Source organism: Stieleria tagensis (assembly GCF_024129865.1).
GTDB lineage: Bacteria > Planctomycetota > Planctomycetia > Pirellulales > Pirellulaceae > Stieleria > Stieleria tagensis.
The window spans coordinates 1-57,671 of the sequence record NZ_JAMYFE010000094.1; the positions used below are offsets into that span (position 1 = coordinate 1).

The window sequence follows — 57,671 nt, forward strand, 5'->3', positions numbered from 1 at the left end:
CCAAAACCCAGGCCACCTCATACGGTGCCACGGCCGGAGTCGTGGAAATGCTGCTGCAAAGTCACGACCACGTGGTGTCCCCATTAAACGCGATGCCCGCGGCTTGGGCACAGGGCCGCTACCGCGGTCTCCTGGCACGAGGCAATTTCGAGGTCTCTGCGCAGTGGTCAAGCGGTCAAGCCGACCGACTAGAAGTGCTGTCAAAATCGGGCGGAACCCTGGACTTAAGGTACCCCAACATCGTGAAAGCCGTCATCAAGACCTCCGAGGGCCAGACAGTAGACTTCACAGCCAAGGGCACGGACCAAGTCAGCATCGAAACCTCAAAAGGCCTGGCCTACGTGGTGACGGACATCCCGACCTACATTCCTGTCGCTGCGCCATCAAACTTGGTAATTGGCAACGACAACACGATCAATCAGGTCGAACTCTCCTGGACCGCCAGTTCTGATGCAGCGTCGTACAAACTGTACCGCGCGGTGGGCAACGCCCCGAACTACGAGCTGATCGCTTCAGAAATTGCTGACACCCATTTCGTCTACAAAGCCTGCGATCTAACACAGGTCGACCAGATGACGTTCAAAGTCACCGCTGTACGGGCGGATGGACGCGAGAGTGACGAAGGTACAACAGCGGTCCGGTGATTGCCTGAAAATTAGGATCCACTGTCTGGCCGACGAGTTCGACGAGAGCCTTGCAGCACACTTCTGTGGACATTCGGGTCGAACCACTGAGCAGAAATCGTACTGGGCACGGAACCAGGGATAGCTGGACCAAGCCGTTGAATGGCTTGCTGGGGAAATACGACCTTCACACGTCCCTCGAACTGCTTGCCCAGCTCGACCACCGGCTGTTTCATCTGACGGCAGCGCTCGCACTGATAGTCCACGCCAAACTCAACGAGGACGGGAAGTTCGGTATCGGTGACGAAGCGCTGCAACTCAGATCCTCTGATTGTCGGCAGTGACGGTGCTTCGGCGACCGGTTCATCATTGCGACTGGAGCAACCATTGATTGCAGATAGCACTACGAGCAGAGGAATGATCAGAAATTTCGCATGTGGTTTCATGATTTAGTCTCGCGACTATCAGTTGCACAGCAACTGCGCCTACAGGTGTACCGATGATTAAGCAGGTGTGCTCCCACGAGCATGAGCCCGCCGAATGGTGTCAACCAAGAAGCATAATTGCCAAGCAGTTGTAACGGGCTTACAGCCACCGACAATTGATCCGACCCAGGGGCTGCGTCGACAGAATGAAGGCAGCATGACTCGGTGCATACATGGGTAGTCGCGATGCCCGACTCCGCGCCCGCTGCGCAGCAACTATCAGTGAAGAAAAACGCGGACGCCGCGATGACAGAGAGACCGAAAACACCAACAGCTGCCGGTAGTACCCTCCGGTGCCTCCGCCACCCCGGTACGAACGCGTATATCGCGATTCCAAAGCAAATCAGAACCATCCACTGGTGGAATGATTCGTGTGCCAGGAATTCGAGTCCCAATAGCGGTAGATACCCAATAGCGATCGGCATCACGGCACAGTGAATTGCGCACGCGATCGATGCAGTAACCCCAAGGAAGTCTCGCCAAGAGGAGCGGGCAGCATCCCGCAGAGGTGTAGCGACTGGAAAGTTGATCGTATCGAGTTGGTTGTTTGACATAGGGGAGCGTTCATCTGTTTTCGTGGGCAAACAATCGCCATCCTCCGTGACGACGATTGGTATCAAAGACGTTTTGGAAACGAGTGGTGGTTATGGTTCCAAGACCAAGCCACCAAAACCGTCTCCACCCGCAGCGGTCGCCGTGCCGAAGACGTTATTGTCCAGTCGTCCCGTATCGGTGTTTGCCGCGATCGTCACGGCATCCAACGCAATAGCTCCGGAGTTTGCCGCGGTCGTCTCGATTAGCTTTCCAGCCACGATCGGACCGTTGTCATCGGCGTGAGCCCCCGGCAGAACAGCGGCCACCGCTGCGATCAAATCACTGGTCTTGTGACCAAAAGTCGAAACGGCTGCGGCACATATCAATGCGACACCGGCGATGATCAGCCCATACTCGACCAAGCCTTGGCCTTTTTTACATGAACGTAGTGTTTGAGGATTCATTTTTCGTAGTTTGAAGAAAGTAGATTGATTTTGATTGGAAGGAAGATCGGGCGCGGAGCGCGATCGCAGTAAGCATGAATTGCTAGTCCCCATGCGCAGCGTCATCTGCGTCCAGCGAGAATGCTGAAACGAACAATAGGAGCCCCACGCGCGCGGCGCACCTGATCGTCGGTGACGGGACCTGCAACCGGTCAGCTCAGCGCACGGCGGGACGAAATAGAGAGCTATCGCCACAGAGCATGGGCACACGAGCCCAGGCAGAAAGCGCAGCTCAAGCCCAGCAGGGCGGTCCACGTGGGCGCGAAGAAGCTAGCCAGAGTTCGTGGAGGACGCGAGACGAGTGAACGACAGCACTTTCGGGAGCGGCGTCGAAAACTGATGGCGGTTCGGAAGTCCAGCCAACCCCGACTGGACAAGCAAGCGATTGGCAGACCGCACAGGAATCCGAATCGTGCGGTACCTCTGGAGACTCTCCGTCTCGCTTGGACTCGTCGGCTCCGTGGTGGTGAAGACAACAACTATTGCCGCAGCTCGAATCCGGCTCAGCCGCGATTGGCGCACAGTCGTGGCAACCCGCAACATGTAGCCACGCCGGTGCGTGCCCAAGGGCAGCAACTACGCAGAGGATGGCAGCAAGAACTGGTCGGATGAATCGCACTGGGAACAGGCGGTATGAGAATGTTGGAGTCGTCCGACCAAGAGACTGTTGAGTGCATTACGATGACGCAGCCGCATTGGTTCGTCAATTGCCCACGACGAAACGAGAAGAACTTTTCAGAAGTGTTTGCAAACGTCATGACAAGCGCATCGGGATGGCGATGAAGAACTCTACCAATAGTTCCAAGCGGCAATCCTCGGACATCGTCAAACCCAACCGGCCTTGAAGATCTCCTCGGCAAACGCAAAAAGGGCGGCCAGAAAGGCCATCAGCGGACGATCCGACCAGCAGTTCGCGAAGAGGAACTGGATTGGTTGACGCGGTATGCCTACGAGCAGTGCCCGTGCTGTGGTGGCCCAGTGACGAACGACACCGAGAGCCCAGTGTCCACTATCGAGCAGATCGAAATTGCAAGCCGCACCGAAACCATCGAACATCGATGAGATCCGGGACATGTTTAGTGTCATTCATCGACGCGACGAGTTGGGTGATTGATCGCAAGGTGACCCAGGGCAGCAAGAGTGAAGGCGGTCAACGTTGGCTCGAACGGATCTGGACTGTAATGGCGACGTGTTCAGAACACGACAAATCGCTACTTGACGTCTTGCGAAGTTCGCTCGAGCACTTTTTTCGCAGCGAGCGTCCGCCACCCTTGTTCTCCGCTGGCAAAAATGGTTCATCAGTACAATTCAGCTGACTCAACGTACGCGTCGAACCGTGAACAGTTACTGATTGCGAAACACACCGTAAGTTCCGGTGTTATCCTAAAAGAAACTTCGACTTGCAAATGAGGTCGACGAATGATCTACATGTCTTCGGTTTTGGTCATGTTGGCGTTTTCACAAAGTGCAAATGCAATCCAAGAAATTTGGCGTGTTCACGCGTCCATGCCTGGTCATCAAAAAGTTCACGGCGTGCCAGAAATACATTTGTTGCTGACTCCACCGGTGATAGATCCAGAGATTGAAGAGCAAATACACCGGCTTGATATTCTACGTGAAAAGAATGATCGCTTGCGGCAAGGAATACGAGATCTCAGGAAGCGGATGGAGCGTCATCTTCAACCTCGTAAAGATGACACTCCAAATCCAGAACTCTTAATTCGAAGATCAAGCGTAGAAGCTCATGCAATATTCGTAGATATCCTTCGCCGCAATGCCGTGGTATATGGCGTCGGTAAGCAAAGAGTCTGCTGGAGATGTACCGCTTTACGCTGAGCTGACTTTGAGACTCCGCGAATACGTGAAGGCGTCAGGTCAGCCAGATGCATTCGGGCAGTCCGAATCCGGGCGCCGATTCCTGGCAAGATATTTCGCGATCAGTCGCGATTGATCTCTTTAAAACACGCCCCAGCGTTCGCCGCGCTGGGGAACCACAAAAAGCGGCTAGCTGATCGATCTATCGAACGCGGCTGATTCAAGACCGCGCGGCTTTGCTGTGTGCGGTTTTTTCGTTGGGCTGTCGCGGTCGCGTCAAAACTTCACGCATGATTCACCGATCTGGCCTGTCCCCCTGGCTAGCATTCTGCAACATGGCGGCAATGAATCTAGTACCGATCGACCCTCAGGAACTATCCACAGTGCGACACCCATTCCTTGCCTTTCTGCTGATTCTCATCCCCGGCTTGCTCGATTCTGACTCAATCCGTCTTGCGGGCGCCGCTGAACCAGTCGCCGGTGAAGCGAATGACGCAGTGCCTGTTAGAAAATGGCTCAACTCCATTCAGAAACTCGGGGCAAGCTACCAGCCCGGCAAGACGACAATTGCAACCGACATTCAGAGGGATGAACTGATTTCTGCGATTGCAAAAAAGTTCGACGGCTCGGCGATCCTGATCAAAGCAAAAGTCAAGGACGTTCAGTTCAGGGATGGCGTTGCGTCGATCAGCACCGAGCCTGAATTCGGGTCACAACCAAAGCGGTCGATGTCATGGCCGCTGATCTTGAACCGAAGCGAAAGGCTTGAACTCGCGATTAGCAAAGCCGAAGCGGCCGCGATTGACCCCGGCGACCTGCTTGAATTCACAGGGCAACTCAAATTTCACCAGCGGCGTTGGGGTGCTGTTGGGCGCACGACGAATTCGCAGCAACTGTACTCTGTTCGTCACGAATATTTAAAAGGGTTGTTTCTCGGCACGTTCACAGCAACAAAGTGTCGGTGCAAGATTGATGGAAAACCGGTCGCTTGCGTCTGGGCGAAGTGAGGCGATAGCGTTGGCACGGTTTTACCGCGCCGCTATTGATGGGCGTTGTCGGCTGCCGCAACCATTGGCATCACTGACATCGATTCAGCATCGACTTGACGCGCTGAACGCAGTCGTCAATGAACGGCGCCAGACTGTTTTCGATGGTTCTGTTCGCAGATTGCCAGCGTCTGAACGATGCAAGCTTGCTTTTTCGGCATCCGATACCGCCGAAGTTTGCGCTAGCGGCAAGCGATTGAAGCATCTTCGATGCCTTCTCGTCAGCGTGTTCATCTGGCAGAAAGACGCGAATGTTTCTGAGCACCCGAACTGCGTCGTCGAGATGGCCTGCAACCGCGATGCGACAATCCGAAGCCGAAGCGAGGGCAAACGCTGTTTCGGCTCGCTCGACAATGCTGCTCGCGGCCTTCAGATACGCTTCAGAAGATTCCCCGGGCAACGCTGGTTCAACTTCACCGATGAACCTTCTGACGCGATCCGGTGACGGAACAGGCACGCCAGCTAGCTGCTTGCAAGCTGGGCAAACCTTTGAAGTTCCGATTGACCTGACGGAGCATTTGAGGCGGGCACCGCAATGGCAGTTGAATCGAATGTTCATGGGGCAAGGTTAGCAGCTTCGCAGGCGATGCTGAACCCATAGGTCGGATACCAGCAGTGGACTCTTTGCCGCTGACATCTGCTAAACTTCGTCATCAATTAGCACAGTTCAGCGACTTGAGGCATAGTCGATATGGGGCTTGTAGCGGCGACCTGCCCGCATTGCGGAAAGAAAAACAATCACAGAAAGACTTCTGACGGAACGGTCATGAAGTGCAAGCACTGCCGTCAGCCTTACGAACTAGAGGTTCGTCATGGTTGCGGCGGCGCAAGCGGATGTCTCGGCGTAGTTGTGCTGCTTGTCGCTGGTGTCATTTGCGCTAACATCCTAACCGACAAAAAAGTAGCGAATCGACCGGCGCCCGCTCGCGCACCATCGGTCCCGAAACCCGAGCTAGTAGCAGTTGATTCGAGCCCTGATCCTGCCCCGGCTCCGGCGACAGAGACAACTGAGCAACCATTAAAAACGGTTCCGGTAGCGTCCCCGACTTCATACGCGAAGTTAAGGCAGTTCTCGAATGAAACAGACGAACTGCTAAAAGAACTAGACAAGGCGATTGCAATCGGACTCGTTCAGAATGACTCAGCGTGGGGAGACTTTGCGAGGGATTTCAATAAGAAGGCTGAGGCATTTAAGCGGCGATCCCAAAGCATTGAACCAATGCGGGCACGAATTATCGTCGGCTCAGTGGCAGGGTACGTGCAGACACTGCTGACAAACCGAGGCGATCGAAAATACCGAGAATACGTGTCGTCAGTGATCGAGGAACGCGACGAATACCTTGAAGGCATTCGTCGCGACTTGCCGGCCGCAAACAGCACGACGGCAGAATCAGCGATTGGGGACAATGAGCAAGGCCCCGAGTTTCACAACTGGACTAGCGGTAAGTATTCTGTCGAAGCAGCGTTTCTATCGTTCACGAATGACCACGTCAAAATCAGAAAACGTGACGGATCAACAGCCGATGTCCCGGTCGATCGACTTAGCGACGAATCAAAAGAATTGCTGAAGTCCATACTGCGAACGAAAGCGAAACGTTCGTTCGACTTTTGACTTTGGTTTGTGGCATCGCTTGCACCTGCGATGAACTGACGTCCTGTCGGACGCTTCGAAATCCCGTTTTTCAGTTTTGGTCTGACAGCGGTTTCACAATTGGATGAGTTACAAAAGTGCCCAAGCGAACAAACGAATTTCAAAAGTTGATAGGACTGATTTTCACGCAAATGTCGGATACCGATGGAGCCACGATCACAGAGTCTGCAATGGTCATCGATCGTGACTCAAACGATGAGCGAGAAATTGACTGGCTGCTGAAACGCTCTGTGGCGGGAGTAGACATTGCGATAGCACTTGAATGCAGAGACCACAAACGAAAAGGCGACGTAACTTGGATTGATCAACTGATTGGAAAGTACAGGAGCCTACCCGTTGATCGTATTGTAGCGGTCGCTAGCGCAGGCTTTACAAAGTCGGCGATCGTTAAAGCTGCCGCCAACCGAGTTGACTGCAAGACCCTAGAAGAGGCTGAAATCACTGACTGGCCATCAGAGTTTTTGCGGATCGGGGTTGCCCTTCTGAATCGAACAGATCTTTGCATACAAGCCACGATTTGCGGTCGTGATATTTTGGTTTCGCTAATTGACTTGCAGACATTCCCAGCCAACTTGGGTTTGTCTGCGACGCATACTTCAGGCGAGACAGCAGAAGTCGCAGTGCTACTGAACTCCATCTATGCAAGCCACCTCAAAGACATTGCAAATGAACATTACAAAACCAACCTCAAAAGACTGTTCCCGAGCCTATCAGGCTGCAGTTGCTTCATTCGCCTGCAATTCCAGAGCATTGAGTTCAGCGGATGGGAGCTAAGTTTAAATGATGGTACCCGAAGTAGTTTGATGCTTGAAAACGTATCGATCCTTTCACAGTTTCAGTATGAAAAGGCGAGCCTAAAGCACGAATTTTTTGCACATCGTGATGCGATGGTCTCTCGGGGCGCATTGCCGGAGCCCACTTTTGGAGACGGGCTGTCGGTTACTGTGGTGCAGGTCGCAAGCAACCCTGGAAAGATGTCTGTTCGATTCAACTCAGATTCCAGCAACTGAATGATAGACGGACAAACTCAGTCCTGAAATGAACCTCACGGTTCCTTCCCAAGGTCAGAGGCACCATCGCGGGCACCTCATCGAAGAGCACACACTGACACCGATTTTTTTTGACTGACCACCACCACCAGAGGCGACTTTATCGGCGATTGTGGGCGCGAATAGTAACAGCATGCATTTAATCTTGCGTTCTGAGCACTATCTTTCATTGGAGCGTTGATTGCTCGAATGAAGCAGAAAGGTAGAAGCCGAGAATGAAAGCCCAGGCAGCAGAAAATACAGCCAGTTTGATCGATAGCAAGCCACTGTTGATGACGGCTCGCGAAGTTGCGTCAGTTCTGAGATTGGCAGAGCCCACTGTTAGGAAACTTGCCGCGAACGGCAAATTGCCCGGTCTGGAAGCTGGGTCTTCAATTCGCTTTCGTCGCGACGCTATCGAAGCTTTGATCGGCCCTCTGTCGAGCTGACAGTTCGTCGCGGAAGCTGGCTGCACGGTGCAATGGGCGTCCTTTTGGCGGTGCCGTGCAGTCAGCCCGCGTTTGGAAAAACTCAAAAATGGAAGATATCGAAGGGCTAGTTTCGACCATCGCTGAAATCGCTGCAAACTTCGATGCCGCAGAACGGACTGTCCATTTGTCGAGAGGGAAGGGCTGCCCAGGCTTCGAGGTTCAAGGGGCTTATGACCTGAAAGCGATTGCAGATTGGCGGGCGATCAATTCGAAGCCCAAAGACGGTCAAAGCTGGCTTCGCGCCAAGTAACGAATTGGATCGATTCACCGAAGAACTTGACGTGAAACTAGAAACCGCAATCAAGGGAATCAAAGCCAAAGCAGCCGCGATTGTAGGGCAGACCATCGAAGCAACCGACATCGGCGAAGCATTTGACGTGACAATCGACGACGACGCGACACGATATGAACTCACGCTAAAAATCGATGGCAAGGACGCTGCAACATGGCAAGTATGATCTGCAACGCTGAGCCCGTTCTGCCGTTGTCGCTATCGACACTCGCGGCATTTGACAGACCAAGAGACTTTTCGAGCTGGCAGTTTCTCTATGACTTCGGAACAAATCACAAGGGCGACCCGTTTGGCGGCGCTAGCTACCCCTATCTGAAGGGCATCTGCGATGCGTGGGACAATCCGCAAGTCCGCAGAGTGTTCTTTCGTGCTTGTTCGCGAGTCGGCAAAACTGAGATCAATCTAGGGCTGCATGTTGCAAGTCAACACTCTGATCCTGATGTTGGGCTGATCGCAACACCGACCGAAGCGCTACTTCGCAAGGGGATCAAAGACCGCTTGTGGCCAATGCTGACATTGAATTCAAAAACGCAGCCGGACCTACCAGCAAAGCACCTGCGCGCCGCAAGTACGCATCAAGCGTAGGTGACTCAAATGCGGCATTGATGCCAGTGCTTTCGGGCAGGCTGTCAAGAAAAAGATCGACTTCGCGGCGGACGTTGTCGGCGCGTTTGAGGATCGAATTCTCTTGAACACTCTCGATAAACGCCCTGGCGAGCGCGCGGACGCTATCAACCTCCGCTGGGTCAGACTCCCAGGGCAGCGCACCGACTGGGGGCTTTGGCTTCGCTGGAACCTTGCCCTGTGGCAAGCCCCTTGCTGGCTGATCTAGCAGGGCTTCAGTCGGCTGCCAGTGAATTGCTTTTAGCGTAGTGGCAGTTTCGCGTATCTCATCGCAAGGGTATTCGGTGACAGTCGCAGTTGCTTGCTCAGATTGCCGAATCGAAGAATCTACAACGCCCCGAATGTACTGACGTTCCAGCGAACCGAATCCGTTACTGTGCTTCGCGGACTGCCGCAACAACTGGTGCCCAAGATTCGCGAATAGGGTTTTCGCGATTCGCTTCAGAGGCTGCGTCGATTGACGCTCTTATCTTTCGCCACTCTCTGAAACACCGCTGATAACTAGACTCTTTCGTCTCGTATTCGGTTAGCGGAAAATAGCGGTAACGTCCGTGATTCTTCTTTCGCCACCTTCGTTCAGACTTGCGAAAGGTGAGAAGAAATACCCGGTAAGTTCCCGGATGGGTGTCAAGAAGTCAAGCAAAACACCGTAAAAACAGTCGGGGCGACACGATTCGAACGTGCGACCTTCTGGTCCCAAACCAGACGCTCTACCAGGCTGAGCTACGCCCCGAAACGGCGTTGTGGCGACAGAGTAACCGAGTCAGCCGTTTTGCGAAAGGTTCACTTGGCTAGGTTTTTTTTCTTAGCTCCGTTGGGCCGGTTCACCGTTACCCAGCTGGGCCAAAACCTGTAGAACCCCGTTCAAATGCGCTAGACGCGGGCCGAAGCGGTCGACGAATTCGTTCAACATGAACTCGCTTTCCTCCAACCCACCTTCGCTATCGACAATTTCTTCCGTCAAATTGTCTAAAAATTGCGTCTGAACGCGACTCAGTGTCTCGGCGGCCGTCCGGCAGGAACGCGCCAGATCGGGATTGGCGTCCTTCCATTGCTGCAGTTCGTTGGCTCGCTGCTCGTTGACCGAGTTATTTTGCTGAATCAACTGCTCGAGCAACTGATTTTGCTGCTGCTGGCCTGCGACCAAGTGACGCAACAGGTCAATCGCAACCTGATCCTTGGACTTTCGTGGCTCGGCTTCGGATTCCGCAGTCACATCGATGCGAAAAACGGGCGACAGAGGTTCGTGGTCGTAAGACGACATGTGCAATCAATCCTTGGAATCAGCGACGTAGCGAATAAGCCCCGAGTATAACCCGCAAGATTTTCACTTGTCGATTAATTAGAACGCCGCCGGCAAAATTCCCGCCGCTCTGCAGGAAAAATCGCGCGATTGGGAATTTCTTCATTTCAGCCAACTGCGATCTGGGCGGCACGACCGTTAAAGTCGGCATGACCAGAACGCCGAAGGGTATCGGGGAGGTGATCATTGTCATGGGCGCACCAATCGATCGCTCATGACCGACCACCGAAACTGACGTCTTGGCGTACTGTCGCCGGGGATGTCCCCGATTTGTGTTGTTGGTTCAGGATCGAATGCCAGAAAACAAGCCCGAAACGACCGATGCGACCATCGGCTATTTCACCGTCGTCGAAGATGAACGAACTGGTTGGACCGGAGGATTGCTGATTTTGGATCGCGGCGGACGACCGCTGGAATTCCAGTGCACGCTCCCGGTCCGCCCCACGCGAGCCCACGAGATCCTATTCGGCCCGACGCTGCGGTCGCACCTGGTCGGCCAGGTGATCGGCAAACTGCTGATCTCCAAGTGCCGCACGCCGCTGACGTTGCTGTGCTGTGACCAGATCGAAGGCTTGGCGGTCGAAGCATTCACCCAATCACCGGTGGCATTGATCCGCGAAGCCGCAGAGGTCGACGAGGGCCCGATCTCGCTGGACATGCTGGCCGGATCGGAGACGGTCGAAGTCGCCGGAGCCACGTTTATCGTGCCGATGGAACAGCGCGAACGCGTCGCCGGATTGGCATCCCAGTACCGAGATCTGCCGGACGCCGTGGAACCGTTCGAGCGGATTCGAGAAGCGATCAAGGAAGCCCATTCACAACTCGCTCGCCAGCGACCGGAAGCCGCCTAATGAGTTTCTTTTCGCCTCGCGGGCCCAACCTGATGCGTCCGGCTGTGGGCAAGTCCGAATTGGTCGCGCAAATTGATCCGCTGAATTCGTGGACCAGCGATTCTCTGTTCGATCTGACAACCTGTTCGCTGCCGTTGCCGTCGATCGATCCCGTGGCAATCCCGATCCGGCTGAAACCGTTTGTCACGCGAACCCAGGGGTTCCTGTTTCCCGACTCGGCCCGTTGGATTCCGCCTCAGGCGCCCGGCGCGGTCAACGCCGAACCAAAGCCTCGTAAACCGAGCGTCGGCAAGAAACACAATCGAATCAAGCCGCCATCGGACATCGTCAAACTGCAGGATCGTCTGTATTACCTGTTGCAACCGCCGCTGGACCTGCTGGTCGGCAGTGGCCAACTGAATTTTCCGTTCGAACCCTTTCCGTACCAGTTGGACGGGATGGCGTTTCTATTCCCCCGCTACGCCGGCATCCTGGCCGATGAAATGGGATTGGGGAAAACGATGCAGGCGATCAGTACGATTCGCATGTTGCTGTGCAGCGGCGAAGTCCGCAGCGTGTTGCTAGTGTGCCCGAAACCGCTGGTCACCAACTGGCTGCGAGAGTTCAGTGTTTGGGCGCCCGAGATTCCGATCGTCGCCATCGAAGGCAACTCGACCAAACGCGACTTCCAGTGGCGCTCTCCGCAGGTCCCTGTCAAAGTGGCCAACTATGAATTGCTGAAACGTGACGAGTCGACGGTGATCGACGGCGGACTGCATTTCGACCTGGTGGTCTTGGACGAGGCCCAGCGAATCAAAAACCGCACCAGCACCACGAGTGAAGTGGTGCGCAGCATCCCCCGCACCCGGTCGTGGGCGTTGACCGGAACCCCGGTCGAAAACTGCCCGGACGACTTGGTCGGCATCTTTGAATTCCTGTCACCGGGGTACTTAAAACCCGGGATGCCGATGCCGCAAATCGCCAAACAAGCCGGGGGCTATATCCTGCGACGCACCAAAGACATGGTGCTCGATGACATGCCGCCAAAACTATACCGCGACGCGGAATTAGATTTGACACCGGAGCAGTGGTCGACCTACGAAGCTGCAGAGAAAGAAGGTGTCGTGCACCTGGAAAACCTGGAACAATCGCTGACGATTCAACACGTTTTCGAATTGGTTTTGCGGCTGAAACAGATCTGCAACTTTGATCCCGTCACCGGCAGCAGTTGCAAACTGGAGCGATTGGTCGCTGACATCGAAGAAGTCGCCGCGAGTGGCAAGAAAGCGATTGTGTTTAGCCAGTGGGTGAAAAGTCTGGATAAGATTCGCGACGCGTTACAGCCGTTTGGACCGCTGGAATACCATGGAAAAATCCCGCAAAAGAAACGCAACGGTGTGATCGACCAATTCAAAGAAGATCCCAATAGTCACGTGATTCTGATGAGCTACGGTGCGGGCAGCGTCGGACTGAATCTACAGTTTTGTGAATACGTGTTCCTGTTCGATCGCTGGTGGAATCCGGCGGTGGAAGACCAAGCGATCAACCGTGCTCACCGATTGGGTGCCAAAGGCGCGGTCACGGTGACAAAGATGATGGCGATGGGGACGATCGAGCAACGCATCAACGACGTGCTGGACAAGAAACGCGAAATGTTCGACACGCTGTTTTCAGGCAACGAGACCCCCACACAGAAGGTGGGATTGAGCCGCGAAGAGATCTTTGGACTGTTTGATTTGCGCGCCCCCTGTGGCAAAAAAGTGGCTTAGAACCATTCCATTGCCACCAACTGTTCCAAAGCGCGATCGGCGGATTCGCGGTTGATCGAATCTAAGAAATCAGATTGAATCGACTCGGGTTCTCCATCGGCGCGCTGTTGGCCGAGATAGTTGATCACGCCCAGAGCATCGATCGGAGTCAAGCGACCGTCACGATTGACGTCGAAGAAAAAATCCGGAATCGAATCAAACTCGGCCGGATCGTTCAATTCTTGCGTGTCGGGATCAAAAACGAATTGGCCGGCCAATGCGTTGATCACAATCAGTGCGTCACGCGGCGTCACATCGTTATTGCCATCGACATCTTGAGTGACGAGCGGGTTGGACCACAGCTGCGAATACAAGACGCGGATCTCGATTCCATCCGCTTGGAATCGTCGGGCTAGGCTGCCGTCGATCCACTGATGACCGACATATTCCCAGCCATCCAGGGTCGACAGCGGGCCCGATGAATCGACACGCCAATCCAAACCGACAGTCGGATTCACAAGCGCCGAACGCAGCAACCGTGGTGTGATGCGAACACCGTGTGCAAATTCATCGTCCAGCGTCGGCTGAACATTTTCGCCGAACGTCACTCGCGATTCGCTTGGATCGACGTAGGTACGCGAGAAAACGATCGAGTCACTTCCGCCATTTGCATCCACTGTAATCGGCGGAAGATTTCCAGCATCAATCGGACGTCCCGTCAAATCGGCCAACTCCATCGCATCATCACCGTGAGTGCCACGGAGGGTGATGGCGTTTACGTGTTCACTGGCAACCGCCAAGATGATTTCGTTCGCCGCCGTGATCACCACATTGTCTGAATCTAACAACAGACCGATCGGTCCATTGGCAGAACTGACGGTGACGTTGCGATTGACTTCGTAGGATCCGATGTCAGTGAGATTGCCGCCGCTGGTCCCCGCCAACGCCACGCTTCTGGGTTGCCCCAACACATCGATCGGAATCGGTTCCGAAAGGTCACCGTCATTGTCCAGGTCAAATTGATCGGGTGGCAGCCGAGTGTCGTCGGCGGCATCAATGGCCGGGCTGTCTGGCAGCGGCGCGTGGGCGGCCAATCCGTTGGTGCCAATCAGACGCCCAGCCAACCGAGGGTCGGTATTGCCAAGATCCAATGCGCTAAGGCCTGCGAGTGAGTCGTCGATGACCAGATTCGATCCATGCGACACGATTCGTCCGGGCAGGTCAGCGTCGGCCAAGACGTTAACGATTGATTGGGTCCCCACAACTGAGGATGCAAAAATATTGCTGGTCAACTCGATGGTTCCTTGCAGACCGAAATCTGGACGAACAACAACGTCGCCACCGATGGGAGCCTCGTTATCGACGAACGTTGAATTTTGAATCGAAGTGACTCGCACGAAGTCGGGGTTGCTGATCCGAGTGTGCACGGCGCCGGCAGATTCACCCGCCGTATTTCCACTGGCGGTGACGCCGGTCATCGTGATCGATGAATTGAGCACACCGACCGCGCCACCGTTTGTCGCCGAACGATTGGATACGAACGACGAATTGACCACATCCGCCGTCATCGCCCGGACGAACAGAGCCCCGGCAGCATAGGGTGACCGGTTATTTTCAAAATGCGTTTCCCGGACGACCAAGTGATTGCGAAACGCAAAGATCGCACCACCCGCTGACGGCGCGTTGCCGCCGATCAGTCGCAGACCTTGAATGGTGAATGTGATCCCCAGCTCCTCATTTGCCTGGAAGACAAAATGACGGTTTTGCTGGTCCGCATCGATCGTCAATCGATCCGCACCCAGCCCAACTAAATCCAGTTCGTCGTAAACGTATAACGTCCGCCCACTCGAAAGTGTGATCGTTTCACCCTGCAGCGATTCCGCAAACGAAATCGAATTGGATCCCCGTTTCAGATTGGACAATTGAATCGCTTCACGTAATGTCAAATCGTTCAGGTCGGGTTGCTGATCCCGGAACTGAACGTCAGCGGTATTGGAAACGACCAACTGCTGGGGAATGAACCGCTGCGATTGAATTTCAAACGCGCCTGCATCGACCGTTGGCACTCCGCTGCCAGCATCGATCACGCGGGAAAACGTCGCTCCACGTTGATCACTTTGAATCGCTTGGTCATCGGCGGTTCCCATCAATCGATCCGGCCCCGGTCCGACCGCCAAATCGTTGCGGCCCAAATCGACTGCAAAATCAAGCGGATGCATTGCCAGCGTCGGCACCGGTCCGCCATGATCATCCAGGGTGTCGGGGGTTCGTTCGAATGACAAGACACGCCGATCGAGCACAGTCGTGTCGTCCAGGCGGACGGAATGGTCGACCAGATTGCCGCCGAGCGAGACCACCGAAGTCGACGCGCCAAAGTCATCCGCTAACAATTCGGGCTGCGTTGACGATCCAAAAATGATCGAATTGGCAAACCGAAAAACCGCCTCGCCGGCGTCGCCACCGCTGCGAATGTTACGCCCGGTCGGGGCCTGGTTATTGACCATGGTGACGTGCACCAAATCGACAACAGATCGGCCACCAGGATCATTCGAAAAATGATCCAAACCACCGCCCACTTGGCTGGCCTGGTTATCGGTGAGTGTGGTATTGGTCAGTGTCACCAACGAATTCTGAATCGAAATTCCGCCACCAAATGCGGCTTGGTTGTTGGTGATCGTCGTGCCATCGATGTGCGTGATGGTGTTGTCCAGATGCAATCCGCCGCCCACGTCCGCACGACTCGATTGAACCAGCAGATCACTGACCAGCAGGCTAGAACGGTTTGACGACACAAACAGCACGCTACCGCCAAAGCCTGGTGCGGCCGAGGATGCTGCCAGGGCATTGCCGTTTTGCAGCGTCATCGCGGAAAGTTCAAATTGTTGTGTCGCCGAATCGTCGCTCAGGACAAACACGCGAGATTGATTCCCCGCATCAATCACGGTCTGATCGGCGCCGGATCCGACGATCGACAAGGATTCAGTGATCCACAATTCCCCCAGCGCCAAGTCGATCGTGCGTCCCGACAACGAGGGGGCAAACTCAATCACATCGGCTCCGGCACTGCCGGCCAAACTGCCGTCAACGCTGATGTTTTGATTGGCTGCCATGACCGCTTCGCGAAGTGTCAATTGGCCGTCGTCGAAAACACGATCATCGGCACTTGTCACTACGAGCGTGGCCAAGACACGTCGCGATTCCAAATGCTGCAATGCCGGGCGAAAACGAGTGGAGCTCATAAAAACGGCCGGTCAAATCAGGAAAAGAATGAGTAGCACGAGGAAAACAAGTGTACACGTTCGGGATCTGGGCTGCAGGCGTCGCGCTGATGCTGCCTGGTTAGGACCGGCCAGATTCCAACCTGCCGTCGCTAAGTCTCAGTTGGCGACCGGCGCGTGCGGCGACGGATTCGTCGTGGGTGACGACCACCAGCGTGATTGCGTGTTGTCGGTTGAATGACTCCAGCAACGACAAGATCGCCGCGCCGGATTCCGTGTCCAGCGCGCCGGTGGGCTCGTCGGCTAGAATCAATTCGGGTCGATTGGCCAACGCGCGAGCGATCGCGACTCGCTGGCATTCACCGCCCGAAAGCTGAGACGGCAGGTGTCGTCCGCGACCCGATAGTCCCACCGAAACCAACAGCTCCTCGGCCCGCGATTGTCTCTCAGACGCACCAAGGTCACTTTCAAACATCGGGATTTGAATGTTCTCGCTGGCATTCAAATGAGGCAACAAATGATAGTTCTGAAAAACGAATCCGATGTGCCTGGAACGATGCCGATCCAGGTCCACACTCTCGTTGAGCAGCTGACCGCGGTACCAAATCTGGCCTGTGGTGGGACGATCAAGCGCACCGATCAGATTCAACAGAGTCGTTTTTCCGCTTCCGCTTTTCCCGACGATCGCGATATGTTCTGCAGGTGCGATTTCAAAGGAAACTCGACCGATCGCGTCGACGTCGCCCAACCGGTAGTGACGACCAAGCTGGCGTGCTTCGATCAACGGCACCACCTGTTCAGCTGATTCGGTGGACTTGGTGGTGGTCGGCATAGAGAATCTAGCAGTCGGCAGTTGGGATCAAAAGAGACACTGTAATGAATCGAATTGAAATGCTGTACGGGACGAGACAGCAGCCGAACAGGTCACGCCATCTGGCGTTCCTGATCGCAGCGATGTTCGTGCTGACATTCGGGAGCGACGATTGTGCACGCTCGCAGAATTCTGCCGCACTGAATTCAGGGTCTGAGTATTCGGCGTCAAAGGAACCACTGCCCACAAAAATTCTGACGGTGATTCCCGCGGGCACCCAAGTCGAAGTTGAATCCAGCAAAGCGCGATGGAACCGGTTGTTGCTGATTGCGACGCCGAAGTTGGACAGTGGAGAGATCGAAAGCATCAACGCATCGATCCGTAACGCGGCGACGACGTGCTCGCTGACGTTGATGGCGACGGTTATCGCGAGACCACCTGACGCAGCGCAACCGTCGGCCAAACCCCAATACGAATTGGTCGAGGTCGGAGTTGGCTACGGCGTCGCGACGAATCGCGGAACCATGATTGTATCGTCGGATACGGTCGCCCAGCAAACTGGCGAGCTTGGTTTTTTCGCCCGTCGAATGCTCAGTCACAACGAGCAACAACTGCGATCCGTGCGTGAGGTCGCACGCACGAAGGACGCAGTCGTTTTCGACGCCCCCTCGGTGTTCTCCCTGCATGGCACGCATCGCAAGTGTTTGACGCGTCACTTGGTCGCCCTCGACCGGTCGACGGGTCAAGGTTGGCTGTATTGCTGGCTGCTGTTACCTGTCTCCGATGACACAGCCGAATCGCACCGAATTGTCGACCATCCCATTCGCGCAACGCGTTGGGGCACTCAAGAAACGCGGTCGATCCATGTCGACGCCAATGAATTCAACTTTCTGGGTGTTCCCAGTGAACTGGCAATGGCGCTCGTTGATTTGCCACCGGGGACCGATATTCCCTGGGCCGAGGAGACGACGAAGCTAGCCGGACGACGAAGATTGACGGCGAGTCAACTGCAGCGATTGGCCGAGAGGTTGACGGAATCGCGTTGACTGTTGTTTCTGTGAAGGTGTTTGAAATCGCAAGAAGCAGGTCGAATTGGAGCGTCCACGCCGGTTGACTCAATAGGATTTGGTACCATCGTCCGCCAAACCCCAGACTTGTTTGCCCGAAATCTTGACGAGCTGAATCCATCATGCTGTTCCGGTTGTTTCCATTCTGCTTGGTTTTGTTGACGATCGCCAACCCGCCTGCCTGGGCCGCCGATCGCCCCAACCTGGTTTTGATCATCGCCGATGACATGAACTGGGATGACTGCGGAGCCTATGGTCACCCTGCGATTCGCACCCCCAACATCGACCGACTGGCCGATCAGGGCCTGCGTTTCAATCATGCGTACTTAACGACCAACTCTTGCAGTCCGTCTCGCTCGAGTATTTTGACCGGCAAGTACCCACACAACACGGGTGCCGAGCAATTGCATTGGCCGCTGCCAGCGGACAGCCAAACCTTTGCCGGCCAACTGAAGCAGGCCGGTTATTACACCGCGGCAGCCGGAAAGTGGCATTTGGGTGATGCGGTACGCGACCATTTTGATCGAATCTACGAAGCCTCCACCGCCGGTTTTGTGCTGCCCTCCGGAACCGACGGCGCCCCGGCAAGAATGATCGCGGCCCAGCCGAGTGGTTGCGAGGATTGGGAACGGGCACTCGACGAACGGCCTCGCGATAAACCGTTTTTCATGTGGCTGGCCTCCTTGGACCCACACCGAGAATACACCGACGGGGCACTCGATCCGCCGCACACCCGTGCTGACGTGATCGTCCCACCGCATTTGCCCGACACAGCCGATGTGCGTGAAGATCTGCGGTTGTACTACGACGAAATTGGGCGGCTAGATCAATATGTCGGCAAGGTAATGAAAAAGCTGGATCAACAGCAAGTGTCCCAGAACACCATGGTGTTGTTCATCAGTGACAACGGTCGCCCGTTTCCACGCGACAAGACAACATTGTACGACGGTGGCATTCGCACGCCTTGGATCGTTCGTTGGCCTGGCCGAGTCGCGGTGGGACAAACGGATTCCCTGGTCAGCGCCGTCGACATCGCCGCAACCTGTTTGGAGCTGGCGGGGGTCAACGAGTCGTCGACGATGACAACGGAGGGGCATAGTTTCTTGCCAATCTTGAAAGACCCCAGCGTCATGATTCGCCCGTTTGCATTCGCCGAAGACCATTGGCATGACTACGAAGACCACGCCCGCTGTGTCGTCAATCAACGCTTTAAACTGATCCGCAATGATTACTTCGATCTACCACCAACCCCATCGGCCGACGCCGGTCGTGGACTCAGTTGGCAAGACATGCTGCGGCTACAAAAGGCCGGCGAACTCACCGCCGAGCAGCAAGCCTGCTTCCTCGCACCGAGAGCCAAATGGGAACTGTATGATCTGCAACACGATCCCGGCGAATTGAATAATCGAATCAACGATCCTGCTTTCGAATCGGTGAAACAACGCCTGGCAAAAGCGCTCGATCGTTGGACCGCGATGACAAACGATTATGTCCCCTCGCGTCGCACCCCGGATGAATTTGACCGAGAGACCGGCGAACCGGACCACAGCGTCCGAGTCAGACCTCGACCATCAAAAAAGCAGATGTTTGGCACCAACGGCAAGTACTAAACGCTGTTTCACCAGGATCGGAGGACGATACACGGAATACGAGGGATTATATTCCTAGCCTCTGAGGGCGGCACATGGTCTCACACAGCGTTGCATCATTGTGTCGCCCGCCGGGCTTTAGAATACGCTGGCTTCAAAACGGACGCGTCGCGCTTACCAAAAACCAATGCCCTATGCGAAAGCGCAACTTCAAACGTTTCAAGTTTCAATCCGTGATGTTTTTCATGCGAATTCTACACCTGCGGTGCTGGCTGCTTCCGCTCTGTCTGCTGCTCGTTTACACGGGAATCCAGCTGGAACAAGAGACGTTCAGTGGTGAGGTAACCGACACCAGTGCGCCGTCGCCGACCCGATCGACGTCCACCGGTGAACTCGATGCCAACCAAGACATTTCCGGTGCCGCCGACCCACTCCGCCGGCCCGATGTACTGATGCTGGTGGTCGATGATATGAATGACTGGATTTCATTGTTTGACCAGCGATCACCGATTCGAACACCGAACCTGGAACGATTGGCGCGACGCGGGGTGCTGTTCACGCAAGCCTATTGCGCATCGCCAGCTTGCAACCCCTCCCGCGTCGCGACGTTGACCGGGTTGCGACCGACCAGCAGCGGTGTTTACGGAAACGCAAGTGATTGGCGGCGGGTTCTACCGACACGCTTGACCGTGATGCAACAATTTCAACGCGCCGGATACAGCGTGCGTGGCGCGGGGAAAATATTTCACCACCATCTTGCGGGCGCATTCCATGACAACGATTCGTTTGACGATTTCCAGCCGATGCGGGAACAGCAATACCCAGCGTCCAAACTGAATCAAGCACCAGACTACGGATCACGCAACACCGATTGGGGCGCCTTTCCCGAACATGTCAAAGACTCCATCGACTATCACACCGCCAGCTATTGCATCGACGTTCTGCGTCAGCCGCCAAGTGATGCGCCCCTGTTTCTAGCCTGCGGGATCTTCAAACCTCACTCGCCGTTTTTTGCCCCCCTGGAATTCCATGATCGCTACCGGGATCTGCCGCTGCCGATCTTGAACAACGACGACTGGAGGGACCTGCCATCGGGCGCTACAAAGCTGATGAAAAAAACCAAATGGTTTTGGAATGGCATGCAGAAAGTCGAATCCGAACACCCCGGATCCTACCACGACTTCATTCGTTCCTATGCGGCGTGCGTCTCATTTGCCGACGACCAAATCGGCCGCGTTCTCGACGCGTTGGACGATAGCCCCCGCAGCAAGAACACAATCATCGTGCTGTGGTCGGACCATGGTTTTCATTTAGGCGAAAAACAGCATCTTGAAAAGTTCGCGCTGTGGGAAAAGACCAATCACATACCGTTGATCATCGTGGCGCCGCAAATCGGCCAAGCGGGCGCCCGTTGCGATCGCCCCGTGGACTTAACCACATTGTACCCGACCCTGCTAGAATTGGCGGGATTGCCTGCCGACGATGCAACCGACGGCGACAGCATCGTGCCGTTGTTGCGCGACCCGACTGGTCAGTGGGAATCCCCCGCAGTGATGACGTATCTACCGGGCAATCATGCCGTCCGCAGCCAGCATTGGCGTTATATTCACTATGCCGATGGCACCGAGGAGTTGTACGACCACCGGACGGATCCCCATGAATGGAACAATCTGGCCACCGACAAACAGTTTCATTCGACGATCCAGTGGCACCAAAAATGGTTGCCGACCGACCAAGCCGCTCCGGCGCCCGACATGCGAAAACCGGCAACGCCAGCACATTAGTCTTCCCACCCCAAAGCCCCGCCTGATGAAATTCCCTCGCTTTGTTCTCACTTCAGTTTTCCTGACCAGCTGGATCTGTTCCGCTACAGTCCAGAGCACCGCAGCAGATCCGGTGACGGTTTTTAGAAACGGCAGCGACGGTTACAAGATCTTTCGTATTCCGGCAATGGTCGTTGCGGCCAACGGTGACATCCTGGCATTCTGCGAAGCCCGCCAAGGCGGTGATTTAAGTGAGATTGATCTGGTACTGAAACGCTCGGCGGACGGTGGAAACACCTGGCAACCGTTAGCAGTGGTTCAAGAGAGCGACGCATTCAAAGCGTTGTACGAGGATCCGAATCGCGAGATCAGCATTGGCAATGCCGCCCCCGTGGTGGACCACCTTGATCCTCAACATCCCGGCCGGATTTGGCTGCCGTTCACGTTGGAGAATGACCGCGTGTTCGTCACCTTTAGCGACGATCATGGCCACAGCTGGGCACCACGGCGGGAGATCACCGCCGATGTCAAACAGTCGCAATGGGGCTGGTATGCAACCGGTCCGGTACATTCGATCCAAATCCAGCGGGGACAGTACAAGGGCCGAATCGTGGTGCCCTGTGACCACCGAATCGGCGCCGGTGGACACGACAGTGGCGACCTGGGAGCGCATGCCATCTACAGCGATGACCATGGCACCACCTGGAAACTAGGCGCTGTCGACGCCACCTACGATGACGGGTTGAACGCCAACGAAACCACTGTCATCGAGCTGAACGATGGGCGGCTCTATTTCAATACGCGCAACCAAAATGGCCAGGCACCGGGAACACGCGGTGACGGCTACAGTCGCGACGGGGGACAAACGTTCGAACGTCAGGATGCTCAGCCCTATGCCATTTTCCGTCCCTCGCCCGAAGTGCTTGATCCACCCGTGGTTCAATGTTCGCTGCTGCGTGCCGCTTCGACCCGCGACGGTGACAATCGAAACCTGATCCTATTTGCCGGACCGGATCAAAACGGCCCGAGCGGGCCAGGTCGTAGCGATTTGCGAATCCGTTTTTCAACCGACGAAACCGAGACCTGGCAGGACGGACCGCTGCTGCACCGTGGCCCCGCCGCCTACAGCGACATGATCCGGATCGCCGCGGGCCGCTACGGCGTGCTGTTTGAAGCCGGCCAACCGAGTGGCAAAAAATACGACACGATCGTGTTTGCGCAGGTCGGCGATGCAGAATTGGACGCCGAACGGGCGGTCGAGCATGCTCCCTAAAAATTCCAACTGAGTCTACAATGAGCGTCCACTTGTTCCTCAGCGACCGCCGTACGACGCGATTAGATGCACCGATCTGACGAAGAAAAAACGAAATTCGCCAATCGGATGCGCCGTATTTCGGGCCAGGTGAACGCCGTCCAACGGATGATCGAAGACGATCAATACTGTGTCGATGTCATGATGCAAATCTCCGCTGTCACCGGAGCCCTGAACAAAGTCAGTGAACTGCTGATGCAGGAGCACTTGAAGTCCTGCGTGCGGCAAGCGATGGAAAATGGAGACGAAGCCGACCGTGACCAAAAGCTCGAAGAACTGCTGAACGTGTTTCGCAAGTACAGCAAGTGAGTCTGCCTTTGACCCAATCAAAAGTCTTGACTTTGGTTGGCGTCTCGTTACGCCCACGGCGCAAAAACACTTCGGCTAGGGTCCGGTATTGCGAGTGCAGGGAGCAAACCGCAACCCTAAGTTGCGTACGGGTTGGGGAATTTTGATGTTGTTAGCTTGCCGGTTCAGGTCTAAACTGGTGGGTATGTTCCGAGCAATGTTCTCCCTGTTGTTGGTCGCCAATTTGTTGGCTTGCCCGCTGCGCTGCATCGGTTGCGATGCGGCTGCCTGCGGAATTTCGACCGATTCGACAGCGTCCGCCTTGGTATCCGCCGGCTGTGCCTGCTGCCACGATGCCTGTGACCGGTCACTCTCCGAAAGTCAGACGGTCAAATCTGGATCACTGGAATCAACGGCTCAATACATTGATTCCTCAGGTGCTCCGTACGGTTGTCCAGACGATTGCCCCGCCGAATGCCAGTGCAAAAATTGTCTCTGTGAAGGCGCAACGATCCAAGACGGGCCGGAGCTTCCGATCGCATTGCTCCACTCGATTATCGGTCCCGATCGCGAAGTTTTCCCACTGGTCGAACGATCGGTCTGGCGAGATGTCACGATTGATCACGGATGGATCGAAAGTGGTCGCCAGCGGCGCATTGCGCTGCAATCTTGGCTGATTTGAATTCGTTCTCTTGATGGCATTCTGCCATCGATCCACTGAACGTCTCTGCATTGAACCGCGTGGCCGATCGTGCCGCCGAATTCAATCGTGGTTGCGCTGTCAAACAGTGGGCATCAAAACTAAACCGGCCGACATGATCCGCTGCAACTGTGTTGAAGCCAGCGCGGTTGCGATTCACCTGCCCGCCCCGCGGCAGAGTAAAGAGACCGAAGCGGCAATTTGCCAGACCATTTCAGTTAGTAACAAAGATAGTCGCTGGCTTCAAAACGGACGCGTTGGGTTCGGAAAAATCAATCTCATACGATGTGATTCAACTAATGCTACTACCCTGGGAATACGGAGTTCGCAATCTGGCCAGGCGACCGGTGCGCACCGCACTCACGCTGGTCGCTCTGGCGACGGTCGTGATGCTGGTGTTCGTCGTCGTCGGATTCATCCGTGGTCTGGAGAAATCGCTGGCCGTCAGCGGCGATCCGCAGGTCGTGTTGGTGTACTCGGTCAACGCCGAACAGAACATCGAGAACTCTTCCATCGCAGCGCGCACACCGGACCTGTTGACGGCCAGTTTGGACGGGGTGCAAAAGCGATTTGGTGTCACACATGTTTCCCCGGAAATGTATTTGGGGACGCGCATTAAAACACGTGACGGCGACGCAGGGTTGGGATTGGTGCGCGGCGTCACACGCACGGCCCCCTTGGTGCGACGCGGCGTGAAAATCGTTGCGGGCAGTTGGCCTGGGCCGGGTCAGGTGCTGGTCGGTCGATTGGCCTATGCCAAACTCGGCAGCCGCAGCGAGTCGCTCACGATTGGCCAGACGGTCGAATTCGAAGGCAAAACGTGGACGATTAGCGGATTGTTCGTGGCCGGCGGTGCTGCCTATGAATCAGAAATCTGGTGTAACCTCGCCGAATTCCAAACCGCTACCAAACGCCAGGACATCAGTTTGGCAGCGATCCTGATGGCCCCCGGTGCGAGCGCATCTCGGGTGCAACTGTTTTGCAAAGAACGAACGGATTTGGAGCTGCGCGCGATCGTGGAAACCGACTACTACGCGGCGCTTCAACAGCACTACAAACCGGTTCGACTGTTGGCCTGGTTCGTTGTCGTGCTCGTATCGTCGGCGGGAATTTTTGCCGGATTAAACATGATGTATGGCGCCGTCGCAGGCCGCGTTCGCGAGATCGCGACCTTGCAAGCGATTGGATTTCGGCGTCGCGCGGTCCTGTTGAGTTTGGTTCAAGAAGGTCTGCTACTGTCGGCCGCCGCGTCGCTGTTATCGGGTTTCATCGCATTGGTCTTGCTCAACGGTATGGCAGTGCGATTCACGATGGGCGCCTTTACCTTGCGAATCGATAGCGTCGCGATCCTGGTCGGATGCGGCGTCGGATTGGCGCTCGGAATTTTAGGAGCACTGCCACCGGCACTCAAAGCATTGCGTGCCTCGGTGGCGATCAGTTTAAAAGCTGTTTGATTTTGGATTGTTTTGTAAACGTAGACTCGAGGAGAATCTCATGAAGTTGTTGAATTGGACCGTTGCTGTCGCGCTTGCCACGATCGTCGGTTGTGGTCAAACACCATCGTCTGACACAGCCCAGGAACCGGCGCCGCCGGCGGCATCCGAATACCTGGTGGAAACAGAACCGGTCGACGCGGTGCCTGTCGGTGAAGCGCGGCAGTCGGTTAGCGACGCCCAAGCAGTGACGTTGGTCGGCACCATTGGCGGTTCCAGCGAACCATTTGTCGATGGACTGGCGGCGTTCACAATCGTTGACCCCAACGTGCCCTATTGTGCTGCCGACGAAGGCTGTCCGACGCCGTGGGACTATTGCTGCACGCAGGATCAAGTCAAAGACAACATCGCGACCGTCAAAGTCGTCGATGCATCCGGCAATCCGGTGGCCGCCGACGCGCGGAAACTGTTGCAGGTCAAAGAGCTTTCGACCGTGGTGGTCAAAGGGACGGCAACGCGTGACGAGCAAGGCAACTTGACCGTCGCAGCCAACGAAGTCTTTGTACGACCGGGGAAATAAGTGATGGCCGACAAACCATTGGATCTTAGCAAACTGGCACTCGATCGTTCGCCAACGGATTCCGGATCTCCGTCGTCCCGACGACGGAGCGGCCGATGGTTCACGCGCTACGTGCTGCCCCTGGGGATCCTGATTGGGTTTGTCGCCCTACTCGGTGCCGCCGCCCGACGCCAATGGGTTAGCCGTCAACCGGTCAGCGTGGTGCCGGTGATCACGCAACGAGGGCAGGTACAGCGGGCTGGAACAACGTTGTTCCAGGCCGCCGGTTGGATCGAACCGCGGCCAACGGCGATCAGCGTCGCTGCACTGGCCCCCGGGGTGATCGAAGAATTATTGGTCGTCGAAGGCCAATTGGTGGACCAAGGCGAACCGGTGGCACGTTTGATCGCCATCGACGCCGAGTTGGCTGTCCAGCAAGCCGAAGCAACCTTGGCGATTCGAGCCGGTGAATTGAAACGCGCCGAAGCCGAACGCGATGCTGCCGTCGTCCGACTGAATCAGCCTGTGCACATTCGCGTGCAATTGGCCGATGCAAACAGCCTGTTGGCCAAAGCAAAAACAGAATATGAAAAGTTGCCCTTTTTGATCGAATCGGCACAAGCCAGTTTGAAATACAGTGGAGACAACGTGCAGGGCAAACGTGCCGCCGGAGATGCCATTGCCGCACGAACGGTCCGTCAAGCCGAGAGCGAACATGTTTCGGCCCAGGCCAACCTGGGTGAATTGATGGGACGCGGCCCTAATCTGAAACGTGAAATCAATGCCTTGCAAAACAAGGTTGATGCGTTGCAGACCCAATTGGAACTGCTGGTGGAAGAAAGGCGGCAACTGGAAGAAGCCAGCGCCAAGGTGATCACCGCCAGCGCGGTTCACGACCAAGCCAAACTGCAGTTGCGGCAAGCAAAATTGAATGCAGAGCGAACCGTGGTGCGCGCCCCAATCCGGGGACGGATTCTGCGTCTGGTCACATCGCCGGGAGCGCGCGTGATGGGGTTGGACAGCAACGCGGGACATAGCTCCAGTACCGTGGTTCAGATGTACGACCCCGATCGATTGCAGGTCCGGGCCGACGTTCGCTTGGAAGACGTGCCGATGGTCACCCCAGGAGCCCCGGTCGAAATCGAGACCGCTTCCTCGGGCAACGTCATTCACGGTCGTGTGCTGCGTCCGACCAGTTCAGCGAACGTCCAGAAAAACACCTTGGAAGTCAAAGTCGAATTGTTGGAACCGCCATCGACGGTCAGCCCGGAAATGCTGGTCACGGCAACCTTCCTGGCTCCGGAAGTCGCGATCGCCGAGTCGGAGAAGACAGAAACGACACGCATTTTGGTGCCACGGCAACTGATCCATTCCAGCGACAACGGTGCGTTTGTATGGATCGTTGATGGCCAAGACCGCGCAGTTCAAAAAGACGTCACGACCGGCAATGAGAATGCGGAGGGCCTGGTCGAAATCGTCACAGGGCTGACGGTGACGGACAAACTCATTGCCACCGGCAGTGACGATCTGCAAGACGGCGATCACGTGACGGTTGTCGGTGAAGAATCAACCCTCGGAATCGGGAGCTAACGACCATGACCCTCGTCGAACTCAACCACGTCAGTAAATCGTTCAGCAAAGGCGATGAAACGATCACACCGCTGGACGATGTCTCGCTGCAGATCGATGCCGGTGAATTTGTTTCACTGATGGGCCCCAGCGGGACCGGCAAGAGCACGCTTCTTAATCTGGTCAGCGGGATCGATCGTCCCGATTCCGGTACGATTCATGTCGACGGCACCGAGATCACGGGTCTCTCACGTAGCAAATTGGCGGATTGGCGAGCAGCCAATCTGGGCTACATTTTTCAAACGCATAATTTGATCCCGGTGCTGACCGCCTATGAAAATGTCGAGCTGCCAACGCTGTTGCTACCACTTTCATCCGCCCAGCGTCGCGACCGTGTCCAACTCGCGCTCGAAGCGGTGGGACTGGTTGATCGTGCGGAACACTATCCACGTCAGCTGTCCGGTGGCCAAGAACAACGCGTCGGTATCGCTCGTGCAATCGTCGCCCACCCCAAAGTGGTCGTCGCCGACGAACCGACCGGAAGCTTGGACACCGAAACGAGCCAACAGATCCAAGTCCTCCTGCAACGATTGAACCAGGAACTCAACATCACCCTGTTGATGGTCACGCACGATGCGGACGTTGCCGCGATCGCATCGCGGCAACTGTTGTTGGACCATGGAAGGTTTCTGGAGAGCAATGGAGCTCCGCAGTCGGACAACAATAAAGCCTCACTTTCTTCCTGAATTTTGCGACGGCCACCTTCCGATGACAACTTACGTCCTCAAGACACTGCTGCGTCACCGCGTACGGACCATGCTGACGGTTTCCGGCGCAGCGGTGGCGATGTTTGTTTACTGCTTTGTCGGTTCAGTCCAGGAGGGTTTGGCACGTTTGACGACCGGCAGTGATGCCGACCGCAGTTTAATCGTCTTTCAAGAGAACCGTTTCTGTCCAACCAGTAGTCGGTTGCCGGAGGATTATTCAGACAAAATCATGGATGTCGCCGGCGTGCGTCAGGTGATGCCGATCCAGGTCTGGACCAACAACTGTCGTGCCAGCCTGGATATTGTTGTGTTCAATGGAGCGGCCCCCGATCAAATCCAATCTTCGCGACCGGTCGAGTTAACCGCCGGGGACTGGCAAACCTTTCAAACGCGCCGCGACGCAGCGATAGTGGGGCGGAATGTTGCCCGTCGCCGTGGATTGGCGGTTGGCGACCAGTTTTCAATCGGCGATGTCTCGGTCTATGTCGCAGGTGTTTTTCGTTCCACCGTTCCGTCAGAAGAAAATTTGATTTACACCAGTTTGCGATTTCTGCAATACACGCGGGGACTGGACGCCGCCGGCCTGGTCACTCAACACGAAGTGCTGTTAAACGAAGATGCCGATCCCGATCGTGTGGCATCGCAAATCGACCAGGTGTTGCGGGCTGGTCCGGTTGCCACAACGACGCGACGCAAGGGTGCGTTTCAAGCAAGCACGTTATCGGATCTGGTGGATTTGATCGGGTTCGCACATTGGTTGGGCTACGCCTGTGTCGCGCTGGTGTTGTCGCTGGTCGCAACCACGACGGTGATGAGTGTTCAAGACCGAATCAAGGAATATGCCGTCCTGCAAACGATCGGAGTCCGTCCGCTGCGTGCGCTGCGATTGGTATTGGCCGAAAGCATGATCTTGTGTTTGGTGGGTGGCGTCACCGGCACGTTGCTGGCCGGCGCCGTGCTTGGGCTCGGCGGTTTCGCAATTGGCGCTGAAGGGGCCACGATTGCCTTTCGCCCCTCGCTGAGTTTAATTCTGTCGGGAACCATCGTTTCGTTGCTAGTCGGGATCGTTGCGGGAATTGCCCCGGCGATCCAGGCTGCGACCGTCCCCATCGTGGACGCGCTGCGGCAAGCCTAAGACGAAATGACAGGCAAAGAATTCTCGTTCGAATCAAATCAAAACAACGAATCAGCGATCGAGTTGGCCGGTCTGCCCCGACCAGAATTTGATCGGTTGGTTGCAGCCCATCGAGAACAACGTTTCCAAATGGGGACAATAGACTTGGAATCCTCTTTCCACAGTGTCATCGATCGGTAACACGCCCAAGCCGCGACCGGATCCCACATCCCAAAATCGAATCGTCTGGTCTCCGGCAACCGAAACGAGTGTTTGATCATGCTGGGTAAATGAAATCCCAGAAACACTTGCGCGATGCCCGCGTAACAGCCCCAGTGAATGGTAATCAACCGCATCGAGCAATTCGATCGAACCGTCTTGGTGACCGACAGCAATGGTCTGTCCGCTACCGGAATACTTGGCAATCGTGTATTCGCCTAAACGCCCCAATTGTTGCTGCTGGGGCATCAGAGTTGCCGCATCGAAAGTCAAAAAGTGATTACGTGTGAGCACCAGAATCTGTTCTCCGTCTGGTGAAACGGTCAACTGTTCGGCGCCGCTGGTATCCAACAAGACTTCAGATTGAACCGAGCCATCGGCCATTTGGTAACAGCGGAATCGGTCATCGAACAAGACGAGCAATTGTTGGTCATCGTTCATGAAATCCAAATCAACACAGTCGGAATCATCCGCCTGAGATTTCATTCGCAATTGTTCCGATCCGTCATTCGCAGAAAACACGACCACTGCGTCGGGAGCCGATGCGGCAACTCGCTGTCGATCACTGCTGGCGGCAATTTGCGAATGCGTGTCCTTTGGCAGCGTCGCGATGCGATCGAGTTGACGAGTGGAAAAGCTCAATCGAAATATGTCGCCGCGGTGGTCTCGGACAAACGCCACATCATCATTGGCGGTCACATCGCTGATGCCGTGGATTGGAAATCCAAACGTTGAATCCGCATCTTGATCATTGGGCAGGGTCCAGGCACGAACAGCACCATCGCGCAGCGCTGCCACAATCGTTTGATCGTTCGCAAACACCAAACTCTTGACCGGTTGGTCGCCGGTGGTGAACACCGTGGCATCCGGCAGCAACAACGCCGTGTTTTGCTGGGGTGCGGCGGTCAAGACTTTGTCGAGCTGCCATAAATGCAGCAAACCGTTGTCGCAACCGACGGCGATCCGAGTGCCCGTCGAATCGAGCGCGATGCTGCGGATGCGACCTCGAATGTCGGTTTCCGAAGCGATGATTTCTAGATCTGGCCATGTGGCCAATCTAAGTTGATCGGCGTCAGCGATGACGATCCGATTGCCGGTATCGGAAAATCCGAAAATCAGGGGATCAAACCCGGGTCGCCAGACATCTTGCTGCTTTAGATCGGGCAGCCCCCAAACCGCGATCGCCTGCTGTCGAGTGGAACGGTCCTGACGCAGAATTCCAACCAACGATTGGCCGCCCGGCGCAAATGCAAGTGACTCGTTGCGTGAATCGGTCAGGCATCGACCAAGCACTTGGCCCTGGGTGTCTTGCAACAACACGTGCTGGTACCGGTCTGCAGAGGCAATCCAACGGCCATCGGCAGAAAACGCCACCGATTCAATGGCATTTTGATGAACGGCGCCCCCCTGGGCCGAGTCACCCAACTGCGATGAATCGCCCTGAGTCTCGTCGCGGTTGAGATTGTATAAGACGACCGGGTTATCCCCCTCTTCAACGTTCCTTCCCGTCATCACCATCGAGTTGTCGGGGGCGATCGCAATCGAATTGAGTTCGCCGCCGATCATCACACCGCCGGTTTGTCCCGGTTGATTCAAGTCCCAACGGCGGAGCCAGCCATCTTCTCCGGCACTCCAAATCTGGTCCGTTCCTGGCACCACCGTCACCGCAGTTGCAGCGGCAGCGTGCCGACCAAGTTCGATCATTGCCGGCGGGCGGCACAGGTTTTTCAGCAACCACCACTCAAAGCCGCGCTGATCCGGTGATTCATCCTCCAATTCCGATGCGTCCAGAATGTGCCGATCCAACAACTGATTGACTTCATCGGTATCACGCATGGTGAATGCATGGTAGGCCGCCGCCACGTCCGCCACATACAAATGACGTCTCAGTCGATTTCGACTGTGGTCTAAATGCTGGTTCACGCGTGCCAGTTCGACGTTGGTTTTTGCCAACACGTTGTTGCTGGTGTCTAAACTGTCGTTGACCAACGCCAACCGTTTGGATCCGACGAACTGCACCAGCAACGCCAACAAGACGGCGAAAGCAACGCCCAGTGCTGAAAGCAGAAAGGTTTTCGGATTTCGGGTGATCCAACTCACCAAATGGTCCGCTGGTCCCGGCTGTCGCGCCACAATTCGATCACCGGATGCATAGCGCCGCAGATCACGGGCTAGTTCCGCGGCGTTGGCATAACGATCGGATGCTTTGAACGACATCGCCGACAAAATGATCGCCTCCAACGGACGCGGAATGTTGTGGCGAATCTTGGACGGTGGTGTCAGTTTGCCAGTGGAAATTTCCATCAGCACACGAAATCGATTCCCGCGATGAGGCCGCTGGCGTGTGACCAATTCGTACAGGGTGGCGCCCAACGAGTAGACATCGCTGCGATGATCAACCGAGTCGTGCTCACCGGATGCCTGTTCAGGGCTCATGTAGTGAGGCGTACCAATGATCTGGCCCGTTTGTGTCACCACGGTGTGGGCATCTCCGAGCGAGGCCAGCCCAAAGTCCATCAGCCACAAGTGTCCCATTCGATCAAGCATCAAATTGGACGGTTTCACGTCGCGATGCACGATGCCTTGTTGGTGGGCTGCATGCAACGCGTCAGCCGCGTCGGCAATCAATTCCGCTAGATCTTTGCACTCGTCGCGATGAATCTGGGCCGCTGCGAAACATTGCAACGCCTTCGACTCGGCGTGGCCGTAGGCACAAGAGACCGTTTGGCTTTCACCTTCATCGATCGATGATGCCAATGAAAAATCTTCCGGCAATGCTGCAGCCAATTCAGCTAACGTACAACCATCGATCAATTTCAGGACAAGATAGGAACCGGCCAGTTCGTTGTGGTAGGCCAGCAACGGCACGATGTGATCATGGTGCAGCGACGCGATCGCTTCCGCCTCGCGCCGAAAACGCTGTTGGACCGACGAACTAAGCGCCGTGTCGGTATTCAACAACTTCAGCGCGACCGTGGAATCATCAACGATCCGTCGCGCTTCATAAACCCGCGACATCCCGCCTCGACCGATCATTCGAATGATTTCATATTGCCCCGCATCGATCGCATCTAGTTCGGTCGCCAATTTCGATCGTGGCTCGGACGAATCGGCCGATGATGACTGTGTGATCTCGGGCGAATCATTCACAAGCAATAGCTGGGGAAATCATTGTGAAAACGAATTACGTGTAAACTCTGTCAGTCTAGCGCATGACGCCATCCTTCGCCAAGCATCAGTCGCGGCCCCCCAACCAGATGCCGTCTTCCAACGTCAACTTGGAACGGTGCTCTTCAGGACAACAACGAGATCAATTAGATGACAGTTCCAGGTCGCATGGTTGCAAGCAATAGCCGGTCTTCAAGAATCCTGACATCCCGTTTAGAGTCTGTCTGATGCCACAATCAAACGCTTCCGATCCGGGGTCCTCCGCCGGATTGATGTACCAATGGATTCTAGCTGGATTGGTGTCGGCGTCAGCACGATTTATTCCAATTCCGTTCGTTGATGACCTGGTTCGTGGACGTTGTCGGCGGTTTGTGATTTCACGGACGCTGGCCGCTCACCATGCCTCGGCGCAGCTGGACACTCTCAAACCGTTCTATGGTGATCGCGGCGGATGCATAGGTGGTTGTGCCGGGACGATTGTCAGAGCGCCGTTGAAGTTGCTGCTGTTTCCAATCCGCAAGGTTGTTACGATCGCCACCTCGGTTCGGGGGGTGCCACTGGAAGTTCTGCAGCTGGTTTTGCTGGGCCGTACCTTGGACCGCTATCTCGGCGACAATCGACCGGAATCCGGTTCGCTGCCGGCTGCGCAGATGCGTGAAGCGTTTGACGACGCTTTTGCCCGCATGGACTTTCGCGTGGTTCGCGCCGCGATCGCGGATGCCTTGTCGAGCGTCAGCGGGTGGAAATCCGCAGCCACTCAGACAGCCGAAAAAGTGGCTGATCCGAACGAATCCAACGAGAATCTGCGGGCACCGGAAGAGGTGCAATCGGGGGCGGCTGAAATCCAGCGCGTGCTCGACGGACCCGAAACCGCCAAGTTATTTGCGGAATTTGATGCGAGGTTTGATACCGCGCTTCGCCAACTCGGTTGAGCCGGTGGCATTCTGTCTTGCCCTGAACAGGCTTGGTTGACTATGTCCTAGATCTTATCTGCAGCTTGACCGGACAAATCGATGCCGGTGAGGACGACCACTCGAGACGGAATGATTGACATGGATGTCAACTTGCACAGCACAAGAACCCCAACCAGCCCGCTACGAATGGGTCTTCTTTCAATCGTGGTTTTGGTGACAGTCTGTGTTGCCGGTCCGTCGCAAGGCCAACAAATCCCGCTCCAAGATCCGCCACCATCGACCGATGCGGACGTCGAAACATCCGCTCCGTACATCGTTTTTGTTGCCAACCAAGACGTCTGCGCCCGCTGCGGCCCCGGTGACGAACACTACCGCACCGATCCGCTGCGACGCGGCCAGGAACTGGAGGTGTATGTCGAAACGGAATCGGGATGGCTGGGAATTCGGCCACCGGAGAAAAGTTTTTGCTGGTTGCCCGAAGACGCGGTCGAAGCGATGCCTGAGGACGAGGGCGATACCGGCAACCTTCAGATCGGCACCATTGAGAAGGACAAAACCGTGGCTTGGATCGGCACCCACCTGGGCCAAGCCAAACGCTATCGCTGGCAGGTGATGCTAAGTGCCGGGGAACCGGTGACAATCATCGGCCGCAGCGAGCGGGAAACAGCAACCGGAAAAAAAACATGGCTGCGGATCATGCCACCCTCGGGCGAATTCCGGTGGATCCACCGCGACCAAATCGTCGAGAGTGCCGAACAGCTTGCCGATCGAATCGCTCAAGCTACGACGATGTCGACGGACGACACAATGTCCACGAATGACAATGACGACCAACAGCAAGTCGTACAGACCGGAAACCTGGAAGGGCCGACATTGGCATCACCGTTGCCGATGTCCGATTCGCTGGTCGACGAAGCCCTTAGCAGTGATCGTTCCACACGTCGCGGGGCCACGACATCCGCACTGACGCAAACCGACAGCATTCCAGACCTGCGTCCCGCACCGGCTCGCGTGACGCCTGACACGGCCATTCAGATCCACCGCGACGCCAACCCCGAAGACTTTGAAGACCGTGGGGCGGTGATCGGCAGTGGACTGAAAAAGGAATGGAACCAGGACGCAATGCAAGGATCGATGGCTGTCGTTGACGACGGTGCGCAATCGGTGTTGGCCGACAATCCACTTGGTGCCGCGCCGATCGAACAGACCACCGCCATCGCCACACCGATTCAACGCGTCACCAATATCGTTGCCAACTTCATCAGCCCGCCGCGATTGGTCGAAATCAATAGCTCACGTCCCAACGCGTTGGCCGGTGCGATACCAACTGATCGACGCTGGATGGTCGGATCCGATCGCCCCCTGACGCGATCGTCATCCCTGCCGTTGCCCGCCTCGCTAGCCAGTGGCAGCGGTCAAAACGGTGGCATCGTTCAAGCCAGCGCCGTCAGCGCGATCCCCCGCGAACCTCGCGTGATCTCGGTCGCTCAGATTTCCCGCGTCGAAAAAGCCGTTGCCGAAGCCGACTTGGACAGAATCCGTCAAATCCTATCGCGGCTGATGGCCGAGGGCGCGTCGGCAGACGAACTGAACCCGCTCCTGCGACGCACACAGGCACTGTTGGATTCCAGTGACGCCGAACAAGCCGATTTGATCCGCGAGATTTTGCAACGCGCCCAACGCTATCACGACCTGGCCGGACGACGTGATGGGGCAACCCGGATCACATCGGTCGCGCTCGGTTCCGAGAGCCCAGCGCTGGAAAGCCTGTCGTTGGACAAAGCCGCATCGCTGATCGCCGATCCGAGTGCGTCACCGATCAACACTGCGAATACGGCGACAGCCAACTCAACCGAGAACCAGCCGATCAACGTTCCACTTGGACCGACCAGCAGCACCGCAAGTGGGTACTTGGTCCAAGTCTATTCGTCACGCGCCAACAGCCCTCCGTTTGCGCTGACCGATGACTCGGGATTAACGATCGCCTATGTCACGCCCTATCCAGGAGTCAACCTTCGCAATCACTTGAACAGTCGCATTGCGGTTCAAGGTATTGAAAAGATGCTGCAGGGAATGAACACGCCACACATCTTGGTTGACCAAGCCGTGCGACGTTAATGACCGCCGGATGATTTGCTAACCAATTGGTTCGCCATCTCATCCAAATCGTCGTCGTCGTAATCTTCGAAATCGACTTTGGCCTGCTCGCTATTCAAGATCGACATCAACCAGATCGCTGGGGGCCAGTTGTAGGCGGCAAACACAACTCCCAAAACGATCGGTAAGATCCAAGGGTTGTCGACACGTTCTTCGTTGGCGATCGCTTCCCAAATGAAGATCGAATCGAGAAAGAAGGGCGCCAGCATCAGCTCGCCACAGGTCACACTGGCGCTGGATTTAGCGGTCCGTCGCATCACATTCAACCCGCCCACGATGGCGTGCGCGTTGGCCGAGATGTTGAAGAATGCCCAGATCCCGATTCGAATCAGGAACGGCGCTGCGACGATCGCCGCTTTCCCCAATTCCGACACCAATCCATAGACGATAAAACCGGTCAACGACAAAAACACAACAATGTTGATTGCACCGGCGATCACCGCCAGTAAACCCGGTACGTAATAAAATGCTGCCGGACGTCGCTTGGATCCACCGCCGACCGCTGCCGAGTCAGCACGCGACGCGTTTGGCGCCATCGGCAACCGCGTCAGATCGTCTTCGGAAACCAGTTCGTCAAAAAAGTTACTGCTGGCCGTCGTAGCGGCACCACTCGAACCTGCCGCCGCTGTCGCAACGGGTCGGCGGGGGGCGGAAACCGCCGCACGAGCACTCGGCTGTCCCGCCTGCACCGCGGGTCTGGACGCCGCATTTTTCGCACCCGCGGGCGCCGCTGCGGGAACCACGAACGCGGCCTTGCATCCCGGGCAAGCGACCTTCTTTCCAGCCGCACCGGCGGGCAACTTTAGTTTTTTGGCGCAGCTGGGACAGCTGGCAAACAGCGCTTCGGCTGCGGCCGCCGGACGGGCGCCACCGCTTGCCGGCTTGCTAGCAACAGCCGTCGGACTTGACGCAACATCGCCACTTGCTGCAGGGACCATCAACACCGCTTGGCACTTCGGGCAGCGCACCTTCTTCCCCGCCGCAGTGGGGGGGACAGCGATTGCAGACTTACAACCCGAACATTTGATTTGCATAGCGAACGTTGACCAGGCTTTTAATACCGTTCGGACTGAATGCCACCACCCGGCTGGAAGCCCGAGGCAGACTTTTGTAGAGGAGCAGAGTGTGAGTTTATCCGCTACAAACCGACACGCAAGTTCGCCAAGTTGTTGTGTCTGCACATCTGTCGAGGTGGGAAATTGGTCACCAGACCGCTAGACTCTGTTGGTAATTATCTAATCACTGTGGAAAAACATGGCTGCTGTTTCCTGCCCTAGCTGCGATGAAAACGTTCGTCTTCCCACCACCAGCCTCCCCGATCACTCGTCGGTACAGTGCCCCTGGTGTGGTGACACATTCCCCTCGTCACGTTGGCTCGCAGGCCTGGCCCCGCTGGGGCAGCTGATCGGCCCAGACGGCCAACCCATCCAATGGGACGCGCCGCAGCGAGCGGAAACCAATGATCCGGATTCGCTGCAAAATTTGGCTGCGGTCGACAACCTACCCGCGCTCGATGACGTCCAACACGCCGACGAGGACGAATCGGTTTTTGACGGCGATGATTTTGATTCCCAGCTGGCCGACCGTGACGATCCGGCGGCTGATCCGATCGCCGACGTCGAAGCCATGGTCGATGCCAATCCGCCAGCTGAAACCCAATCGAGCGCTGACACCGAACCACCGGTCGATGCTCAGCCGAGTGAGACTGAGCAACCGGTCAATCGCGTTCTTGACGAAATCGAGCGTTTAAACAATTTGCCACCGACCTCTCCGTCGTCTCCGGGCGACGAGGCAATCGATCTGGATGAACCGCAGCGCAATCAATCCGTGGACGAATCCTCGGTCATCTTGGACGACGATGAATTTCCCAGCGGGCTGGGGCTGGCGCAACCGAAGAACGAAGACGCCGAGAATGAATGGGATGTGCCTGAACCATGGGAGATGCAGGAATCGTTGACCGACATGATTGCGGCCGGCAAAGTCACGCCGCGTGCCAGCCAGCGCGAACCAGAACCATCGCGATCGGAAGTGTCTCGGCTGGACAAACAGCCTTTGGAAAGACCGACGGTCGATCAACAACCCATTTATCAACGCAGTCAGTGGAGCCGTCGCGGCAGCCCGCTTCGCAATGTGCTCAAGATCGCGGCGCCCAGCCTGCTTGCTCTGCCGGTCGCCGGAGCCATTTTACTCGGCTCCGGAATGGCACCCAATTTGGGTTTCTATCCCTTTGACGGCTCCTTCAGCGGTCGGACCGCCATAGTCAACGGCTCTGATTTTCAAACGCCGCCCGCCCTGCCCGACGCAGCGAACCCGGACGATGACCTGTTTGCTGCATCAGCCGATTCCGCTCCGTCACAGGGACGCGTGTTGGTCGGTTCCGATGCCCAACTGGACTCCGACTCGGCGGATTCCACCGACTCCTACGCCGCCCAATTCACAAACCAATTGGCGGATGCGGGGGGCGACGCCGGCAGCACCGATGAAGCCAGCTCTGACGAACCGCCCGCGACTGAATCCCCGTTGTCTCCCTCAGAGATCGGCGATCTGTTTGCTCCCCGAGAACAAGAACAAGTCGCCAAGGCAGACGTAGCTGATCCAGACACATCGTCGGTGGCTGAGGTGGACACGACATCCGTCGCCGTCGCCGATGCTGATGCTGATGCCGACGCAACCCCAGCCGTGGTCGACCCGACCGTGGCTGCCGCCCCACAGACGATGCAGACGGATGTCACCGATTCGCTTTTGGTGTTCCCTGCGGAACCGCCCAGTTTGGATTCGGTGGTTCAAGCGAGTGCCGAGACTGAAATCAAGCCTGCCGAGAAACTACCCGAGTTGCCAGCGGCCGAGGAACACTCGATTGACTCGATCGAAGTGGTAGAGGCCTGCAATTTAGCCTTGGCATCGCTCGAACGATTCGAATCGATCAGCAACAGTGACAAACCGCAGGACAAAAAACAATTGGCGCAGTTGGCTGCGTATCGCGACGTGGCAACGATCGGGGGACTGTCATTCGAACCGGACAGTCCGAATGTCAATCGAATCCTGGCAAGACTGTCTCAGCTGCCACAACTCGAATCTTTCGGACAAATGTCCGCGGGCTGGATCCGCTATCAACGACGCGGCACCGATGGGATCTTGTTAGTCGGCCAGATCCGACACGACAATGGTGTTCCCGTCTTTGAACTTCCCGATTCTATCGCACTGGACCTAACACTCGCGACTCAGATTCAGCTTCCTGATGGACAACCCCTCGTCGCCTTTGGACGCATCCTGCCGGGGACCGACAAATCGGCCGACGCAGCCCCTCAAATCGAACTCAGCGCCGGCGTTGTGGCTGACTGAATCGCTCGGAACCTAGCCCATGCCCGCACTCAACGTCTCGCGTACGATCCGGATCGCTTCGGATCCCAAAACCGTTTTCCAGACCATCAGCGATTTCTCCACCTGGCAGCGCTGGTCGCCCTGGTTGTTGGCCGATCCCAATGCCGACTTTTCCTTACACGCCGAACCGTCTCAAGAGGGCGGCGGATTCAGTTGGGAGGGGCCGGTTGTTGGCGCCGGCCAGATGCAGCATCTCAGCCTACAGCCGCCCGAAGGCGAACGCGGCGCGGGCAAGATTCATTCCCAGCTGCGTTTTCTAAAGCCCTGGAAATCGGAATCCACCGTCGACTTCGCCATCAGCCCCTGCAAAGACCCGCAAGGCCAGGACGCCACTGAAGTTCGCTGGGAAATGCACGGCTCGCTGCCGTTCTTTTTGTTCTGGATGAAGGCGATGATGCAATCCATGATCAGCCTGGACTATGACCGCGGATTGCGGATGGCCAAGGAATTGATCGAGACCGGGAACATCGCATCGCAAACGGTGGTCAACGGCATCCAACCGGTGCCGGGGCGACGCATCTTTGGCGTCTCGGCCGAGACCACTCTCAGCGAGATCGGGCCCTCGATGGAAATCAGCATTGGCGACGCGATCAAACGGCTGCAAACCGCCGGGATCGCAACCGACGGTCAGTGGATCTCGATCTACCACTCGATGTGCATGAAAACCCAAGCCGTCTCCTACACCAGTGGCGTCGTGGTGGCTGAAAACGCTGCCTTGCCGATTGGGCTAGACGCCGCCTCGACAACCGCCTGCAGCGCCATGCGAGTCACACACCAAGGTCGCTATCAACATCTTGGCAATGCGTGGTTTGCGGCCTACCAGAATCTGCAGGCCGCCAAGCGAAAACCGGCGACAAAATTGCAGGCGTTTGAGGTCTATCTCAACCGCCCCGAAGACACGCCCGCCGAATCGCTGGTGACCGAAGTTTACGTACCGGTGAATTGAAAAACCTCGCTCACCAACACACGCTCACTTGGCAGTCGTGTTCATGTCCTTGAGCGACTTGCCCAGTCGTTTCCGACTGGCCGCTGTGCCAGGTTTCCGTGCGGACGTCTTTTTGGGTCCAGTGTCATTGCCCAACAGTGATGCCAGTGCCGGATGAGCGTCCTGCTCCGTCTCCGGAACGCCGATTTGCTCGACCGCGTCGCTGACCCCCAAGATGACGCTCTGGCGAACCCCATCACGCAACCATTCGAAAAAGTTCATGTTCATATTGAATATCCGTTTCTAGGAACGTTGACCATCCTGGTCGCCTTCTAATCCGCCGCACCGCTCCACGTCCAGCCTAATTCCCACCAATCCGACCCCCGCCTCAACCAACCGTAGCTGGACCGGCCACGGTTCAGATCCCCAGCCTGGCCAAAAAAGCCAGACCGGGGACAGACCTCAAACGTGTGGAAGACCGACCGGGGACAGACCTCAAACGTGTGGGGTTTGGCGTTGGACTCGGTGGGGAACATTGACAGAAAAATAGGGGGCAGAAAGATCGGGAAGTTGGTCTCTCATCATGCGGCGATCGAATGCCGGTTGAAATTGGATCGGATCAATGCGGCGTGACGAAACCGGGATTTTTCTGCCCCCTATTTTTCTGCCAACCTATCAACCACTTCTGCCGACAAATCGAGTCAGGTCGGCGTCGCGAGACTGACTTGGGACAGACCTCAATCACGTGGGGTTTGACGTCGAATACGGCTGGGATTTTTGACAGCAAAATAGGGGCAGAAAGATCGGGGGAGCTTGTTTCTTGTAATGCGGGGATCGAATGCCGGTTAAAATGGGGTCGGATCGATGCTGAGTGATCAAACCGAAATTTCCCTGCCCCCTCATTTGCTGCCCACCTTCCCGCCGCTGCTGCCGACCAACATTCGAAGAACAGGGATGCAAGCCGAGCCCAATCCGTACAGTCCGCCTTCGACCACCGGTGTCGTTCTGTCGCCTGCGATGGGCCGCCGATTTGTGGGCCGCTCATTCATTGCATCAATGCTCGCGGGATTGACCGCAGTCACAGGACTATTGACGGGCACACTTTGGTCGATCGGCGCGATCGACCTTGGCCGGTTTGGGTTTGCCTTCTTGTCATCCTTGGCGGTGGGCACTGCGCTACTGGTCTGTGTCGCAAGGTGCTACCTTGAAGGATCGCGTGCGACCGCTGTGGTGCTCTTCCTACTGGTGCCCTGCATCATCTTTTCAGCAACGCTGCTTGCGCTTCGTGATGCCGGGGTATTCACCCTGTTCTGAATCAAAACCGAGGCAAACCCAATCGGCAAACCTCGTTTTGACACTCACGCCATCCGCATGCCTGTCATCCATGCTTCTCCAAGGGCTGAAATCCGGGGTCTGTCCCCGTTGGGATCTGTCCAATCGAGATTATCCCGGGACAGACCTCACACGGAGATTATCCGGGGACAGACCTCACACGCGTGGGGTTTGGCGTTGGACTCGGCGGGATTTCTGACAGAAAAATAGGGGGCAGAAAGATCGGGGAGTTGGTCTCTCATCATGCGGCGATCGAATGCCGGTTGAAATTGGATCGGATCAATGCGGCGTGACGAAACCGGGATTTTTCTGCCCTCTATTTTTCTGCCAACCTATCAACCACTTCTGCCGACAAATCGAGTCAGGTCGGCGTCGCGAGACCGACCGGGGACAGACCTCAAGCGCGTGGGAGGGGATCATCGGGGTCTGTCCCCGCTGGGGGATCGATCCAATCGAACTTGGCAAACGGCAGCACTTGCACGCTGTCTTGCCGCTGCTCTGCGGCTATGCCGACCATTGCTGGCAACGCGAGATCAGACTCAACCGCTTCGGCGATCGCCTCGCTGCCGGCGACAAAGTAGGCCGTGCTACACGCCTCCGCATCAGTCGCATTTTCCGCCACCACCGTCAGCGACAACAGGTCGCCCGCCGGATAACCCGTTCGCGGATCGATGACGTGCCCAAACCGACGCCCACGGTGATGGAAAAATTGTTTTCCCGATCCACTGGTCGACAGGGCTTGATCGCGGAGTCGAATCCCGGCCAAGCGAAGTTTCGGTTTGGTGGGATGTGAGATACCGACCGCCCAACCCTGGCCGCTGCCGCCGACTTGGTCACCGCGGGCAATCACACTGCTACCGCCGCCGTGGATCAAGAAATTTGCCAAGCCCCGTTCCTGCAACGTTGCCGTCAACTGGTCCAGTGCGAACCCTTTGCCGATCGCCCCCAAGTTGATTTCCATCTCCGGCACGGCAAATTTGACGCTGCGTTTGACGTCATCAAATTGCAGATGTTGATAGCCGACGCGAGCCAGTGCGGCGTCAATTTCTTGGCCCGTCGGCTTTCGCCCCCTCCGCTGCGTGAATCCCCAGGCACGAACCAGGGGCCCCGCTGTGATGTCAAATGCCCCAGCGGTGCGGTCGCTCCACGCATTGGAACGTTGCAATAGCGCATAGGTCTCCGCCGAGACTGCGACAGGATGTCGCGAGGCCGATGCATTGAGCCTCGCGATCTCACTCTGGTCCTGATAAATGGTCAATCGAGCTTCGATCTGGTCCAGAAATTCCAGTGCTTCCAGTGCCGGTTCGACCAGATGCGCGTCAGATTCCGCCAAAATCACGGCAAACTCTGCCGCCATCGCGCGATGGGTGATCGTGGTCAGCATCAAAAGAGCCCCGTCAGGCGAGCGAGTTGGAGTACAAAAACCCAGTAAAAACCGCGTCAACAATGGCACAATGCGTGCGAACCAACCCGGTCGAAAGCCGCTCTATTATTTCCCACCGACAGAATCAAAACGATGGGTTGTCAAGAATTGTTCTATGCCGCACAATCCCGCCTCAAGAATGACCCACCGAGTCACCGAAAAGCGGTGGGTAGAGGAGCGGTGGCTGAGTGGTCGAAAGCGCCGGTTTGCTAAATCGGTGAACGGGTCAAACCGTTCCGCAGGTTCGAATCCTGTCCGCTCCGCTTGAAGGAGAGTGTAGCTCAGTTGGTAGAGCCTTCGACTTTTAATCGAATGGTCCTGGGTTCGAGTCCCAGCACTCTCACTTCTTTTCTTTTTCCGACTGCGAACGGTCGGGGCCCCACAGGGACCGCACACAATCTCGTGTCAAAAGCACTGCGATTTTCGATCGCAACCCAACGGCTGACCCCAGAACGAGACTTCAACCCCTGGCGGCAGTATTGAATCAGCCGGCCACCGGGTTCACAGCGAGCCGCTACAGGTCTTCCGAGCAGGATCCCAGTAGCACGGCCATGGCCGAGCCTTCGGCGGTGTGGGACAGACACAGCACGTAGGGTGAAGTCAATCGCTGAGCGGTCGCGTTGAATTTGACTTTGGGGTTCACCACATCGTGCCGCGTCGGCGGAATCGTTTCGTTCACGATCGCCAACACTCCGGTGGCCAGACCGATCATCCCCGATGCGGCGCCGGCATGGCCCAGCAACGATGTGACCGCGACGGCGGGACAGTCGATGCCGCAATCGGCGACGGCATCAGCTTCCGCCGCATCAATTTGCCGATCGCCCATCGCATGACTGATCACCAACCCGATTTGACCCGCCTGTAATTCCGCTTCTGCCAACACGGCTTGAATGGCCAGCGCAATCGCTGCGGCAGATCCGCGTGAATGCGGCGAATCAGGTTCTGCAGAACGCTGGTCCGCTCGCATGGCCGGCGACGCGCTGAACCGTGACGCCGATGCCAACAGGCCCGCCAACGGACGGGCACCTCGCTGTTTGGCGTGCGCCGCGGTTTCGAGCACCAGCGACACCGCTCCCTCGCCCCCAACCACACCGGTTGCTTGGGGATCATGCGGCCGCGAGACGTCTTCGAGCGACCGGCCATCACGTGCCGGTACCGCCAAATCGCCTCGATAGGCCAACCGCGTCGCCGCGATCCGCGTGCCGGTGGCGCCGGCCAGCATCACGTCGGCCAAACCGCGTTCCAAATACGACTTTGCTTCGTGCAGCGCTGCGGCGCCCGACACATCACCCAGGACCAATGAATTGTTGGGGCCTTGCGCGTTGATTGAAATCCCCACCTGGCAGGCCGGCATGTTGGGCAGGTACTTCAACATCCACAGCGGCATGACTTCCTTTCGCGCCGCATCGCCAAACCGTCCGGGCTGGACGACACCGTGGTCGTCGATACAGCGACGGATTGATGCGGCGAGTTCATCGGGCGGATTGAAAAAGATTTCGCTGCCATAAACCGCGCCCATCCGCTGCGGCGAAATAGCCCCTTGGTCGGTGGCGGGAATCGAATCTGACAGGCCGGCGTGATCGACTGCCAAATAAGCCGAGGCAAATCCCAGTTGGATTTCCCGACACATGACTTTCAACGCTTTTCGCGGACGCACATGTTGTTTGGGTTCAAAATCGACGACTGGTGCGCCGATCCAAACGCCGTCGATCGCTTCGCCGTCGGCGGGGACCGCATCACCATCGGTCCGCTCGGCCAATGAACGGATCCCGCTGCGTTGGTCCAGCAAGGCGTCAAAAAATTCCGCTTGCCCGATCCCAACGGCGCTCACTATCCCGACTCCGGTTATCACGGCGTTTTCGCGTGGCATTTCAGTCGAGATTGGGACTGTGAGTTGTAAGACGTGCTGGAACCATTGCGGGCAAGTATGATTTGTCGAGAGCGCGATGCCTAGGCGGGCCGCCGTCCAAAGCGGGGCATCAGGCCAAAGATCGATCGTAGAGACGTTGAGTCTTCATTTTTTTCGCGCCACCGCGTTCGATCGTTCCGCGTGAGAGCGAATTACTCTCCAACACCCAGGAAAACTCCCCGGTCTGAATTCCAAACTTGATGGCGTCGGGCAGGATCCGGGAAAGCGTCACTAGCCCCAGCCCCCATTTCTGGTACTCCGGCAACACATTCGTACTGACCAACCGCAGCCGGTCAATTTTTTTCTTGCCGGTCATCAACTTCCACCAGCCCAGCGGAAACAGACGCCCATTCATGGTTTTCAGTAACTGGTTGTAATCGAGCAATCCGAATCCGGCACCAACCGGCTGGCCATCGATTTCAGCCACGCTGGTCAATTCGGGAACAATCAACAACTTCAATTGTTTGGCCTGGTGGACCAATTCCTCGTTGCTCATCGGGACATACCCCCAGGTCCGCTGCAACGACTGGTTGTAGATTTTCAAAAACACTTGAACGTCTTGATCGAACCGTGATCGATCGATCGGTCGACATTTAACATTGAATCGTTTCGTGGCTTCCTCGATCACAAATTGCAGCTTCGGATCCAGCGTGTCCAAGTCATCCATGCTGGCGTCGTAACAGAACATGTCCTGGCATTGCTTGAACTCACAGGCCTCGATCAAGTCTGCATAATAGGCGTGGTTGTACGTGATCAGAAATGTTGGCGGTGAATCAAATCCATCGACCAACAATCCACACTCATAATTCAGACTGGGGTTCACCGGCCCGCGCAGATCGGTCATGCCTCGCTGACGCAGCCAATCCGCTGCGGTGTCAAATAGACAACGACTGGCGGCCACGTCATTGATGCACTCAAAGAACCCAAAGAAGCCACGTTTTTCATTGTGGTAGCGATTGTGTGCATGGTTGATGATGGCCACGATGCGGCCCACCACACGCCCCTTGCGGCGAACCAAAAATGCTTGGCTGTCGGCGTCGTTGTAGAAGGGGTGTGATCCAAATCCACACAGCTGTTTGCGTTCGCCCCACAGAGGCGTCACCCAATTGGGATCATCGGCGTACAGATCACGCTCCAATTGCAGAAACGCCCGGCGATCAAACCAGCCACTGACGGGTGAACACTTCAATGATCCCGCAGGATGTTGATCGGTCGTGTTCGCACTCTTCATTTTCCACCCGCCAAGAAATTGTGGTACCAGCCCCAAAAGACTACATCACGCATCGATGCGGCCCGGGCAAATCCGTGATACTATCCGGCTCAATTGATCCGGCACACCCGGACCGATCCCCCCATCCCCTCGGAACCGCTACGTTTCGCCCCGTGTCTCGCATCGTTTTAACCAGTACCAGCAATCCAACCGTCAAACACCTGGTCAAGCTGCGTGACAACCGCGCTCGGCGCAAGGCGGGACGCCTGCTGGTGGACGGTTGGCGGGAAACACAGCGGGCCATCGAATCGGGACTGCGGCCGATCGGAGTTTACTTGGCCGACGGTTTCGCCCCCCAAACAGAAGCTCAGCGGTGGGTCTGCCGCGCCGCTGCCGATCAATTGTGCCCGGTCGCTGAATCGGTGCTGCAAAAGATCGCCTATGGCCAATCCTCGCGCGGCGTGGTTGCTGAATTCGCCGCCCCGGACTCTGGACTGGAACAACTCACGCTGCCCGCCGGCGGACTGGTGCTGGTGCTCGATCATTTGGAGAAACCTGGGAACGTGGGCGCAGCGTTTCGTAGCGCCGATGCCGCCGGCGCCAGCGCGGTCATCCTGACACCCCAGCACTGCGATCGATTCAACCCGAACACCATCCGCAGCAGCCTGGGCACCGTGTTTAGCGTCCCCAGTGCGGTCGCCGACCAAGCGCAAGCGAAACATTGGTTGTCGCAGCAGGGGTACCGTGTACTAGCGGCCCGTGTCGAATCGTCACGTCCGATGTGGGACAGCGATCTCACCGGCAGTGTGGCGATCGTCATCGGCAGCGAAGCGGACGGGCTAGGTGACAACTGGCAATCTGACGACCAAGTCCAGGTCGATGGCATCCACATCCCAATGTCCGGCCGAGCCGACAGCTTGAACGCATCGGTGTCGGCCGCCGTGCTGCTGTATGAAGCAGCGAGGCAACGAACGGCGTAAGTCCACGCTTGGCTGTGAACTTTAGAGTTACGCTTTTCATCACAACCCGACGTGTGAGCGAGGGATTTTGGGCGCTGGCGGGATCCCTCGCTGGCGCATCGGGTTGCCAGAAACCAATGCCCCACGCAAAAGCGCCACGTCAAACGCTGGTTGCCAGCGGCCGGAATCAGACCGCCAGGTTGCAGCTGGCCTACTGGGCGATTTGGTACAGGTTGTGCCGGGTGCGTAGGAGCAGCGTTTGGCCCACTGGCACAGGGCTGGCGACGGTGTATTGATCGTTGTCGGCCAATTCGTTGGTCTGTACCAATTCCGGCTGCTCGGCGTTCAATGGTCCAATCACATAGGTCGTCGCGTCTTCGGCGGTCACGTACAAGTGGTTGCCCGCGACCAGTGGCGAACTGCTGAATCCGACTCGAGATTTAGGCAATTGAACTTCCCAGATCGTCTTCCCCGTCTCGAGCGCCACCGCAGAGATCGTCCCGCGAGACTGTTTGCCGTCACCGGTGAAATAGACACGCCCGTCCTGCACCGCGGGAGTCGGCACATCACTTCCTAAATCGTCGCGGTACCAAGCGATGCTGTCGCGACCAAGACCTTTGACGACATCGCTGATCCGGCAAGTGGTCACATCTGCACCACGCGAATAGGGACAGACGATCAAGTCGCCTTGGACAACAGGCGAAGCGATCGAGCGAAAGAATTTTTCTTGGTTGGGATTGAATCCACCCACACGTCCTAATTCACGTCCATCACTCGCCGAGTGGATCGTCAGGTGATCGGCACCCATCACCGCGATCTGCCCGGTGGATGGAATCGCGATCGGAGTCGCATAGCTTTGCGCGGCTTCTTCGGGAGCCCCCAACATTCGGTCGGTTTTCCAGACCGGTTGGCCGGATTTGCGATCGAGCGCCACCAGGTAACTCGGCCCCGATTGCATGACTGCGACCACCACTAAATCACCGATCACGGTCGGCGAGGACCCCAGGTCCCACCACAAAGTGTCTTCGCCATATTCCTCCTGCAAATTAATTTTCCAGCGGACACCGCCTTGAAAATCCACGCATGCCAGATCCCCGCTGCGGAAATAGGCGAACACCGACTCGCCATCGGTCACAGCCGACGGATTGCTGCCGCTGCCTTTTTTATGCTTGTTGCCGCGATCGGCCCCCAGCGCGGTCGCCCACAACTGTTTGCCGCTGTTGATATCGATAGCAATCAACGTGTTTTGATCATCGACCCCAGCGGTCAGAAATGCCTTTCCATCGGCAACCACGGGCGTGCTGCCTCCCCGGCCCGGTAACGCCAATTTCCAACCGATCGCGGAATTTTCAGACCATTGCTGCGGATACGTCGCTCCCGGTGCCACGCCGTCTTGCTGTGCACCACGCCATTGGGGCCAAGTGGTCGAATCATCTGCGGAGAGTACAGCAGATGCCCCGATCGAAAGGGTCAGAATTGCGGGCAGAACCAACGCAGTAAGATGGTTTCGCATAGCGGGTTTCCTAGACGGCAGCAGTGGAGTGGTGGGCGGGGTGTCCGGCAGGAAAGACTGCGTCGGGCACCGAAGTGACAAAGTGTGCATCTGTTATGATGGAGAGCACCAAATAATACCACATTCCTGCGGAAATCGACCGTGTCGCCGTTATTCGTATCCTTAAATCGTTTGCAGGTGAGACTGCAACCGTTCGCCGGGCGAGGCCGCTCGCTATTGCTGTTGGCAGTGTTCTGCCAATTCGCCGCGCCCTGGGCCCTGCAAAACGCGGCGGCCCAAACATCGACCGCTGACGACGGCAGCCCCGCGATCGATCAAGCCGAACGGCTGGCCGATGGAAATTTTGCCAGTCGCCAACAAGCGATGCTGGAAATGTGGCGTGGACGGACCCGTTCACGCCAAGCCGTGCAAGACGCCGCCCGCGCCGACGATCCGGAGGTCGCTGAACGCGCCGAATGGATCTTGAACCAATGGCGCAGCGGTGCGTTGCCAGGGATCAGCGACACGCCGCCGGGAATGTTGTTGCACGCCAGCGAACCCCACTCTCTCGCGACTGCTCTGGAGCAAGGCGCCTTTGCCGCCGTCGTCGTGGCCGTCGAAGAATCCGCTGGCACCATCGAATTTGATCAAATCAAATCGCGTGTCGCGCGCTACCTGACCGAACGGTTTCCGATCTATGCCGACAAAGCCTTTCACGACGGAAGCGAAGCGGAATTGCTGCGTCTGATCAATGCCGTCGCCATCGACCGAAACCTGGCGACGGCTGCGCGGAATTTGATGATCCACCTGGGGCTCACAATCGACGACATGAATCGGCTGCCCTCGGCCGCGTCTACGTGGAGCGAAGCGGAACGCAAAATTTGCCTGGCTCAGTTCGCAATGCTGCGTGGTCAAACCGACCAATCGATCGAGTTGGCACGTCAATCCGGCGACCCCGTGTTACTGCGGATCTCCCAAATGCTGTCCGGTCACTGGCAAGCCATCGCCGACGACGCGTTTGCCGCAGCACAGTCTGCCACCGAGGCAGAGGAGCGTGTCGAACAGTATGCCTGGGGATTGGCTGCAGCGATTCGTTCGCAGGACAACGCTCGCGTTGAGTTGGCCACCGAACAACTTCGGCAACCCGATCCAGACGAACCTGAAACGCTGCGCGATCTACGCTGGCGCTCGCTCTCATTGCACAGCAACGTCGACGCTGCGATCGACGTGCTGGCACAGAGCGACAAAGCACTGGCGGCCAGGATCGCCTGTTCGGCATCACGTTTCCCCCAAGCAATCGAGTTGTGCGGCTATCCGATCGACTCCATTGATTCGGATTTGGACGTCTGGATCGATGATGCCTATCGCAGTCAAGCCGCATTGGCATCGGGTGAGATGGCGCCGGAAATCGATCGTTTGTTTTCTTTGGCGCGGGTGCTGGTCCGCACCGGTGACATCGACAACGCCTGGCGGATTTACCGCCGACTGACGCCGCGGGAAATCATCATCAGCCCCAACGGTATCTCGCTGCGCGACAAGTCATTGAACGAATTGGACTTGGTGCATCGCTTGGACTGGATGGTCAAACTGGCGGTTTCAACTGACGAGAACGCTGCCGGCGCACGCACCCGCAGCATCGTCGCCTGGGCGCTGGACACCGAGTACGAAGCGTTTCAAACCGTGCTGGAATCGATGAAGGCGATTGAGCGGCGGAGTGATTTCCAGCATCAATTCCGAGCCACCTGCGATCTATTTCGCGGGCTGACGCCAGAACAGTTTGACAGCGAAACAGACTTTCAAAAGCTCTATGATTTGCTGGCCCACCATCGTCAAGTCGAGCGTTCCGGCGGACGTGTGGTTCAAGTCGAACGGGTCGCGTTGGACCTAAAAATCATCGACATGTTCCTGTTGCATGGACAAGTCGAACTTGCCCGGCAAGGCATCCAGTTGCTCTCCAGCACCGGTGATCTCGAAGCGATGATCCGGATGGCGGAATTGGAATCCGACCAGGGCGACGGACTGACCGCCAGGGCACTTTGGGATCAAATCGCCATCCAATCATCGGCGTTCACTGCGACCGAAGCTGTGATCACGGTCGGTCACGGTTTAGATTATGCCAAATCGATTGTCGGTCAATGGATCTTGGCCAAACGTGCCCGCCATCACGAACAAGCCGCACAACTGCAGCGACGGATCCGTCTGATGTTGTGTTCGCCTTCGCTCGGCTTCCGCAAAGATTTGGCAGACTACCTGCGACAGGTTCAACAATATCCGCTGGCCGTCGAAACGCTGCGTGAGCTGATCGTGTTGGCCAGCTTTGGTGGCGAAGAATCGCCCGACTTTTTCTCCGTCGCAATCGCCTATGTCGGTGTCTTGGACAAGATCCAAGAAACCCAACCGCAAACATTGACGGACCTGGGGATTGACCCACACGACACGCTGAAATGGAGTGATCTAGCGGCCTTGGGCATTCTCAAAAACACCCGCTACCATGACTCGGCGTTTGTCTCGGTCCCGCTAAGCGTTCGGAAAACGAAATTGCAACACGCCATCACAGCGAACGATGCTGCATTGGCCAGCCAAGCCATCGCGGAGATCGAAGCCTATGATCCGTTGAACATCGATTTCGCCGAACGGATGCTGCCGGAACTAAAAACCGCCGGGATGACGGATGTCGCCGATGCGGCGTTGCAGCGGTTATTCGACCGGGGCGCGAAACACCTTCAACAATTCGGCGGCGACGCGACGATGCTGAACAATTTGGCCTGGACCGCGGCGATGAACAACCAACATCTCGAGGAAGCACTGGAGTGGTCCGAACGTGCCGTGCTGTTGGAACCCGACAGCGTCGTCTACCGGGATACACTGGCCGAAGTCCTGCACCTGCTGGGGCGGACCGACCAGGCGCTGCAGGTGGAAACGGCGTGCCTGTTGGACGAACCCGATCAATGGCATCTGCACGAGCAAATTGCCAAGTACAAGAAAGTCTTGGACCAACAGTGATCGCGTCCGGTTGGGCGCTCGGTCAGTGTTTGTTAAAAGTGGCCGTTGTAAACCACTTCCAACTCTTTTGATCATGAACGGTTCGATGCAGCAACGTAGACTCGGACGCAGCGGAATTGTCGTCAGCGACATTTGCATGGGCACAATGACGTTTGGCCTGCAATGTGATGAATCACTCAGCCATCAGATCTGTGACACCGCGTTTGACGCCGGTATCGATTTCTTTGACGCCGCGGAGGTCTATCCGGTGCCGCCGTCGGCCGAGCGTTTTGGAAAGACCGAGGAAATCGTCGGGCGTTGGTTGAAAACGAAGCCGCGTGAGAGCGTCATCGTTGCCACCAAAGTCACTGGGCCGGGGCACGGTTGGTTCACGCCACCGGTGCGTCACGGCAAAACGGCATTGGATCGCATTCAAATCGTCCGCGCATGTGAAGACTCGCTGCGTCGATTGGACACCGATTACATCGATCTGTACCAAACCCACTGGCCGGACCACGGCATGCCCTATGAAGAGGTTCTGGGGGTGCTGACCGAACTTCGCGATGAAGGCAAGGTGCGTGTGATCGGAGCGAGCAATGAAACGTGTTGGGGAATGATGAAGGCCAGTTGGAGTGCGGACCTGTACGATTTGGATCGCTACGAAACCGTGCAAAACAATTTTAGCTTGATCAATCGCCGCTGTGAAAGTGAACTGGCACAAGTCTGTCGACGCGAACAGATTTCCCTGTTGCCCTATTCGCCACTCGGTGGCGGCGTGTTGACCGGCAAGTACCAACAGGGACCGCCGCCCGGTGCTCGGTTCACCGGCTATCTAACCGGCGACGGTGAACGACAAAAACGAATGGCCATGCGGTTCGTCAATGACCGCACCTTGGAAACCACGCGGCGTCTGACAGAAATTGCCGACAGTATCGGCACGACGGTTACGGCGCTGGCCGTTGCGTGGAGCCGACAACATGACTTCGTCGCCTCCACAATCATCGGCGCCACGAGCGTCGAACAACTGGGTGAATCACTCGAGGCAAGAGAGTTGATCTTGAGCCAAGAAACTTTGGATTGCATCGACCAAATCGACGCCGAGATCCCAACCCCAATGACAGAAGACGGCTTGCGTCGCCTGTAATATGGTACCGCCAGGTTGCGGGCTGACTGACACCCTGGCGGGCCCAGCGACGCCGTCTAGTTGGCGCTCAAACTATCGTGACCGCCCAATTTGGCGAAGTAATCGGGCAGGTGGCCGACATAGCAATTGCAGTGTTCACAGACACTGGATTTCATCGAGATTCCCAGCCCACAGCGGCCACAGGGTCGCGTCGAGTGTTCGCTGTTTGGCATCGGTGGTGGTGCCGGTGCGTCACCAAGGATGCGGACCACGGCGGTATCGGTCACGTCTTCACGGACATAGTAACCAAAGACAAATTTTTCACTGCACCGCGGGCAGCGAACCGATTTGCCGATCAATCCCACGGGACCGCGCAACTTGTGTCCACGCGGACATTTACAAGTCATCTGTTCTTCATTTTTTAGATTGTTCATGCATTCATTCCTCTGCAAGCGTGTGTGATTCCCTTCACCCCTGTATCAACCCCACTCCCTAAGGCAAGTTTCGAGCTAATTCTGGGCGCGACATCCGTCACGTTTTGTGAGTCGCCGTCAATGGGTCAGGCATTAGCGTTGTTATTCTGGACGCGGCAACCCAGGTTTATGTTCCCTCGCAATGATGGGAATTATCGGCCGCTGCGGGCATCTTCTTTGCGCTGCTACACTGGTGGTAAGATTCCTGCCCTTCGCAATTATCGAGCCCCGTGATGCCAACCCGAAACCAAACGTTTGCGACCGTCCTATTCTTAGGAATCACGGCTGTTTTTTCTTTGCTTTTTTTTCCTGCCTACGGCGAAGACAAGCGGGCGGCAGCTCCAAAATTTTCGCCCAACGACACCCAGGGCATCTTTTTCAACTCGGTCGGTGAAGCGATTCGCGGCCAACGCCCCTCGATCGAGTCACTGCGGGCCAAAACGATGTCGACTCCGGTGGGCGGTCAAGGCGCCGCCGACAGTGGCGGTCCCTCTGAGCCAGACGCTTCCGGGAAAGGCCCCTGGGACAAACTGATCTCGGCCACCTCGCTGGAAGATGAAATCAAACGCAAGAAATTGCACTATGACACCGTCGTGACTCAACCCGGCCCCTTCAAGAGCGGTGGTTATGAAGAAGCCCGATTGGATCTGATGGTGATGAGCAGTCTGTTTGCCATCATCAGCGAATACGGTGGCGACGTGCGATGGAAGGAAGACGCTGCGTCGGCGCGCGACTTACTGGCGCGAACCGCATTCAACTGTAGCTCTGGTTCGACTCAGGTGTTCAACGAAGCCCGAGCGCGGAAAGACGACTTGCAAGACTTGATTTCAGGGACGGGCTTGCGCAGTGGCAAGGCGGAGGACAGTACCGATTGGACCAGCGTCGCCGACCGCAGCCCGATGATGGAGTATGCCGATCAACTGCGTGAATCACTTCGCAAAGCCACCGGCAGCCCCGACGATGTCACCGCCGAACCGGGCGACGTGCGACGGCCCGCCGAACTGCTGGCCGTGCTCGGCAGGATCTTGGTCCAAAAAGGAATGGATGAAGCAGACGATCCCGATTACATCGCACTGAGCAATGCGATGACCGAAGCCGCCCTGGGAGTCCGCCGCGGACTCGAATTAAACGACTACGATGCAATCGGAAAATCCGTCGGTGATCTGACCCAATCCTGCGACGCCTGCCACGAACAATATCGCTAATCGTACAGCATTCCCTATCGCCCCTCCGGGGCTTGTTGATGTTCGTTGCGATCAAGGCCTGGGGCTGACGCCGCCAGGCTTTCCACTCCCGTCGCTCCGCGACTCAGGCACACGCCCGCCTCTCAATCGCGGAGCGATGGCATTCGTTAGCCAGGGGGGGAAACCCCTGGATTTGCCGACAACAAATCGCGCAGTCGCACAGCGACGACACTCTCTATCGCCCCTCCGGGGCTCGTTGATGTTCGTTGGCGATCAAGGCCTGGGGCTGACGCCACCAGGCTATCGACTCCCGTCGCTCCGCGACTCGGGCACACGGCGACACCACAATCTACCAAAGCCCGAACCTGCGCGTGTTCCCAGTCACGTCTGAATCGCGGAGCGATGGCATTCGTTAGCCAGGGGTGAAACCCCTGGATTAAGCAAACAACAAACCGCGCAGTCGCGGAGCGACGACATTCTCTATCGCCCCTTCGGGGCTCGTTGATGTTCGTTGGCGATCAGGGCCTGGGGCTGACGCCACCAGGCTATCGACTCCCGTCGCTCCGCGACTCGGGCACACGGCGACACCACAATCTACCAAAGCCCGAACCTGCGCGTGTTCCCAGCCGCCTCTCAATCGCGGAGCGATGACATTCGTTAGCCAGGGGTGAAACCCCTGGATTAAGCAAACAACAAACCGCGCAGTCGCGGAGCGACGACATTCTCTACCGCCCCTCCGGGGCTTGTTGATGTTTGTTGGCGATCAAGGCCTGGGGCTGACGCCGCCAGGCTTTCCACTCCCGTCGCTCCGCGACTCGGGCACACAAATCAAGGCCTGGGGATGACGCCGCCAGGCTTTCGACTCCCGTGGCTCCGCGACTCGCGCAATCGCTGTACCCGTTCAACGCGGACGGTTGATCCGGATGCGAGGATTTTAGGGAGACCGGATGCAGATCCCTTTCGCAGGGGGTGGGAAATCAAGTTGGCTGTGCCAAGAGGCGACCTAGCGTTCTCTCAGAACTGCCCGAATCCTTGCCGGCGAAAGACCATGCAATTCCCATTGAATACTCGTCCAATTCAATCTCTCTGCCAGATCCTGCTGCTATTGGCTGTCGCCGCGAGTCTGGGCTGCAAAGAATTCTCGCGAGCACTCGACGACAAGTACGACCAGCGTCAGCAGGCAAAACAAATGTTTGCCGACATCAACGCCCAGTGCCCCAAGCCGATCAACAGCTACATCACGCTACAGAGCGTGAACTATATGATGGGCGACGTTCAATACCTGTACCGCGTCAGCGAGTCGGGTCGGTCCGAAGTGTATTTGGGCAAAGCCTGGAAGGTCAAAAACCTGGTCCTTCAAGAAATGCACGACTGCCCCACTCGCGAATTGATCGATGAACTTGATCTCGCAGTGCACCATGTCTGCCAAGACCCCGATGGCAAGCAACTGGTCTCGTTTGACATCACGAGCGATGACCTGCGACAGTTTGCAGCCGAACATCCCGACGCGGCGGTCAGTGTGGTCAAGTTGCCACCGGAAGAATACATCAAAGGTCTCGACGACGAACTCGCAAAAATCGATCCGCTACCGTCGCCGGATCAGGCCCGCAATTGGTTTAAGGCGATTGACGACGAGTGCCCCAAACGGATCAACGACGATATCACGTTGATCCATGTCGAATTCATCGGAAACGATCGAATCGAGTTTTTTTACAGCGTGAAAGAACCGGGACTGAAATATGTCAATGTGGACTTTCACGATTCCATGCAAGCGACGACCGCGCGAGAAATGAAAGGCACCCGCCTGGGCGACGCCATCATGGCGTTGGACTGGAGTGCCTTGCACGTCTACAAACGCAGCCCCCAGAACACACAAATGCTGGCCTATGCGATCACCCGCAAGCAGTTGATCGAAGTCAACGATGCGGTCGATCAGTCACTGGCCGAAGACGTCTCAGCCGATGCCGACCGGGCTGAAACACAGGTCGAGGACGCTGCTGACGGTCTTTTGGCGGTGGAAGAATTGGAAGAAAGCGACGACTCGCAACAGCAAACCACTCCGGTTTCCGCCCCGGCCCCACAGCCTGCTCGACTGATTCTGGAACCTCCTGTCCAGCAACAGACTCCCGCCCTGCAGCAACATGCTCCAGCTGATCTGGAACCCGGTCTCAGAATGCGGACCAACCCATTCTTTAAGTGATTCACACGCGACATGCCCCAAACGTTACACCGAAAGTTGCACGTTTGATCGGAAACGGGCTGCTTCAACGCGGATGATTCATCAGCCGTTGAGCGCTAGCTCACGGTTCCTCGCTACAGACAATGCATAGACCGTCGAACCGGACGCAAGCGTGCGGCTGATTAGCGCAGAATATTTTCTGACAGGTTCTCGAAAGACATTCCCAACGATGCATCTGCGTCTAAGGTTTCTTCTTCAGCGTCACCATGTATTCCACCACATCGATCAAGCCTTGTTGGCCGGTGATATGGTGCAAATTCTCCGGCATGATTGATTTCTCACTCTTCTTGATCTGCGCGATTTCGTCGATGGGGATTTTGCGATTGATTGCTTCGGCCGTTCGAATCACCACTTCGTCATCGGTCTCGCTGATTTTCAAACCACTGATCACCTGGCCTTCCTCGGTCAACACACTGAAGTTTTCGTAGTTGTGGCTGATCCCGGCGCTTGGGGCCAAGACCGCAGTCAACATCGCTTCACGCGAAAGTTTGCTACCGATTTCGGACAGGTTGGGACCGACGTCCCGGCCGAAATCGTCGACGATGTGACAGTTCGCACAGGTCCCGGTGCCACGGAACAATTTCAATCCGCTCGCTGCATCACCTTTCATTTGTGCCAGTTCATCGATCGGCGCCATCGGTTGATTGTCCTGCTGGGCGGGTTGAGGCAAGACGTTTGCCGCCGATTGACGGATCTGTTGATCGTCACTGCGGGCGAGCAGTGCACCGGCGATCAATTGTGTGTCGCCGACCAACGTTTTCTTGGTCGCCATTTCAATCAATCGCTGTTGGCCGGTTTTGGAACGCGCCAGTCCAGCGACAGCCGCGCGGCGTTGACCGAACGGTCGATCCGCATTCGCAGCGACCTCCGTCAAAAAATGATTGGCGCGGCCGTTGCCCAACAAACCCAGTGTTTCAATCACCGCAGTCGCTTGATCGTCCGACGCCAGAAGTTTCCGAATTGATTTTCGTCCCGCATCCATTTCCAACATCAATTCGGCCGACTCCACGGACGCCGACCGGTCGTCGCCCAGCAACGATCGGGTCAGCTGCGATTCGATCCCGTCAGGCTGAAATCGCTTGACCAATTTGATGAATTCGGGAGTCCCTTGGCTGCGGTCGATCTGCCGCATCACCGCCTCACGCACGGCGGGATTCGATCGATAGTCGTAGCCGTTGATGCGTTCGATCGCTCGAACGATGATCGCATCTTCGCGGGCTTGGGCCGCTGAATCGGCAGCGGGCGCCGCAGCAGGCACGTTCAACAGACAGCACAACATTGGAACCAGGGCGATTGATACCGCAGGAATGACTTTCATCGTAGAGATTTGAACAGGTTCGGAAGGAAAGTTGAATTGCGAAAACATCGGGACAGTGTCCGTGGACAGCGCGACCGGCCGCTACGGCAGCAATCGCCTG

The 57,671-nt window shown here is 56.6% G+C and carries 52 protein-coding genes and 3 tRNA genes (1 of these 55 running past the window's edge); 35 read left to right on the top strand and 20 right to left on the bottom strand.

Translation table 11 applies throughout. From position 1 onward, the window contains the following. Positions 1 to 644: glycoside hydrolase family 95-like protein (locus tag NHH03_RS21005; protein ID WP_390895601.1), on the top strand; the 644-nt coding region annotated here is incomplete at its 5' end. Between the two features lie 11 nt (positions 645 to 655). Here the strand turns inward: NHH03_RS21005 and NHH03_RS21010 are convergent. The 5 genes from NHH03_RS21010 to NHH03_RS21025 form a co-directional block, all read right to left on the bottom strand. Beyond that, the gene (locus NHH03_RS21010; RefSeq protein ID WP_253159330.1) at positions 656 to 1,069 is read right to left on the bottom strand and encodes a hypothetical protein; all 414 of its coding nucleotides are present in this window, start codon (positions 1,067 to 1,069) and stop codon (positions 656 to 658) included. Next, positions 1,066 to 1,662 carry a MerC domain-containing protein gene (locus NHH03_RS21015; protein WP_261364387.1) on the bottom strand — a complete coding sequence of 199 codons (597 nt, stop codon included), beginning with the start codon at positions 1,660 to 1,662 and terminating at the stop codon, positions 1,066 to 1,068. The genes NHH03_RS21010 and NHH03_RS21015 overlap by 4 nt, the downstream gene beginning before the upstream one ends. A gap of 90 nt (positions 1,663 to 1,752) precedes the next feature. After that, positions 1,753 to 2,106: a class III signal peptide-containing protein gene (locus tag NHH03_RS21020; RefSeq protein WP_253159332.1), complete on the bottom strand. Its 354-nt coding sequence runs from the start codon at positions 2,104 to 2,106 to the stop codon at positions 1,753 to 1,755. Positions 2,107 to 2,377: 271 nt separating this feature from the next. Beyond that, positions 2,378 to 2,764, bottom strand: a complete 387-nt coding sequence (locus NHH03_RS28425) for a DUF2946 family protein (protein WP_390895602.1) — start codon at positions 2,762 to 2,764, stop codon at positions 2,378 to 2,380. 206 nt (positions 2,765 to 2,970) lie between these two features. Further along, positions 2,971 to 3,219 carry a hypothetical protein gene (locus NHH03_RS21025; protein ID WP_253159334.1) on the bottom strand — a complete coding sequence of 83 codons (249 nt, stop codon included), beginning with the start codon at positions 3,217 to 3,219 and terminating at the stop codon, positions 2,971 to 2,973. A 354-nt stretch (positions 3,220 to 3,573) separates the two neighbouring features. Between NHH03_RS21025 and NHH03_RS21030 the strand changes: the two genes are divergently transcribed. From NHH03_RS21030 to NHH03_RS28435, 9 genes are all read left to right on the top strand, one after another. Further along, complete coding sequence (locus NHH03_RS21030) at positions 3,574 to 3,981, top strand: hypothetical protein (protein WP_253159336.1); 408 nt, start codon at positions 3,574 to 3,576, stop codon at positions 3,979 to 3,981. Positions 3,982 to 4,295: 314 nt separating this feature from the next. Beyond that, positions 4,296 to 4,967, top strand: coding sequence for a hypothetical protein (locus NHH03_RS21035; protein ID WP_253159338.1), 672 nt, complete (start codon positions 4,296 to 4,298; stop codon positions 4,965 to 4,967). A 10-nt stretch (positions 4,968 to 4,977) separates the two neighbouring features. Beyond that, positions 4,978 to 5,451 carry a hypothetical protein gene (locus NHH03_RS21040; protein WP_253159340.1) on the top strand — a complete coding sequence of 158 codons (474 nt, stop codon included), beginning with the start codon at positions 4,978 to 4,980 and terminating at the stop codon, positions 5,449 to 5,451. 321 nt (positions 5,452 to 5,772) lie between these two features. Further along, on the top strand, positions 5,773 to 6,618 hold the full coding sequence (locus tag NHH03_RS21045) for an SHD1 domain-containing protein (RefSeq protein ID WP_253159342.1): 846 nt from the start codon (positions 5,773 to 5,775) through the stop codon (positions 6,616 to 6,618). Between the two features lie 116 nt (positions 6,619 to 6,734). After that, complete coding sequence (locus tag NHH03_RS21050) at positions 6,735 to 7,667, top strand: restriction endonuclease (protein WP_315861478.1); 933 nt, start codon at positions 6,735 to 6,737, stop codon at positions 7,665 to 7,667. 311 nt (positions 7,668 to 7,978) lie between these two features. After that, a complete protein-coding gene (locus NHH03_RS28430; protein ID WP_390895604.1) occupies positions 7,979 to 8,134 on the top strand; it encodes a helix-turn-helix domain-containing protein in 156 nt (51 codons plus the stop codon). An 88-nt stretch (positions 8,135 to 8,222) separates the two neighbouring features. Beyond that, positions 8,223 to 8,426, top strand: a complete 204-nt coding sequence (locus NHH03_RS21055; protein ID WP_253159346.1) for a hypothetical protein — start codon at positions 8,223 to 8,225, stop codon at positions 8,424 to 8,426. A gap of 31 nt (positions 8,427 to 8,457) precedes the next feature. Continuing rightward, positions 8,458 to 8,634, top strand: a complete 177-nt coding sequence (locus tag NHH03_RS21060) for a hypothetical protein (RefSeq protein ID WP_253159348.1) — start codon at positions 8,458 to 8,460, stop codon at positions 8,632 to 8,634. Then, positions 8,631 to 9,053, top strand: coding sequence for a phage terminase large subunit family protein (locus NHH03_RS28435; RefSeq protein WP_390895605.1), 423 nt, complete (start codon positions 8,631 to 8,633; stop codon positions 9,051 to 9,053). The genes NHH03_RS21060 and NHH03_RS28435 overlap by 4 nt, the downstream gene beginning before the upstream one ends. 698 nt (positions 9,054 to 9,751) lie before the next feature. Here the strand turns inward: NHH03_RS28435 and NHH03_RS21065 are convergent. The 3 genes from NHH03_RS21065 to NHH03_RS21075 form a co-directional block, all read right to left on the bottom strand. Next, positions 9,752 to 9,825: transfer RNA gene (locus NHH03_RS21065), tRNA-Pro, on the bottom strand. 72 nt (positions 9,826 to 9,897) lie between these two features. Next, on the bottom strand, positions 9,898 to 10,356 hold the full coding sequence (locus tag NHH03_RS21070) for a hypothetical protein (protein ID WP_253159350.1): 459 nt from the start codon (positions 10,354 to 10,356) through the stop codon (positions 9,898 to 9,900). Between the two features lie 19 nt (positions 10,357 to 10,375). Then, a complete protein-coding gene (locus NHH03_RS21075; protein WP_253159352.1) occupies positions 10,376 to 10,588 on the bottom strand; it encodes a hypothetical protein in 213 nt (70 codons plus the stop codon). 100 nt (positions 10,589 to 10,688) lie between these two features. Between NHH03_RS21075 and NHH03_RS21080 the strand changes: the two genes are divergently transcribed. Both NHH03_RS21080 and NHH03_RS21085 read left to right on the top strand, forming a co-directional pair. After that, complete coding sequence (locus NHH03_RS21080; protein ID WP_253159354.1) at positions 10,689 to 11,246, top strand: hypothetical protein; 558 nt, start codon at positions 10,689 to 10,691, stop codon at positions 11,244 to 11,246. Next, positions 11,246 to 12,994: a DEAD/DEAH box helicase gene (locus NHH03_RS21085; RefSeq protein ID WP_390895603.1), complete on the top strand. Its 1,749-nt coding sequence runs from the start codon at positions 11,246 to 11,248 to the stop codon at positions 12,992 to 12,994. Before NHH03_RS21080 ends, NHH03_RS21085 begins: the two co-directional genes overlap by 1 nt. Here NHH03_RS21085 and NHH03_RS21090 read toward each other — a convergent pair. Further along, complete coding sequence (locus tag NHH03_RS21090; protein WP_253159356.1) at positions 12,991 to 16,212, bottom strand: dockerin type I domain-containing protein; 3,222 nt, start codon at positions 16,210 to 16,212, stop codon at positions 12,991 to 12,993. The two genes, NHH03_RS21085 and NHH03_RS21090, sit on opposite strands and share 4 nt — an antisense overlap. Positions 16,213 to 16,312: 100 nt before the next feature. Beyond that, a complete protein-coding gene (locus NHH03_RS21095) occupies positions 16,313 to 17,023 on the bottom strand; it encodes an ABC transporter ATP-binding protein (protein ID WP_253159358.1) in 711 nt (236 codons plus the stop codon). A 44-nt stretch (positions 17,024 to 17,067) separates the two neighbouring features. Between NHH03_RS21095 and NHH03_RS21100 the strand changes: the two genes are divergently transcribed. The 11 genes from NHH03_RS21100 (at position 17,068) to NHH03_RS21150 (ending at position 29,184) form a co-directional block, all read left to right on the top strand. Beyond that, a complete protein-coding gene (locus NHH03_RS21100) occupies positions 17,068 to 18,048 on the top strand; it encodes a hypothetical protein (RefSeq protein WP_253159360.1) in 981 nt (326 codons plus the stop codon). A gap of 143 nt (positions 18,049 to 18,191) precedes the next feature. After that, positions 18,192 to 19,679 (top strand): sulfatase family protein, encoded by a 1,488-nt coding sequence (locus NHH03_RS21105; protein ID WP_261364388.1) that lies wholly within the window; start codon positions 18,192 to 18,194, stop codon positions 19,677 to 19,679. Positions 19,680 to 19,903: 224 nt separating this feature from the next. Further along, positions 19,904 to 21,442, top strand: a complete 1,539-nt coding sequence (locus NHH03_RS21110; protein ID WP_253159362.1) for a sulfatase — start codon at positions 19,904 to 19,906, stop codon at positions 21,440 to 21,442. A 112-nt stretch (positions 21,443 to 21,554) separates the two neighbouring features. Then, positions 21,555 to 22,694 (top strand): sialidase family protein, encoded by a 1,140-nt coding sequence (locus NHH03_RS21115; RefSeq protein WP_253159364.1) that lies wholly within the window; start codon positions 21,555 to 21,557, stop codon positions 22,692 to 22,694. A 66-nt stretch (positions 22,695 to 22,760) separates the two neighbouring features. After that, positions 22,761 to 23,042 (top strand): metal-sensitive transcriptional regulator, encoded by a 282-nt coding sequence (locus NHH03_RS21120; RefSeq protein ID WP_253159366.1) that lies wholly within the window; start codon positions 22,761 to 22,763, stop codon positions 23,040 to 23,042. A 184-nt stretch (positions 23,043 to 23,226) separates the two neighbouring features. Continuing rightward, positions 23,227 to 23,703 (top strand): hypothetical protein, encoded by a 477-nt coding sequence (locus tag NHH03_RS21125; RefSeq protein WP_253159368.1) that lies wholly within the window; start codon positions 23,227 to 23,229, stop codon positions 23,701 to 23,703. A 317-nt stretch (positions 23,704 to 24,020) separates the two neighbouring features. After that, positions 24,021 to 25,175, top strand: a complete 1,155-nt coding sequence (locus tag NHH03_RS21130) for an ABC transporter permease (protein WP_253159370.1) — start codon at positions 24,021 to 24,023, stop codon at positions 25,173 to 25,175. Between the two features lie 40 nt (positions 25,176 to 25,215). Then, complete coding sequence (locus NHH03_RS21135; RefSeq protein ID WP_253159372.1) at positions 25,216 to 25,734, top strand: hypothetical protein; 519 nt, start codon at positions 25,216 to 25,218, stop codon at positions 25,732 to 25,734. Positions 25,735 to 25,737: 3 nt separating this feature from the next. Beyond that, entirely contained in the window at positions 25,738 to 27,303 is a 1,566-nt protein-coding gene (locus tag NHH03_RS21140; RefSeq protein ID WP_253159374.1) for an HlyD family efflux transporter periplasmic adaptor subunit, read from the top strand. Between the two features lie 5 nt (positions 27,304 to 27,308). After that, positions 27,309 to 28,028: an ABC transporter ATP-binding protein gene (locus NHH03_RS21145; RefSeq protein ID WP_253159376.1), complete on the top strand. Its 720-nt coding sequence runs from the start codon at positions 27,309 to 27,311 to the stop codon at positions 28,026 to 28,028. A gap of 22 nt (positions 28,029 to 28,050) precedes the next feature. Then, positions 28,051 to 29,184 (top strand): ABC transporter permease, encoded by a 1,134-nt coding sequence (locus NHH03_RS21150; RefSeq protein ID WP_253159378.1) that lies wholly within the window; start codon positions 28,051 to 28,053, stop codon positions 29,182 to 29,184. Between the two features lie 51 nt (positions 29,185 to 29,235). Here the strand turns inward: NHH03_RS21150 and NHH03_RS21155 are convergent, their stop codons facing one another. Beyond that, positions 29,236 to 32,532: a WD40 repeat domain-containing serine/threonine-protein kinase gene (locus NHH03_RS21155; protein ID WP_253159380.1), complete on the bottom strand. Its 3,297-nt coding sequence runs from the start codon at positions 32,530 to 32,532 to the stop codon at positions 29,236 to 29,238. Between the two features lie 245 nt (positions 32,533 to 32,777). Between NHH03_RS21155 and NHH03_RS21160 the strand changes: the two genes are divergently transcribed. Together NHH03_RS21160 and NHH03_RS21165 are read left to right on the top strand one after the other, a co-directional pair. Continuing rightward, positions 32,778 to 33,482 carry a hypothetical protein gene (locus tag NHH03_RS21160; protein ID WP_253159382.1) on the top strand — a complete coding sequence of 235 codons (705 nt, stop codon included), beginning with the start codon at positions 32,778 to 32,780 and terminating at the stop codon, positions 33,480 to 33,482. A gap of 168 nt (positions 33,483 to 33,650) precedes the next feature. Then, positions 33,651 to 35,582, top strand: coding sequence for a hypothetical protein (locus NHH03_RS21165; protein WP_253159384.1), 1,932 nt, complete (start codon positions 33,651 to 33,653; stop codon positions 35,580 to 35,582). Here the strand turns inward: NHH03_RS21165 and NHH03_RS21170 are convergent. Continuing rightward, a complete protein-coding gene (locus NHH03_RS21170) occupies positions 35,579 to 36,559 on the bottom strand; it encodes a hypothetical protein (protein WP_253159386.1) in 981 nt (326 codons plus the stop codon). The two genes, NHH03_RS21165 and NHH03_RS21170, sit on opposite strands and share 4 nt — an antisense overlap. Before the next feature lie 316 nt (positions 36,560 to 36,875). Between NHH03_RS21170 and NHH03_RS21175 the strand changes: the two genes are divergently transcribed. Both NHH03_RS21175 and NHH03_RS21180 read left to right on the top strand, forming a co-directional pair. After that, the gene (locus tag NHH03_RS21175; protein ID WP_253159388.1) at positions 36,876 to 38,963 is read left to right on the top strand and encodes a hypothetical protein; all 2,088 of its coding nucleotides are present in this window, start codon (positions 36,876 to 36,878) and stop codon (positions 38,961 to 38,963) included. Positions 38,964 to 38,982: 19 nt separating this feature from the next. Further along, positions 38,983 to 39,948, top strand: a complete 966-nt coding sequence (locus NHH03_RS21180; RefSeq protein ID WP_253159389.1) for a GyrI-like domain-containing protein — start codon at positions 38,983 to 38,985, stop codon at positions 39,946 to 39,948. 24 nt (positions 39,949 to 39,972) lie between these two features. Here the strand turns inward: NHH03_RS21180 and NHH03_RS21185 are convergent, their stop codons facing one another. Then, on the bottom strand, positions 39,973 to 40,209 hold the full coding sequence (locus tag NHH03_RS21185) for a hypothetical protein (protein ID WP_253159391.1): 237 nt from the start codon (positions 40,207 to 40,209) through the stop codon (positions 39,973 to 39,975). Between the two features lie 582 nt (positions 40,210 to 40,791). Between NHH03_RS21185 and NHH03_RS21190 the strand changes: the two genes are divergently transcribed. Further along, positions 40,792 to 41,241: a hypothetical protein gene (locus NHH03_RS21190; RefSeq protein ID WP_253159393.1), complete on the top strand. Its 450-nt coding sequence runs from the start codon at positions 40,792 to 40,794 to the stop codon at positions 41,239 to 41,241. Between the two features lie 415 nt (positions 41,242 to 41,656). Here the strand turns inward: NHH03_RS21190 and NHH03_RS21195 are convergent, their stop codons facing one another. Then, on the bottom strand, positions 41,657 to 42,643 hold the full coding sequence (locus NHH03_RS21195) for an FAD:protein FMN transferase (RefSeq protein WP_253159395.1): 987 nt from the start codon (positions 42,641 to 42,643) through the stop codon (positions 41,657 to 41,659). A gap of 213 nt (positions 42,644 to 42,856) precedes the next feature. Here NHH03_RS21195 and NHH03_RS21200 point away from each other — a divergent pair. After that, positions 42,857 to 42,945: transfer RNA gene (locus NHH03_RS21200), tRNA-Ser, on the top strand. Positions 42,946 to 42,952: 7 nt separating this feature from the next. Next, positions 42,953 to 43,025, top strand: a tRNA-Lys gene (locus tag NHH03_RS21205). Between the two features lie 171 nt (positions 43,026 to 43,196). Here the strand turns inward: NHH03_RS21205 and NHH03_RS21210 are convergent. Together NHH03_RS21210 and NHH03_RS21215 are read right to left on the bottom strand one after the other, a co-directional pair. Next, positions 43,197 to 44,552: a beta-ketoacyl synthase N-terminal-like domain-containing protein gene (locus NHH03_RS21210; RefSeq protein WP_261364390.1), complete on the bottom strand. Its 1,356-nt coding sequence runs from the start codon at positions 44,550 to 44,552 to the stop codon at positions 43,197 to 43,199. A gap of 109 nt (positions 44,553 to 44,661) precedes the next feature. Further along, positions 44,662 to 45,822, bottom strand: coding sequence for an N-acetyltransferase (locus tag NHH03_RS21215; protein WP_253159399.1), 1,161 nt, complete (start codon positions 45,820 to 45,822; stop codon positions 44,662 to 44,664). Between the two features lie 152 nt (positions 45,823 to 45,974). On the opposite strand from NHH03_RS21215, the gene NHH03_RS21220 reads away from it, so the two are divergent. Next, positions 45,975 to 46,781, top strand: coding sequence for a TrmH family RNA methyltransferase (locus tag NHH03_RS21220; protein WP_253159401.1), 807 nt, complete (start codon positions 45,975 to 45,977; stop codon positions 46,779 to 46,781). Between the two features lie 190 nt (positions 46,782 to 46,971). On the opposite strand, the gene NHH03_RS21225 is transcribed toward NHH03_RS21220, so the two are convergent. Further along, positions 46,972 to 48,273, bottom strand: coding sequence for an outer membrane protein assembly factor BamB family protein (locus tag NHH03_RS21225; protein WP_253159402.1), 1,302 nt, complete (start codon positions 48,271 to 48,273; stop codon positions 46,972 to 46,974). A gap of 177 nt (positions 48,274 to 48,450) precedes the next feature. Here NHH03_RS21225 and NHH03_RS21230 point away from each other — a divergent pair, with 177 nt between their 5' ends. After that, the gene (locus NHH03_RS21230) at positions 48,451 to 51,255 is read left to right on the top strand and encodes a hypothetical protein (protein WP_253159404.1); all 2,805 of its coding nucleotides are present in this window, start codon (positions 48,451 to 48,453) and stop codon (positions 51,253 to 51,255) included. A gap of 85 nt (positions 51,256 to 51,340) precedes the next feature. Further along, entirely contained in the window at positions 51,341 to 52,378 is a 1,038-nt protein-coding gene (locus tag NHH03_RS21235; RefSeq protein WP_253159406.1) for an aldo/keto reductase, read from the top strand. 56 nt (positions 52,379 to 52,434) lie between these two features. Here NHH03_RS21235 and NHH03_RS21240 read toward each other — a convergent pair whose 3' ends face one another. Next, a complete protein-coding gene (locus NHH03_RS21240; RefSeq protein ID WP_253159408.1) occupies positions 52,435 to 52,791 on the bottom strand; it encodes a hypothetical protein in 357 nt (118 codons plus the stop codon). A gap of 272 nt (positions 52,792 to 53,063) precedes the next feature. Here NHH03_RS21240 and NHH03_RS21245 point away from each other — a divergent pair, with 272 nt between their 5' ends. Further along, complete coding sequence (locus NHH03_RS21245) at positions 53,064 to 54,035, top strand: cytochrome c (RefSeq protein WP_253159410.1); 972 nt, start codon at positions 53,064 to 53,066, stop codon at positions 54,033 to 54,035. Positions 54,036 to 55,074: 1,039 nt separating this feature from the next. Next, positions 55,075 to 56,214, top strand: coding sequence for a hypothetical protein (locus NHH03_RS21250; RefSeq protein ID WP_253159411.1), 1,140 nt, complete (start codon positions 55,075 to 55,077; stop codon positions 56,212 to 56,214). Positions 56,215 to 56,434: 220 nt separating this feature from the next. Here NHH03_RS21250 and NHH03_RS21255 read toward each other — a convergent pair whose 3' ends face one another. Further along, the gene (locus NHH03_RS21255) at positions 56,435 to 57,571 is read right to left on the bottom strand and encodes a hypothetical protein (protein ID WP_253159413.1); all 1,137 of its coding nucleotides are present in this window, start codon (positions 57,569 to 57,571) and stop codon (positions 56,435 to 56,437) included. 81 nt (positions 57,572 to 57,652) lie between these two features. Further along, positions 57,653 to 57,671 carry the final stretch of a PVC-type heme-binding CxxCH protein gene (locus tag NHH03_RS21260; RefSeq protein WP_253159415.1) on the bottom strand. 3,374 nt of this gene lie beyond the right edge of the window, so 19 of the gene's 3,393 nt are visible here — the last part of the coding sequence; its start codon lies beyond the right edge, outside the window — the gene reads right to left on this strand; it ends in the stop codon at positions 57,653 to 57,655.

Coding starts and splice junctions, on each gene's coding strand:
- NHH03_RS21010 (WP_253159330.1), bottom strand. CDS start 1,069: ATGAAACCACATGCGAAATTTCTGATCATTCCTCTGCTCGTAGTGCTA.
- NHH03_RS21015 (WP_261364387.1), bottom strand. CDS start 1,662: ATGTCAAACAACCAACTCGATACGATCAACTTTCCAGTCGCTACACCT.
- NHH03_RS21020 (WP_253159332.1), bottom strand. CDS start 2,106: ATGAATCCTCAAACACTACGTTCATGTAAAAAAGGCCAAGGCTTGGTC.
- NHH03_RS21025 (WP_253159334.1), bottom strand. CDS start 3,219: ATGTCCCGGATCTCATCGATGTTCGATGGTTTCGGTGCGGCTTGCAAT.
- NHH03_RS21030 (WP_253159336.1), top strand. CDS start 3,574: ATGTCTTCGGTTTTGGTCATGTTGGCGTTTTCACAAAGTGCAAATGCA.
- NHH03_RS21035 (WP_253159338.1), top strand. CDS start 4,296: ATGGCGGCAATGAATCTAGTACCGATCGACCCTCAGGAACTATCCACA.
- NHH03_RS21045 (WP_253159342.1), top strand. CDS start 5,773: ATGAAGTGCAAGCACTGCCGTCAGCCTTACGAACTAGAGGTTCGTCAT.
- NHH03_RS28430 (WP_390895604.1), top strand. CDS start 7,979: ATGACGGCTCGCGAAGTTGCGTCAGTTCTGAGATTGGCAGAGCCCACT.
- NHH03_RS21055 (WP_253159346.1), top strand. CDS start 8,223: ATGGAAGATATCGAAGGGCTAGTTTCGACCATCGCTGAAATCGCTGCA.
- NHH03_RS28435 (WP_390895605.1), top strand. CDS start 8,631: ATGATCTGCAACGCTGAGCCCGTTCTGCCGTTGTCGCTATCGACACTC.
- NHH03_RS21070 (WP_253159350.1), bottom strand. CDS start 10,356: ATGTCGTCTTACGACCACGAACCTCTGTCGCCCGTTTTTCGCATCGAT.
- NHH03_RS21075 (WP_253159352.1), bottom strand. CDS start 10,588: ATGACAATGATCACCTCCCCGATACCCTTCGGCGTTCTGGTCATGCCG.
- NHH03_RS21080 (WP_253159354.1), top strand. CDS start 10,689: ATGCCAGAAAACAAGCCCGAAACGACCGATGCGACCATCGGCTATTTC.
- NHH03_RS21085 (WP_390895603.1), top strand. CDS start 11,246: ATGAGTTTCTTTTCGCCTCGCGGGCCCAACCTGATGCGTCCGGCTGTG.
- NHH03_RS21090 (WP_253159356.1), bottom strand. CDS start 16,212: ATGAGCTCCACTCGTTTTCGCCCGGCATTGCAGCATTTGGAATCGCGA.
- NHH03_RS21095 (WP_253159358.1), bottom strand. CDS start 17,023: ATGCCGACCACCACCAAGTCCACCGAATCAGCTGAACAGGTGGTGCCG.
- NHH03_RS21100 (WP_253159360.1), top strand. CDS start 17,068: ATGAATCGAATTGAAATGCTGTACGGGACGAGACAGCAGCCGAACAGG.
- NHH03_RS21105 (WP_261364388.1), top strand. CDS start 18,192: ATGCTGTTCCGGTTGTTTCCATTCTGCTTGGTTTTGTTGACGATCGCC.
- NHH03_RS21110 (WP_253159362.1), top strand. CDS start 19,904: ATGCGAATTCTACACCTGCGGTGCTGGCTGCTTCCGCTCTGTCTGCTG.
- NHH03_RS21120 (WP_253159366.1), top strand. CDS start 22,761: ATGCACCGATCTGACGAAGAAAAAACGAAATTCGCCAATCGGATGCGC.
- NHH03_RS21125 (WP_253159368.1), top strand. CDS start 23,227: ATGTTCCGAGCAATGTTCTCCCTGTTGTTGGTCGCCAATTTGTTGGCT.
- NHH03_RS21130 (WP_253159370.1), top strand. CDS start 24,021: ATGCTACTACCCTGGGAATACGGAGTTCGCAATCTGGCCAGGCGACCG.
- NHH03_RS21135 (WP_253159372.1), top strand. CDS start 25,216: ATGAAGTTGTTGAATTGGACCGTTGCTGTCGCGCTTGCCACGATCGTC.
- NHH03_RS21140 (WP_253159374.1), top strand. CDS start 25,738: ATGGCCGACAAACCATTGGATCTTAGCAAACTGGCACTCGATCGTTCG.
- NHH03_RS21145 (WP_253159376.1), top strand. CDS start 27,309: ATGACCCTCGTCGAACTCAACCACGTCAGTAAATCGTTCAGCAAAGGC.
- NHH03_RS21150 (WP_253159378.1), top strand. CDS start 28,051: ATGACAACTTACGTCCTCAAGACACTGCTGCGTCACCGCGTACGGACC.
- NHH03_RS21160 (WP_253159382.1), top strand. CDS start 32,778: ATGCCACAATCAAACGCTTCCGATCCGGGGTCCTCCGCCGGATTGATG.
- NHH03_RS21165 (WP_253159384.1), top strand. CDS start 33,651: ATGGGTCTTCTTTCAATCGTGGTTTTGGTGACAGTCTGTGTTGCCGGT.
- NHH03_RS21170 (WP_253159386.1), bottom strand. CDS start 36,559: ATGGTCCCTGCAGCAAGTGGCGATGTTGCGTCAAGTCCGACGGCTGTT.
- NHH03_RS21175 (WP_253159388.1), top strand. CDS start 36,876: ATGGCTGCTGTTTCCTGCCCTAGCTGCGATGAAAACGTTCGTCTTCCC.
- NHH03_RS21180 (WP_253159389.1), top strand. CDS start 38,983: ATGCCCGCACTCAACGTCTCGCGTACGATCCGGATCGCTTCGGATCCC.
- NHH03_RS21185 (WP_253159391.1), bottom strand. CDS start 40,209: ATGAACTTTTTCGAATGGTTGCGTGATGGGGTTCGCCAGAGCGTCATC.
- NHH03_RS21190 (WP_253159393.1), top strand. CDS start 40,792: ATGCTGAGTGATCAAACCGAAATTTCCCTGCCCCCTCATTTGCTGCCC.
- NHH03_RS21195 (WP_253159395.1), bottom strand. CDS start 42,643: ATGCTGACCACGATCACCCATCGCGCGATGGCGGCAGAGTTTGCCGTG.
- NHH03_RS21210 (WP_261364390.1), bottom strand. CDS start 44,552: ATGCCACGCGAAAACGCCGTGATAACCGGAGTCGGGATAGTGAGCGCC.
- NHH03_RS21215 (WP_253159399.1), bottom strand. CDS start 45,822: ATGAAGAGTGCGAACACGACCGATCAACATCCTGCGGGATCATTGAAG.
- NHH03_RS21225 (WP_253159402.1), bottom strand. CDS start 48,273: ATGCGAAACCATCTTACTGCGTTGGTTCTGCCCGCAATTCTGACCCTT.
- NHH03_RS21235 (WP_253159406.1), top strand. CDS start 51,341: ATGCAGCAACGTAGACTCGGACGCAGCGGAATTGTCGTCAGCGACATT.
- NHH03_RS21240 (WP_253159408.1), bottom strand. CDS start 52,791: ATGAACAATCTAAAAAATGAAGAACAGATGACTTGTAAATGTCCGCGT.
- NHH03_RS21245 (WP_253159410.1), top strand. CDS start 53,064: ATGCCAACCCGAAACCAAACGTTTGCGACCGTCCTATTCTTAGGAATC.
- NHH03_RS21255 (WP_253159413.1), bottom strand. CDS start 57,571: ATGAAAGTCATTCCTGCGGTATCAATCGCCCTGGTTCCAATGTTGTGC.